Origin of the sequence: Gordonibacter sp. 28C (assembly GCF_003339845.1) — a bacterium.
Classification (GTDB): Bacteria; Actinomycetota; Coriobacteriia; order Coriobacteriales; family Eggerthellaceae; genus Gordonibacter.
Window position 1 is genome coordinate 57,201 of record NZ_PPTR01000012.1, and the last position, 57,671, is coordinate 114,871.

The 57,671-nt window shown below is 64.4% G+C and carries 48 protein-coding genes and 4 tRNA genes (1 of these 52 only partly in view); 22 read left to right on the forward strand and 30 right to left on the reverse strand.

Annotated features, from left to right (window positions below):
• The 3 genes from C1878_RS13255 to C1878_RS13265 form a co-directional block, all read left to right on the forward strand.
• Window positions 1-1,060, forward strand: partial view of a lipid II flippase MurJ gene (locus C1878_RS13255; RefSeq protein WP_114602085.1) — the 3' portion only. The gene continues 1,010 nt to the left of window position 1, outside the view; 1,060 of the gene's 2,070 nt are visible here — the last part of the coding sequence; the start codon falls outside the window, past its left edge; the stop codon is at window positions 1,058-1,060.
• Window positions 1,061-1,130: 70 nt separating this feature from the next.
• Window positions 1,131-1,406: a hypothetical protein gene (locus C1878_RS13260; protein WP_114602086.1), complete on the forward strand. Its 276-nt coding sequence runs from the start codon at window positions 1,131-1,133 to the stop codon at window positions 1,404-1,406.
• Between the two features lie 3 nt (window positions 1,407-1,409).
• Window positions 1,410-1,730 carry an HNH endonuclease gene (locus C1878_RS13265; protein WP_114602087.1) on the forward strand — a complete coding sequence of 107 codons (321 nt, stop codon included), beginning with the start codon at window positions 1,410-1,412 and terminating at the stop codon, window positions 1,728-1,730.
• Between the two features lie 16 nt (window positions 1,731-1,746).
• Here the strand turns inward: C1878_RS13265 and C1878_RS13270 are convergent, their stop codons facing one another.
• The 6 genes from C1878_RS13270 to C1878_RS13300 all read right to left on the reverse strand — a co-directional run bounded on the left by C1878_RS13270 (window position 1,747) and on the right by C1878_RS13300 (window position 11,435).
• Entirely contained in the window at window positions 1,747-2,985 is a 1,239-nt protein-coding gene (locus C1878_RS13270) for an LPXTG cell wall anchor domain-containing protein (RefSeq protein WP_114602088.1), read from the reverse strand.
• A 487-nt stretch (window positions 2,986-3,472) separates the two neighbouring features.
• Window positions 3,473-3,772, reverse strand: a complete 300-nt coding sequence (locus tag C1878_RS17105) for a 4Fe-4S dicluster domain-containing protein (protein WP_114602090.1) — start codon at window positions 3,770-3,772, stop codon at window positions 3,473-3,475.
• 45 nt (window positions 3,773-3,817) lie between these two features.
• Window positions 3,818-4,129 (reverse strand): hypothetical protein, encoded by a 312-nt coding sequence (locus C1878_RS13285; RefSeq protein WP_147272949.1) that lies wholly within the window; start codon window positions 4,127-4,129, stop codon window positions 3,818-3,820.
• Between the two features lie 156 nt (window positions 4,130-4,285).
• Entirely contained in the window at window positions 4,286-7,033 is a 2,748-nt protein-coding gene (locus C1878_RS13290; protein ID WP_158539813.1) for a molybdopterin-dependent oxidoreductase, read from the reverse strand.
• Window positions 7,034-7,279: 246 nt separating this feature from the next.
• Window positions 7,280-10,027 (reverse strand): LuxR C-terminal-related transcriptional regulator, encoded by a 2,748-nt coding sequence (locus C1878_RS13295; protein ID WP_114602093.1) that lies wholly within the window; start codon window positions 10,025-10,027, stop codon window positions 7,280-7,282.
• 37 nt (window positions 10,028-10,064) lie between these two features.
• On the reverse strand, window positions 10,065-11,435 hold the full coding sequence (locus tag C1878_RS13300) for a trigger factor (protein ID WP_158539814.1): 1,371 nt from the start codon (window positions 11,433-11,435) through the stop codon (window positions 10,065-10,067).
• A 318-nt stretch (window positions 11,436-11,753) separates the two neighbouring features.
• Here C1878_RS13300 and C1878_RS13305 point away from each other — a divergent pair, with 318 nt between their 5' ends.
• Together C1878_RS13305 and C1878_RS13310 are read left to right on the forward strand one after the other, a co-directional pair.
• Window positions 11,754-13,178, forward strand: coding sequence for an AAA family ATPase (locus tag C1878_RS13305; protein WP_114602095.1), 1,425 nt, complete (start codon window positions 11,754-11,756; stop codon window positions 13,176-13,178).
• Window positions 13,179-13,181: 3 nt separating this feature from the next.
• Window positions 13,182-14,969, forward strand: coding sequence for a VWA domain-containing protein (locus tag C1878_RS13310; RefSeq protein WP_114602096.1), 1,788 nt, complete (start codon window positions 13,182-13,184; stop codon window positions 14,967-14,969).
• 223 nt (window positions 14,970-15,192) lie between these two features.
• On the opposite strand, the gene asnB is transcribed toward C1878_RS13310, so the two are convergent.
• Complete coding sequence (gene asnB / locus C1878_RS13315) at window positions 15,193-17,154, reverse strand: asparagine synthase (glutamine-hydrolyzing) (RefSeq protein ID WP_114602097.1); 1,962 nt, start codon at window positions 17,152-17,154, stop codon at window positions 15,193-15,195.
• Window positions 17,155-17,826: 672 nt separating this feature from the next.
• On the opposite strand from asnB, the gene C1878_RS13320 reads away from it, so the two are divergent.
• Together C1878_RS13320 and C1878_RS13325 are read left to right on the forward strand one after the other, a co-directional pair.
• The gene (locus C1878_RS13320) at window positions 17,827-19,122 is read left to right on the forward strand and encodes a carboxylate--amine ligase (RefSeq protein WP_114602098.1); all 1,296 of its coding nucleotides are present in this window, start codon (window positions 17,827-17,829) and stop codon (window positions 19,120-19,122) included.
• A gap of 244 nt (window positions 19,123-19,366) precedes the next feature.
• On the forward strand, window positions 19,367-19,729 hold the full coding sequence (locus C1878_RS13325; protein ID WP_241963749.1) for a DUF1648 domain-containing protein: 363 nt from the start codon (window positions 19,367-19,369) through the stop codon (window positions 19,727-19,729).
• Here the strand turns inward: C1878_RS13325 and C1878_RS13330 are convergent.
• Both C1878_RS13330 and map read right to left on the reverse strand, forming a co-directional pair.
• Entirely contained in the window at window positions 19,726-20,748 is a 1,023-nt protein-coding gene (locus C1878_RS13330) for an alpha/beta hydrolase (RefSeq protein ID WP_114602100.1), read from the reverse strand. The genes C1878_RS13325 and C1878_RS13330 overlap by 4 nt on opposite strands.
• 68 nt (window positions 20,749-20,816) lie before the next feature.
• Window positions 20,817-21,590 carry a type I methionyl aminopeptidase gene (gene map, locus C1878_RS13335; RefSeq protein WP_080142535.1) on the reverse strand — a complete coding sequence of 258 codons (774 nt, stop codon included), beginning with the start codon at window positions 21,588-21,590 and terminating at the stop codon, window positions 20,817-20,819.
• 220 nt (window positions 21,591-21,810) lie between these two features.
• Between map and C1878_RS13340 the strand changes: the two genes are divergently transcribed.
• Window positions 21,811-23,118 carry a hypothetical protein gene (locus tag C1878_RS13340; RefSeq protein ID WP_114602101.1) on the forward strand — a complete coding sequence of 436 codons (1,308 nt, stop codon included), beginning with the start codon at window positions 21,811-21,813 and terminating at the stop codon, window positions 23,116-23,118.
• Window positions 23,119-23,185: 67 nt separating this feature from the next.
• On the opposite strand, the gene C1878_RS13345 is transcribed toward C1878_RS13340, so the two are convergent.
• The 12 genes from C1878_RS13345 to C1878_RS13400 form a co-directional block, all read right to left on the reverse strand.
• Window positions 23,186-23,380, reverse strand: coding sequence for a hypothetical protein (locus C1878_RS13345; RefSeq protein ID WP_114602137.1), 195 nt, complete (start codon window positions 23,378-23,380; stop codon window positions 23,186-23,188).
• A gap of 49 nt (window positions 23,381-23,429) precedes the next feature.
• A complete protein-coding gene (locus C1878_RS13350) occupies window positions 23,430-24,440 on the reverse strand; it encodes an SPFH domain-containing protein (RefSeq protein ID WP_199519351.1) in 1,011 nt (336 codons plus the stop codon).
• Between the two features lie 294 nt (window positions 24,441-24,734).
• Window positions 24,735-25,445, reverse strand: a complete 711-nt coding sequence (gene rplA, locus C1878_RS13355) for a 50S ribosomal protein L1 (protein WP_114602102.1) — start codon at window positions 25,443-25,445, stop codon at window positions 24,735-24,737.
• A gap of 115 nt (window positions 25,446-25,560) precedes the next feature.
• Entirely contained in the window at window positions 25,561-26,067 is a 507-nt protein-coding gene (rplK, locus tag C1878_RS13360) for a 50S ribosomal protein L11 (RefSeq protein WP_114602103.1), read from the reverse strand.
• Window positions 26,068-26,184: 117 nt separating this feature from the next.
• On the reverse strand, window positions 26,185-26,721 hold the full coding sequence (nusG, locus tag C1878_RS13365) for a transcription termination/antitermination protein NusG (RefSeq protein ID WP_080142529.1): 537 nt from the start codon (window positions 26,719-26,721) through the stop codon (window positions 26,185-26,187).
• Between the two features lie 3 nt (window positions 26,722-26,724).
• On the reverse strand, window positions 26,725-27,174 hold the full coding sequence (gene secE / locus C1878_RS13370; protein ID WP_114602104.1) for a preprotein translocase subunit SecE: 450 nt from the start codon (window positions 27,172-27,174) through the stop codon (window positions 26,725-26,727).
• Between the two features lie 122 nt (window positions 27,175-27,296).
• A tRNA-Trp gene (locus tag C1878_RS13375) sits at window positions 27,297-27,373 on the reverse strand.
• A 24-nt stretch (window positions 27,374-27,397) separates the two neighbouring features.
• Window positions 27,398-27,547, reverse strand: a complete 150-nt coding sequence (gene rpmG, locus C1878_RS13380) for a 50S ribosomal protein L33 (protein WP_041239432.1) — start codon at window positions 27,545-27,547, stop codon at window positions 27,398-27,400.
• A gap of 111 nt (window positions 27,548-27,658) precedes the next feature.
• Window positions 27,659-28,861, reverse strand: a complete 1,203-nt coding sequence (gene tuf, locus C1878_RS13385) for an elongation factor Tu (protein ID WP_114602105.1) — start codon at window positions 28,859-28,861, stop codon at window positions 27,659-27,661.
• An 87-nt stretch (window positions 28,862-28,948) separates the two neighbouring features.
• Window positions 28,949-29,025 (reverse strand) — tRNA-Met (locus C1878_RS13390).
• 11 nt (window positions 29,026-29,036) lie between these two features.
• Window positions 29,037-29,112 (reverse strand) — tRNA-Thr (locus C1878_RS13395).
• A 7-nt stretch (window positions 29,113-29,119) separates the two neighbouring features.
• Window positions 29,120-29,204, reverse strand: a tRNA-Tyr gene (locus C1878_RS13400).
• A 637-nt stretch (window positions 29,205-29,841) separates the two neighbouring features.
• Between C1878_RS13400 and C1878_RS13405 the strand changes: the two genes are divergently transcribed.
• The 3 genes from C1878_RS13405 to C1878_RS13415 all read left to right on the forward strand — a co-directional run bounded on the left by C1878_RS13405 (window position 29,842) and on the right by C1878_RS13415 (window position 32,159).
• Window positions 29,842-30,996, forward strand: a complete 1,155-nt coding sequence (locus tag C1878_RS13405) for a C40 family peptidase (RefSeq protein WP_114602106.1) — start codon at window positions 29,842-29,844, stop codon at window positions 30,994-30,996.
• A gap of 109 nt (window positions 30,997-31,105) precedes the next feature.
• Window positions 31,106-31,618, forward strand: coding sequence for a YbhB/YbcL family Raf kinase inhibitor-like protein (locus C1878_RS13410; protein ID WP_114602107.1), 513 nt, complete (start codon window positions 31,106-31,108; stop codon window positions 31,616-31,618).
• A gap of 34 nt (window positions 31,619-31,652) precedes the next feature.
• On the forward strand, window positions 31,653-32,159 hold the full coding sequence (locus C1878_RS13415; RefSeq protein ID WP_114602108.1) for a DNA-deoxyinosine glycosylase: 507 nt from the start codon (window positions 31,653-31,655) through the stop codon (window positions 32,157-32,159).
• A 79-nt stretch (window positions 32,160-32,238) separates the two neighbouring features.
• Here C1878_RS13415 and C1878_RS13420 read toward each other — a convergent pair whose 3' ends face one another.
• Window positions 32,239-32,421: a hypothetical protein gene (locus C1878_RS13420; protein ID WP_114602109.1), complete on the reverse strand. Its 183-nt coding sequence runs from the start codon at window positions 32,419-32,421 to the stop codon at window positions 32,239-32,241.
• Window positions 32,422-32,713: 292 nt separating this feature from the next.
• Here C1878_RS13420 and C1878_RS13425 point away from each other — a divergent pair, with 292 nt between their 5' ends.
• Together C1878_RS13425 and C1878_RS13430 are read left to right on the forward strand one after the other, a co-directional pair.
• Complete coding sequence (locus C1878_RS13425) at window positions 32,714-34,000, forward strand: aminotransferase (protein ID WP_114602110.1); 1,287 nt, start codon at window positions 32,714-32,716, stop codon at window positions 33,998-34,000.
• 293 nt (window positions 34,001-34,293) lie between these two features.
• A complete protein-coding gene (locus C1878_RS13430; protein WP_158539815.1) occupies window positions 34,294-34,755 on the forward strand; it encodes a helix-turn-helix transcriptional regulator in 462 nt (153 codons plus the stop codon).
• A 33-nt stretch (window positions 34,756-34,788) separates the two neighbouring features.
• Here C1878_RS13430 and C1878_RS13435 read toward each other — a convergent pair whose 3' ends face one another.
• From C1878_RS13435 to C1878_RS13460, 6 genes are all read right to left on the reverse strand, one after another.
• Window positions 34,789-35,238 carry a hypothetical protein gene (locus C1878_RS13435; RefSeq protein WP_114602112.1) on the reverse strand — a complete coding sequence of 150 codons (450 nt, stop codon included), beginning with the start codon at window positions 35,236-35,238 and terminating at the stop codon, window positions 34,789-34,791.
• A 323-nt stretch (window positions 35,239-35,561) separates the two neighbouring features.
• Window positions 35,562-35,939 carry a hypothetical protein gene (locus C1878_RS16465; RefSeq protein WP_147272951.1) on the reverse strand — a complete coding sequence of 126 codons (378 nt, stop codon included), beginning with the start codon at window positions 35,937-35,939 and terminating at the stop codon, window positions 35,562-35,564.
• Window positions 35,940-35,953: 14 nt separating this feature from the next.
• A complete protein-coding gene (locus tag C1878_RS13445; protein WP_114602113.1) occupies window positions 35,954-37,090 on the reverse strand; it encodes an AAA family ATPase in 1,137 nt (378 codons plus the stop codon).
• 31 nt (window positions 37,091-37,121) lie between these two features.
• A complete protein-coding gene (locus C1878_RS13450) occupies window positions 37,122-37,346 on the reverse strand; it encodes an ATP-binding protein (protein WP_114602114.1) in 225 nt (74 codons plus the stop codon).
• A 37-nt stretch (window positions 37,347-37,383) separates the two neighbouring features.
• Window positions 37,384-39,654, reverse strand: a complete 2,271-nt coding sequence (locus tag C1878_RS13455) for a molybdopterin-dependent oxidoreductase (protein ID WP_114602115.1) — start codon at window positions 39,652-39,654, stop codon at window positions 37,384-37,386.
• A gap of 250 nt (window positions 39,655-39,904) precedes the next feature.
• Window positions 39,905-40,399, reverse strand: a complete 495-nt coding sequence (locus tag C1878_RS13460; RefSeq protein ID WP_147272952.1) for a hypothetical protein — start codon at window positions 40,397-40,399, stop codon at window positions 39,905-39,907.
• 277 nt (window positions 40,400-40,676) lie between these two features.
• Between C1878_RS13460 and C1878_RS13465 the strand changes: the two genes are divergently transcribed.
• Window positions 40,677-41,732: a dihydrodipicolinate reductase gene (locus C1878_RS13465; RefSeq protein WP_167510334.1), complete on the forward strand. Its 1,056-nt coding sequence runs from the start codon at window positions 40,677-40,679 to the stop codon at window positions 41,730-41,732.
• Between the two features lie 167 nt (window positions 41,733-41,899).
• Here the strand turns inward: C1878_RS13465 and nifJ are convergent, their stop codons facing one another.
• Window positions 41,900-45,442 (reverse strand): pyruvate:ferredoxin (flavodoxin) oxidoreductase, encoded by a 3,543-nt coding sequence (gene nifJ / locus C1878_RS13470; protein ID WP_114602117.1) that lies wholly within the window; start codon window positions 45,440-45,442, stop codon window positions 41,900-41,902.
• Between the two features lie 263 nt (window positions 45,443-45,705).
• On the reverse strand, window positions 45,706-46,119 hold the full coding sequence (locus C1878_RS13475; protein WP_255417932.1) for a very short patch repair endonuclease: 414 nt from the start codon (window positions 46,117-46,119) through the stop codon (window positions 45,706-45,708).
• A gap of 362 nt (window positions 46,120-46,481) precedes the next feature.
• Between C1878_RS13475 and C1878_RS13480 the strand changes: the two genes are divergently transcribed.
• The 8 genes from C1878_RS13480 (at window position 46,482) to C1878_RS13515 (ending at window position 57,467) form a co-directional block, all read left to right on the forward strand.
• Window positions 46,482-48,092 carry an ABC transporter substrate-binding protein gene (locus tag C1878_RS13480; RefSeq protein WP_114602119.1) on the forward strand — a complete coding sequence of 537 codons (1,611 nt, stop codon included), beginning with the start codon at window positions 46,482-46,484 and terminating at the stop codon, window positions 48,090-48,092.
• Window positions 48,093-48,368: 276 nt separating this feature from the next.
• Complete coding sequence (locus C1878_RS13485; RefSeq protein WP_114602120.1) at window positions 48,369-49,325, forward strand: ABC transporter permease; 957 nt, start codon at window positions 48,369-48,371, stop codon at window positions 49,323-49,325.
• Window position 49,326: 1 nt separating this feature from the next.
• Entirely contained in the window at window positions 49,327-51,354 is a 2,028-nt protein-coding gene (locus tag C1878_RS13490) for a dipeptide/oligopeptide/nickel ABC transporter permease/ATP-binding protein (protein WP_114602121.1), read from the forward strand.
• Window positions 51,351-52,211, forward strand: a complete 861-nt coding sequence (locus tag C1878_RS13495; protein ID WP_114602122.1) for an ABC transporter ATP-binding protein — start codon at window positions 51,351-51,353, stop codon at window positions 52,209-52,211. The genes C1878_RS13490 and C1878_RS13495 overlap by 4 nt, the downstream gene beginning before the upstream one ends.
• Window positions 52,212-52,483: 272 nt before the next feature.
• Window positions 52,484-53,458, forward strand: a complete 975-nt coding sequence (locus C1878_RS13500) for a dihydrodipicolinate synthase family protein (RefSeq protein WP_114602123.1) — start codon at window positions 52,484-52,486, stop codon at window positions 53,456-53,458.
• Between the two features lie 18 nt (window positions 53,459-53,476).
• Entirely contained in the window at window positions 53,477-54,691 is a 1,215-nt protein-coding gene (locus C1878_RS13505) for an AGE family epimerase/isomerase (RefSeq protein ID WP_199519352.1), read from the forward strand.
• A 67-nt stretch (window positions 54,692-54,758) separates the two neighbouring features.
• Window positions 54,759-56,135, forward strand: a complete 1,377-nt coding sequence (locus C1878_RS13510; protein WP_114602124.1) for an ROK family protein — start codon at window positions 54,759-54,761, stop codon at window positions 56,133-56,135.
• A 189-nt stretch (window positions 56,136-56,324) separates the two neighbouring features.
• Window positions 56,325-57,467: a GGDEF domain-containing protein gene (locus C1878_RS13515; protein WP_147272953.1), complete on the forward strand. Its 1,143-nt coding sequence runs from the start codon at window positions 56,325-56,327 to the stop codon at window positions 57,465-57,467.
• Window positions 57,468-57,671: the final 204 nt, after the last annotated feature.

The window sequence follows — 57,671 nt, forward strand, 5'->3', positions numbered from 1 at the left end:
CGCCGTCGTGGCGCCTCAGAACCAAGAGCTCGCACTCTACATCATCGCGTTCGGCAACCCGCTGGGCGTGTTCGTGCAGTTGGCCATACAGTTGCCGGCGCTCAAGAAGAACGGCATCCGCATACGCCCGCGCATCGATTTCCGCGACCCCGCCCTGCGCGAGACGGTGGCCATCGGCGTGCCCGCCGTGTTCGTCATGCTGTGCTCGCTCATCGTGGTGTCCGTGCAGAGCGCAGCCTCTTACAGCTTCGCCGACAACGGGCCGTCCATCCTGCTGTACGCGCGCCAGTGGTTCACGCTCCCTTACGCGTTTTTGGCCGTGCCCATCACCACGGCCATGTTCACCGAGCTGGCCGACATGCAGGCCGAGGGCAACACAGAAGGCGTGAAACGCGGCATCGTGGGAGGAACGAACCAGATACTGTTCTTCATGATCCCCTTCGCCCTGTACCTGATGGTGTTCGCCCTGCCACTGGTGTCGCTGTACCATGCGGGCGCGTTCACCATGGAGAACGTCTCGTCCATCGCCACGTACATGGCGGTGCTGGCGTTCGCCCTGCCGGTGTACGGCGTGAACACGTACCTGCAGAAGATATTCTCCAGCTTGCGCAAGATGGGCGTGTTCGCGGCCTTCAACTTCGTGGCCGGCGCGGTGCAGATCGCGCTCACCATGTTCGGAGCCTCGAACGTCGATCGCTTCCCCATCGAGATCATCGCCGTGGCCGAGGTGCTGTTCTACGTGGTGGCGGACGTGTGCCTGTTCGCGTACCTGCGCGGGCGCCTGGGGCCGTTCGGGCTGAGGTCGGTGGTGAAGGCCGTCCTGGCCGGCATCGTGTTCGGCGGTCTGGGCGCGGCGCTAGGCGGCGGCGTGCTGTACGCCCTGACCACGTTCGTGGCACCCTTGTCGGGCTCCATCCCGCAGGCGCTGGCCTACGTGGTGGCCGGCGGCATGGTGGCGCTGGTCGTGACGTTCGGCCTGGCCATCAAGCTGCATGTGCCCGAGGCCGCGTTCGTGAGTTCCATCGCCGGCAAAGTCGCCGGAAGGCTGGGGCGCGGATAGGAGCTCCGACCTCCCCTAAAACGCGCAAGGCGCAGAGGATTACACCCGGCAGAGCGCAAAGGAAACAACCATGGAGCAGAATCGAGACCATGCGGACATCCTCAAGAGAGTAGCCCAGGATATTCTCTCGGGCGACATCGACGGAGCAGGCGCGCTGATCGAAAGGGAGTATCCATTCGAACCCATTGCGCCGCAAAAGCGAGCGAGTTCGGCGGGTCGAATAATTCGCGTTGCCATTCGCGACGGATTCATCGATAGATACTCGGGGAAGAAGCTCGTCAACCCGGGCTTCTTGCGCTCGCTGAGCGCTCTTTTACCCGAGGTATTCCCTTTCACTTCGCATTGAAGCATGAGAGAAACGCATGCCGCCTATTGGGAGCTCACCCCGACGCTCGACCATGTGGAGCCCATCGCCCGGGGAGGAAAGGACATCGAGGAGAACATCGTCGCCACCTCCATGATGAACAACTCGATCAAGTCGAATTGGCTGTTGTCCGAAATGAATGGCTGGCACCTGCACAAACCAGGGGACGTCGAGAACTGGGACGGGCTCAGCGCCGTTTTCCTTAAACTCGCCGAGGCGCATCCGAGCTTGCTAGACAACCAAACCATCCGAAGCTATCACCGGGCGACGGCGAAACACCTGCCCGAACGACTTCTTACGGCCTAAGGTCCGGCGCCTTGCCCTAGCTTTCGCGTTTACGCGCTGCCAGCGCGGCTCCTAATGCGACGACTCCCGCTGCACCGACCGCGAGGCCGATCGGACTCCCGGCGTCGCCGGTGGCGGCGAGCTTCGAGGGGGCCGGCAGGTACTTCGAGGTCTTCGCCGCCGAAGCCGTTGCGGCGTTGCCGCCCGACGGTTGCGCAGGGGTCGGCGTAGGCTGCGGAGCCGGCTCGGGCAGCTTCTCGAACTGGGCCGCCACCGTGACGTTCTGCGTTATGTACGAGAAGTCGCGGTCCCATCCGGTAAAGCGGTAGCCCTCGGGCGCGGACACGTCGGGCGCGGCTGCCGCGCCGAACAGCGGCACCGTCTGGGTATCGAGCACCTGCCCGTCCCAACCGACGAACGTGACCGTGCGCGTGGCCGTTATGAGGAACGAGCCGTCGTCTTGCAACGTGCCCACGCGCTCGCCGTCTTCCATGATGGCGGTGTCGCCGCCGTTCACGAACAGGTTGTTCACCGCCAAGAGCTCCGAGAGCCGGGTCGCCCCGAACGGCGCCACGATGGTGTTGAACGTCTGCTGCCCGCCTACCGAGTACCCCACTATGCTGAGGGGCGAGCCGAGGGGGATGCGCGAGAGGTCGAGCGTGCCGCCGAAATGCGTGATGGTGCCCAGCGAAGAGGCGGGATCGAGCACGAGCGTTCCGCCCGCCCAGATGGACACGGCGGGTGCGCCGCCTGCGAGCACCACGGTGGCCGACGGGAGCACCTCGAGGGGTTGCTGAACCGCGCCGAGCGTCACCGCGCCCTCTCCGCTCACCCCCGCGTTGCGCACCATGTTCCACGCACCCACCTCGTTGCCGGACCCCGCGAGGCGCAACCCCGTGGTTCCCGCCATCGTAAGCGTGTCGATGCGCACGTTCGAGCCGACGTCGAGGTAGTTCACTCCCGCCGCCACGCTCACGTCGCCCGTCGAACCCGAAGACGGGTCGGCCATGCCGACGATGGCAACGCCGTTGGCCGTGACCGACAGCGTCGAGCCGTCCCACGCATACGCGTCGCTCGGCCCCTCCACGTCGAAGGGCCCTGCCGGAGCCGCCAGCGCCCGCCCCGGAGCGAAGGTGCACAGCGCGACGAGAGCCGCGCAAACGAGGCTTGCGAGCGCAAACGAACGTGCAGTCGCGGGCGACACGGCCGCTTTCGGGCATCGGGGAGGAACGACGGTTTCGGCGGAATCGGCGGGAACGGCAGAACGGGCGGACATGGTGAAGCTCCTATCGCATCGGTTTGATGCGACGAGCCTATCACCGGCGCGCGTCCGCTCAGCCGTTCCGTTACCGACCTTCACCCAACGGTAGCGGCTCCGTTGACGCAGCGAACGCGCTGCGGAGGACCCGATGCTGCCGCTTACTTCCGGAAGGAAGCTTCGGAGGATTTCGGCGTGCCGGGAGCACCGGGCGCGCCGGGAGCTTTGGGGGCATCAGGCGCACCGGGAGCGCCAGGCGCGCCGGGAGCCTTGGGGGCGCCAGGCGCGCCGGGGGCGCCGGGAGCGCTTGGGCTGCCCGCGCCTTCGGGATTGTTGACTACCGGGGTCGATGGTCTGAAGCACATGGGAAAACCTCCTTATGAAATGAAAGCCGCCTATCCTAGCCGCTTTCCCTATTCGGAATTGTAGGAGCCGATTCCGTGCAGGACATGACCCTGCCTGCACGATTTATCCCACCCTCTCGCCCGGTCAGCAAAGGGGTGGTTCAAGGGGTGGTACGACGTTGGCCGGGGGCGATAACGGGTGCCGTACGAGGGGAAAGCGCTCCTTGCGCGAGTTCTTCCACCATATGGACGGCGTTTGCGGGACAGGTGCGCAAGCACACTCCGCACCCGCCGCAAACCAAGGCATCGTCCACATAGGCTCGGCGCGCGTCCGCGTCATAGCCGATCACGTTGCCCAAGGGGCAGCCGCGCATGCAAAGTTTGCAGCCCACGCACAGATGCGCGTCTATCGTGACGCGTTTTCGCGAAGTGAAATGGGTTCTGAGAGGTCCGTAAGCCATGCATCCGTCCAGTCCGAAGGCAAGCCGCACGCCGCAAGGCGGTGCTCAGCCGTCTCCCAGCGCGCACGCCTCCTGCGCCTCGCGCTCTTTGTCACGCTTCGAGTTGATGAAGTACAGCACGATATCGGTCCCCACGAAGCAGAGGTTGATCACGTAGAACACCACCACGTAGCTCAAGGACGTAGCCATGAATTTCGAGGTGATCCCGCACAGGTAGGCGCAAAACGATATGCTCAGGAACAGCAGGCTCTTGCCTTTTGCCGTTCTCGAGCGGATCGATTTCACGATGGAAGAAGGCCAGGCGATCCCGAAGCCCACCAGAAACAGCATTTCGAAGAACTGCGACCAGAACGTCATGAAACGCTCCTCCCCTGCCGCGCATCCGCGCTCGACCTGCACCGTGCACACTCCTCCGCGGCTCCGTCAAGGGGGCGCCAGCACCAGCTGCCGCCCCCTCCGTTGTTCATGCCGTGCGTTGCGGGGAGGAGTCACCCGCCCCGTGCCGGCTGCCCGCTACTTTCCGAGCGTGTCGTAAGTGCATGTGGGATGCTGGCCCGGATCGGCGTTCTCCCAGTCGATCCGCTTGATCTCACGGCAGCCCAGCTTGTCGTACTGATCGTTGAAGTAGGTGTCGCCCTCGATGAACTGGTCGCCCGTCACCGTCACGTCCGTGCGGTCGGCAGGATCGATGCACGGGTAGATGCGGCAGAGCAGGCCGCGGTTCGTCCACGTTCCCGTGGCCTCGTCGGAACCCCTGACCGTGCCATCCACCAGGCAGCCGACGTTGGAGATGAACGCGCCCTGGTTCCACGGCTCCTCTGCCGGAAGCTCCGGGTACCACCACGAGGGCATGGCCTGCACGGTGCCCTTGATGATGGCCTGGTCGACGTGGGCAACCTGCTTGATGCGGCCGCGCTCGTTCTCGATCCACACCCAGTCGCCGTCACGCACGCCGCAGGCACGGGCGTCCTCGCGGTGCATGTAAACGCTGGGATACGGGAAGATGGAGCGGGTGCCCTGGCCGGGAACGCGGTTCTCGGAGTGGTACAGAACCGAGACGCGGCCGCCGGTGGTCAGGCGCAGCGGGTACTTCTTGGCAAGCTCGGGATTCGAGAGCGGCGTCTCGGGCAGCTCGCGGTAGTACGGAAGCGCGCTGTAGTCCAGATCCTCCATGAGCGTGGGGTATATCTCGGCCTTGCGGGTGGGCGTCGCGAAGCCCTTGGTCTGTCCGTTCGGCAGCGTCTCGGCGTACTTGAAGGACCGGGTGGGCCCGGGGAACCAAGTGCCCTGCTCGCACAGCGTGGTGTAGTCGACGTCGACGCCGCGCGAGATGCGGTGCTTGATGACGTCCTCGTAGGTCTCCCACGGCCAAGCCTCGGCCTGGCCCATGCGGATGCCCAGACCGCGGAAGAAGTCGTAGTCCATAACGCGGTCGCCCACCGGCTTGGAGCCGCGGTCGCCGCAGACCACGAAGTCGTTGGAATCCTCGGCGGTGGTGAAGCACGGGCGCTCGAGGGAGTCGCAGCCGGGGATGATGTAGTCGGCCATAGCCGCGGCAGGGGTCTTCCAGTACTCGACCGAGACGATAAGCTCCAGGTTGTTCTTCATGATCTTGTACAGGCGCTGCGGGTCGGGGGCCCAGGCGAACGGGTTGGAGGACCACATGATCATGGCCTTGATGGGATAGGGATCGCCGAACTCCATGGCGTCGTACACCAGCACCGGCGAGCACAGCAGCTGGTGCAGCATGGGGCGCGGGACGCCGAACATCTTCATGTAGGCGTCGTAGATCGGCTCGTAGCCCTTCCAGCTCATGGCGCGGAACTGGTCGTAGCCGATGTACTTCTTGCGGATCTCCGGCGTGACGAGCTCGGACATCTCCATCTCGGCGTCGCGGTACGGGAACGGCTTGGAGCCGTCGGCCTGCACGACGCCGGGCTCGCCCACATATTCGCCGCCCGGCTTGTCGATGTAATTGCAGATGATGCGCAGGATGGTCTTGGTGATGCACAGGCGCGAGGCGTTCGGGCCGGCCTGGTCGCCGCCGCCGAGGCCCCAGGTGATGAACGCGTTGCCGTTGGTGGCGTACACGCGGGCGGAATCGGCGATCTTGTTCTCGGGGATGCCGGTGACGGGAGCCGCCCACTGCGGGCTGTAAGGCTCGGCCATCTCCTTGATGGCATCCCAGGCGGTGTAGCACTCGACCGAGGAGCCGTCGAGCAGCGAGATGGCATGGGTGCCGCTCAGAGCCGGGTCGACGTCGCCGTCGGCGAACCACTCGTTCTTGTCGGAGTTCCACAGCAAGATGTCGTCGGCAAGGTCGTCCCACACCACGAAGTCGGAGTGCGCGGCTCCCTCTTTAACCTGGTCGGCGCGGATGGTGTGCTTGGTCTTCTTGTCCAGCAGGAACGGGCCGTTAGACCACCACTTGATGAACTCCTCGTCATACCACTCGTTCTCGATGACCTCGTGCAGCCAAGCCAGGGCGAGCGCATGGTCGGTGCCGGGGTAGATGGGCATCCAGATGTCGGCCAGCAGGGCCTGCGTGGTGCAATACGGGTCGATGACGATCATCTTCGGCTTCTTGCCTGGACGGTCCATAGCAGCAAGATACTGGCGCCACATGGGGCTTTGCGGGCCGTATTTCTCGGAAGCCGAAAGGCCCCATACCACGAACGTGTCGGATTGGTCGATGCCCACCGGCGAGATGGCCTCGATAGGCCAGCCCACCATGGCCATGTTCAGCGTGTAGTTCCAGCACCAGCAGATGGTGCCGGGGTCGATGACGTTGCCCGGGTTGCCGAGGTTGTTGAAGAAGCGGGTGCGCGCCCACAGGTGATCGGAGCGATACGTGCCCTCGGAAGAGACCAGCGTCTCGGGGCCGTACTTGTCGATCAGCGCCTGCAGCTTGTCGGCGATCTCGTCCATCGCCTTCTCGTAGGGGATCTCCTCCCACTTGTCCTCGCCGCGCTCGCCGGCGCGCTTCAGAACATGGTTGATGCGCTTGGGGTGGTAATGCATCTGGATGGCCTTCTGGCCGCGCTCGCCCATGCGGTCGCACAACACCGTGCCCTCTTTCCAGTTGCCGCGAATCTCCACCACGCGGTCGGTCTTGGTGTCGACGCCGATGACGATGCCGCAGTTCATATGGCAGTAGAAGCAGCGGGAATACGTCCACTGGACGCCGTTCTCGTCGATGTACTTGTTCGGCATGTCGGCGGGAAGCTTGACCTCGACCCGTTCGGTCTTCTTAAGTTCCATTGCAGCCCCTCTCGAATGGTCTGTGCGGGGCATCCTCCCAGCCCCGCGAAAGTCGCATGCGAGCAAGCCCGGGTTTCGCTCGCATGCCGTTGAGGCCATTCTATTGAGGGCGAGGGCGGCGAACATGATGCGCCCAAGGTGGTTTCCCCAGCCTATTCCCGGGATGGAGGCTAGGATGAGAAGCAGGGTGAGGCGGGGACGCGCGCTCGCGCCCGTCGATGCCAACAGGGGCGATCCGATGTGCGGCTACTCGTCCTCGCCGTCGTGGACGATGGAGAACGCGTCGATGCGATTAGTGACTCCCAGCTTGCTGTAGATGCCTCCCACGTGGCTTTTCACCGTGTTCAGCGACACGGTGAGCACCTCGGCGATCTCCCGTCGGGAAAGGCCCGCGTCAAGAAGCTCCAGCACCTCGCACTCGCGCTCGGTCAAGCCGAAGCGGGCCATGGGGTTCATCGCGCGCTCCAGCACCGTCTCCTCGGCTTCATTGGCCCCGAAACGGTGCAGCACCGCCTTGGCAAGCTGGCGAGCCTGTCCGCCGGACTTGCGCACATCCACGATCTCGTGAAGCAGCGCGCGGATTTTTCCGCCGGCACGCAAGAAGGGGCCGACCACCTGCTGGCCGGCTTGCAGCCTGAGCGCACGGTTGAGGTACATGAGGGCATCGGAACGCCTTCCCCGGGCCGCCAAGCGCTCGGCCGCCCGGAGGGAAAGCTCGAGCTCGCGCAAGCCGAGTCCCGCATCGCACGCGCGCTCGACGGACGGCAAGATGTCGTCGGGGTCGCCGACGCTTCCCGAAGCATCGTCGACGGCGGCCCTGACAGCCAAACCAGCCAGCTCGAAATCTATATCGCCCCGGCCAATGCCCGCCTCAAGGCGCTTCGCCGCCGCATCAGCCTCGGGAACATACCCCATGGCCAACGCTACCTGGACTTGCCTGACATACACGAGCAGGTTGATGCTGCGCGGCACGCTTGCCGTGCCCATCTGCAGCGCCGTCTTCGTAATTAGGTTGAAGGCCTGGGCGTGCTTCCCCACCGCCGCGTAGTAATGGGCGCGCTCGGCCTCGGCCTCGTAGAGCATATCCACGTTGCGAGACGTCGACACGATACGGTGGGCGCGCTCGACGCACTCGCGCGCCTCTTCCAGCCGGTCCATCTCCACGCACAGATATCCCTTGGAGGCAAGCAGCGACCCGTACGGGATAACGGTATCGGGGCATTCGGCGAGCGCCTTTTCGCACAGCTCGAGGGCCTCCTTCAGTTCTCCTTGCGCGATGCGCAGGGAGATGATGCCCATACGGCACATGGCGAGGTAAAAGTCCGACTTGCCCAGCTCGGCCATGACCTCTGCCTGCAGATAGTTCTTCAGCGCCTCGTCGAACCGGCCCCTTCGCACATAAGATTCCGCCAAGGAGTGCAGCAACAGGCAACGCTGCGGAAGGGAGAGCTCTTCCTCGTGAGAGCGCAGGATGGCCTCGCTTTTGACCATGGCTTCATCATGGAGGCAGTCCATCTCAAGGCATTTTGCCCGGAACAGGTCCACCACGATCGAAGCATCGGGTCCATCCTGGCCAAGTTCGCGGGCGGCGGCGCGCTCGAACACCTCGATCCAACGCAAGCCCTCGTCCGTTCGGGCGCAGATGACATACCCCCAGGCCGCGTGGAGCGCCAACTGGGGAGACTCGGTGAACCGAGCTGCCGGGATGCGGCTGATCCATTCGAAGTAGGTCACGCCGGCGCGCTGCGACTCGTATCCTGATGCCTGGGTCAGGTTCTCGATGAAGTTGGAATCCGACGCCATCAGCAAGTACTTCGCCGCCTCGGAGGTCATCTGGTGCGCTTCGTACCAATCGCTTGCCGTCCGGCACAACTCGAGCAGATGGTTGGCGTCCATCTGACCCTGCTTCATGCGCAGCCATCGGCGAAACAGCGGGTGGAACTCGAACCAGCCCGCCTCGTTGGCGCACGGACTGAGAAAGCACCCGCGTATGCGCAAATCGCGCAGGACGAACTTGGAGTCGGTGCGCGAGGTCAGCGCATTGCACAAATCGGCGCACACCGTATCGGTCAGCGCCACTTCGATTACGAACTGCGCCAGGTCTTCGGGCAGCTCGTCCAATACGCTGCTGCGGAAAAAGCGGTTGAGCATCTGCCCGAGCGCACGCTCGTCCACCGTTGCGGAGCAGTCGATCGACCCGCGGACAAGCGCGTCGGCATACGTGCGAACGCCGAGCGACCAGCCGTTCGTTATGTTCCACAGATCAGCCGCAAGCGCCTTCAAATCCTGCGCATCCAGCTTGATAGGCGTTTCGGACACGTAGGAGACCTGCGGCGATGTCTGGATGTCCATGGCCTGCCTCAAAATGGCTTCCACCTCGTCTTGGGTGAAGTTGAGCTTGTCCGAGGGGAACATGCGCACCTCGTCGCGAAAAGCCAAATCGATGTACTCCCACAGCAGATAGTTGCCCGAAGCTACCACGTGCACCGTTTCAGGGAAATAGCGCGCTGCCGAATTGAGAAATTCCGCGATGGCATCGGGGGCGGCCCTATGCAGGTCGTCGACGAACAAAACCACGTCCACCCTCACATCGGAAGCGCGTTCGAGCAAGAAGTTGCTGAGCGCGACCGAGTAGTAGGTGGGGTTTTCCCGGTAAAGCCGGGCCAGCTCGACCGTATCGAGCTCGGGCCACACCGTGTGCAGGGCGGCAAGCACATGGCGCGCCAACCTATCGCGGTCGTCGGCTTCGTCCACTGACAGCCAGGCCGTTCGCCAATGCTCGGGATCGTCGCCGAGGCGCCGGTACGCTTCTGCCAGAAAGCCGCTTCTTGCCGACCCCGCCGGAGCCTCGACCGTCACGATCTTGCCGTTCAAGCACTCGATCAGGCTTTGCAGCGCGCCATCTCGGTCGATGGAGAGGGACGAGCGACGAGGCGCGGTGATCTTCGCCAATGCAACATCGTGCGAAACCTTCATGGGTATGCCTGCCGCCATGGCCCTGCCTCCTTGTCAACTCGCGCGTCGCCGGTACCTACCCCGCTATTATGCTACCTTTCCCCACCGCCGGTGCCGTCCCCGCCGACATCTGCAGAGAAGCATCTTCAACCAGCGTGGCGCACGCCACGAGGTCCTCGCTTGCCTTGAGGCGCAAGGCCCCCTCGCGCGCCAGGTAAAGATAGCCGCCGCTTTCAACCTCTTCGCGCATCCGAGCGCCCTGGCCCTGCGCCGAAGATGAGAAGAACGCATCGATATCGGCGTCGGTTACTTCAAGGCCGCGGTGCCTGGCCCACGCGTCGAGCGCGGCCCCCTGGCGCAGCTGCGCGCGTGCCTGCATGAGCACCATCATACGGTACTCTTCCTCGCTCGAGCCTTGCGCGCTCAGAAGCTCGCCTACCGTCGTGCGCTCGGCGCGCGCCTGCTCGTACAGCGAGTCTATCATCTGATCAGCCACGGCATCGTAGGCCGCATCGGCAACGTAGCCCTCGATGCGCTTGGCGAGCTCGCCCGCCGCCATGAAGTTGCGGTAATGGCGCATCTGCTCCGCCTTTTGCCGCTCGAGCTCCCTGCGGGACCGCTCCCGCAGGTCGGCCACGCTGTTGGCGCCGGGAATGTTTTGGGAAACGAAGTCGTCGGTCAGCGTGCAGGCTACTTCGCGCATGATAGCCTCAACTTTCACCTCCGCGCAGATGGAGGGACCCGAGAGCGTCCCGTCGAGCTCCTCGCGCGTCGGCAGCAGGAAATCGACGTGCACCATGCTGCCCACCGGGACATTGGCAAGCGCCTCGTCAAAGCCTTCCGGCATCTGCCCCGAACCTGCCCGGTACAAACGGTTGGTGAAGCACAGCTGCTCGAAGCGCTCGCCATCTTTCAGGCAGTCCATCGATATCTGCACCACATCGCCCTCGGCAACCTGGGTGCGGCCCTCGTCGCGCTCGACGCTGGTGTAAGACTGCGCGACCTCTTCCATCCGCGCATCGATTTCGGCCTCGCTCACCGAAATGGGCGGAACCGCCAGCTCAAGGGGCTCATAGGAGGAAAGCGTCACGGCACCGAGACGCGTCCACGTTGCCTCGAACACCAAATCCCCCTCGTCGTCCAGGCTGCGCTCGGCATCGAAGACCGGCGCGCCCACCACCGAGTAGTCTTCGCTTTCTGACGACAAGGCGAACGGCGCGACGAAGCTCTTCATGGTTTGCGCCACCATCGCCGCCGCCTCAGATTCGCCGAGCGCGCTATCGAGCAGTTCGCGCGCCGTCTCGTCGCCACCCAGATCGATGCCGTTTCGCTGGGCCACTACCAAGCAGGCGCCGCGCTCGAGCGATTCAAGCTCGCTTGCAGCCACGCGCACCGTCAGCGTTACCGCCTCGTCTTCAACGCGCCTGTCTTCAACCCGGATCTCCATGCTTCCATCCTCCTTGTGCGCCGTCATGTCGTCACCGCCAACCATCCCCGCAGTGCGTTCTCGATGATAGTGAGCCCCTCTCACCCCTCCGTACAGCTACTGCCCGGGTGGTTTACCAGGGTGAGAGATAGGGTGAGAAACGTCGTTTGCTCGTGGTCCTCCTTTTCGCATCGTTTGCGGTAAGGCCGCTTAGCCTGATCATGGCCTTCCCGCCCCGCGTTTCACCCCGCCATTTCACCCTTCCGAGCGCATGAAGTCGCCCCGGGCGGGCGCTAGGGTGAAAGCAACAGCCATGCCGATCAGGAAACGAGGGAGATCATGCGGTTTGAAAACCTCGCCACGTACTATATTCCCGCCTTGCAGTCATACGGAATCACCGTCCCCCAAGACGGAGAAGGGCGCTTCACGCTTTTCGAAGAAGACGGAACCATCGTGCCCGAAGTGCGCAAGCAGATAATCCCGCTCGGCGAAGAGGGCCTGATTCCCCAAAAGCTCATGCAGGATGCGGTTATGCAATACCTCGACTACCAGCAGCAGGAAGACGACATCATGGCCATCTACGCGCTCGCGGAGCTCCACGAGCGCCAGCTCGGTGCGCATCTGGCTTTGTGGCAGACGATGGTCGACGCCGCCAAGGCCGGCCGCGCCTTCACCGACGTCGAGTTGGCCTGCTATGAAAAGGGCATCTCCAACGCGCGCAAAAACCTGAAAGCCGCGCGAGGCAACGCGCGAGCCGACATAGCCGAGCGCGCCCAAGCGCTTCATGACCGCGAGACGATACGGCGCTACGGCCTGCTGTTCGACCGCGAGATGATTCAGGACATCGACATGTTGGTCGGCAACGCCCTCTCGGCGCGTCCCACCCTTCTCGTGGGCGACAAGGGCATCGCGAAAACCCAGATGGCGAAGTTCGTCATGCGCCTGTACGGCACCGAGCCGCTTATCGTCTCGGTCAAGGGCGACATGATGAGCGACGAGCTGGTGGGAAAGATGGTTCACGATGCCGCTCGGAATACGTTCGTGTTCGAGGAAGGCCCCCTTCCCCGCGCCATGCGCGCTGGCGTTCCGCTGCTGCTCGACGAAATCAACTTCGGCGATCAGGCGATCATCGCGCGCTTGCAAGACGTTCTGCTCAAGCGCCCCGGCGAATCGGTGTTCTTGCAGGAAGAGGGTATCGACCTGGTGGTGCGGCCAGGGTTCACCGTGTTCGCCACCGCTAACGAAGCATCGGCGCGTTACAGGCACCGCGAGGTCCTCGACCCCGCCATCCGCGACCGTTTCGAAATCATCGAGCGAACCTACCCCGATCTCGACAACGATCCCCTGCGCCATCCCAGCCCCTCCCTGATGCGGCTCGCCCTCTGCGAGGCGGTTGACGCCGACGGTGTTTTCAGCCGCCACCTCGACCGCGACCTGTTGGAAGCCTTGGTGCATCTCGCCACCTTGACCGAGCACCTCTACGCCGTGCCGGCAAAAGACGCGGCCATCTCGTTCGAGAACGACCAGCCAGCCAGCATCGTGCGCGAGGATACCGCCCCTTTGCTGACCGACTGCATCACGCCGCGCGCCCTCAACCGCGCCGTCCAAGACAGCGCGGGAGGAAACCTACCCGGACGCCACCTCGACCTCTACCTCATCGACAAGCTGTTGCGCACCCTTGACCAGGCAGGGTCAAGCCACAACGCCGACATTGCGCGACAAGCCGCCTTGCTGGTGGGCATCGACCTCGGTCCGGTTGGCTAAGCCATGATCGCTCGCATCGAGCAGGTGAAACGCACAGTAGAGCGCGTAGCGGCCATCAGCGGGCTCCGCACCGCCACGGTCTGCGTGGGCGCCGAGGTCAGAACCGGATGCCGGCTTACTCGCAGCGGTATCGATCTGCTGGCGAACCACGAGCTCAACGAGGACATCGCCGCGCGCGAGCGCTATGGCGTGCGCGGCACCATCACCCTCGACGAAGTCGACACCATGGTTGCCTGCTTCGTGGCTACCCGCGCGCAGGACTTCCTGCTGGACGACTGGTGCCAGCGCTTCGACTACCGGAACGGCCTGTCGTCCCCTGCGCAACGCTACCTGCAAACGTGCATCGACGACATGGCGGCGTATGCGCGCATGATCGGCCGCATTCCCTTTGCCAAGAAGCACTTCGAAGCGTACCTCTCGCGCATGGCGGCCCACGTGATGGCGAGCGCGCCCTTGCATATCCAGCTTATGCGCGCCCTGCGCCTCTATCTTTTCGAAAACCGGCCCAACGTGGTCGTTTCGCCGCTCGTCGTCGAATGCCTGGGCACCACCGCCGCTATGAACCCGTGCCTTGCCGCGCTCGAGCGCCTCTTGTTCGACGAGAGCCTATCCTACCGTGCCCGCCACACCCAGGCGGCGAGCCTGATAACGCCGCTGCTCGCACGCATGATCAAGTTGGATGAGGAGGCATTGAGCTTTTACGACCTGATGCACCTCTACGACAACGAGCAATCCTACGGTGCCTCCGAAGATGCCGCCAACGACGAAAACGCGCTGCGCCAAGAGGCCGAGACGAACGCGCGCGCCCAGGCGTCGCTCGCTACCGTGAACGAAGGCACTATCGACCAGCTGATCGCCGACAACAACGAAACACCCGTTGAAGCAGGCAAAACGCCCAGTCTCAACCTGCCCAGCATGTCCGCCGAGCCCAAAGCCATGGCATTTCATGGCGACGGCCGAGCATCCTACGAGCACACGGCGCAGCGATGGCGCGACACCATCGAGCGCATTGCCGACGTCCTGGTGCGCATAGCGACGCCGCAGGAGCAGTTGAGCGTTTTTCGCTACCGCGCTCGGCTTGCCCGAAGCGGCACCCGCATGCATCCCAGCATGCTCATGCAAGCTCACCTCCAGCTCCAATCCGGTTGCGAGAATGCGATTTGGCAGAAACGGCAGCGGCGCAGTCGCCTGCAGAACCTGCAGTTTCACGGCATGGACCTATACGTGCTGCTTGACGTGAGCATCTCCATGACGGGGGAAAATGCCAGTAGCGCCGGCGCTATGGCGGTTTGTCTTATCGAGGGCATCGATCGGGCAATACAGCTTGCCTCGCGCGATCAACGACAAGGGTCGGTGGATATACGCACCCAACTGCTTGCCTTCGGCGAAGGCTGGGCCGAGCTGACGCCCCTGGAACTCACCCATGCTTACGAGCGCAGGCGCTATGCCTTCAACCAGGTCAACAACCCTACCAGCGAGCAAACCTTGGTCACCGCCGCGCTCAGGCAGGTGCAGATCCGCGCCGTTGCCGAACCGACTCGCGACGTCGTATGCCTGGTGGTGAGCGACGGCCTGTTTGCCGACGGCTTGCAGGCTAGAAAATGCGCTATGGGTCTGCCGTCGAACGTCTACCTCACGCACATCAACATCGGCGAATTCAACGGACTGCCCCTGACGAGCAATTTCGAAACGATCAAGGACCCGGCCCTGCTCCCAGAAAAGCTGCACCTCGTCTTGGCTCGACAGCTCGATCGACGCGCCGACTCCCCCGGTACGGCGCGGCGCGCCTAACCGCACGCCGGCCGAACGCCTCCAAGCAACCGCGACCGCATCAAATGCCCCGGCTCGCCGTTTATCAGCGAACGAGCGTTGGGCAAGGGCCCCTCCCTTGCTCTCGACCGGGACCGCCCCGCAGGCTGCGGCAAGGACGGAGCGCTCGCCCTGCAAGGCCACTCCGTGGAGTGCTTGCAGACCGGGACTTTCGATACGGCCCCGGTCCGCGATTCCGAGGGGGTTACGCCACCTGCGTCTTCGGGGCCAGCTGCTCGGCCGACTCGCCGAAGAACACCTCGTACCAGCACAGGAAGCAGTAGATGTTCCAGATGCGCATCATCTTGAGCTTGCCGCGGCCCTCCACGGTGCTGAAGTCGGCCGACTTGTGGTCGTCGAGCATCTGCACGAGGTAGTCCACGTTGAAGAACTCGTGCGCGGCCTCGCTCGTGAACGCCTCCTTGATGCGGTCGTAGTACAGATCGGTCTGCAGCCACACCGTGAGCGGCGTGATGAACGGCTGCTTCGGCATGTTCGCCACCTTCTTCTGGAAGCCCAGCTTGCTGGCGGCCACGCGCAGCGCGTACTTCGCGTGCTCGTCGTCCACGCGGCAGGCGGTGGGCAGCTGCAGCGCCACGTCGAGCACCTTCTTGTCCAAGAACGGCACGCGCAGCTCGAGCGACTGCGACATGGACATCTTGTCGGCCTTCAGGCAGATGTCGAAGGGCATGTAGCTGACCATGTCCACGTACTGCGTCTGCGTGATGATGTCGATGTCCTGCTTGGCGGCCTCGTCGAAGTGCGGCTTGCACCACTCCCACGGCTTGCAGGGGCCCGCGTAGTCGCGCAGCACGTTGGGGATCTCGTCCCACATGTAGTTCATGCTCGCGCGCTGGTAGCTCTTCTCCGGACCACCCGAGCCGCGCATGGCGAAGCGGCGCCCGTGGAACGGCGGCAGCTTCTCGGCGATGGCGCCCGCGGCGGCGCGCAGGGGACGCGGAATCTTGAAGTACTTCCCGAACTCGAACTGGTCGTGGTAGATCCAGTAGCCGCCGAACAGCTCGTCGGCGCCCTCGCCCGACTGCACCACCTTCACCTGCTCGCGCGCAAGGCGGCTCACGAAGAACAGCGGGATGGCGCTCGGCGCGCCCAGCGGCTCGTCCATGTGGTACTGCTCGGTGGGCACGATGTCAAGGAACTCCTTCGCATCCACCTGCACCTGGTAGTTCGGCAGCTTCGCCCACTTCGCGAACTCGGTGGCGTCGTCCAGCTCGTTCAGCTTGATCTCGAAGTCCGACTGCGCGGCGATCTGGGCCAGCTTGTCCTCGCAACCGATGTCGTAGCCCACCGAGAACGTCTTGATGTCGGGCGCGTGCTGCCCCATGCAGTACGCGGCCAGCGAGCTGTCGATGCCGCCCGACAGGAAGCTGCCGATCTCCACGTCGGCTATCTCGTGCGCCGCCACGGACTCGTCGAACACGCGGTTGATCTCGTCGGCCCACTCGTCGAGCGACTTCGACTCGTCGATCTTGTACGTGATGCGGTAATAGCACTCGGTGCGCAGCTCGCCGTTCTCGAACACCATGAAGTGGCCGGGCAGCAGCTTGTGCACGTCCTTGAACATGGTCTGCGAGTCGTTCATGTACTCGAAGCACAGGTACTGCGGCAGCATCTCGCGATTGAGCTGCTTCTTGAACGCCGGATGCGCCAGAAACGCCTTGATCTCGCTGCCGTAGATCAGGCGGTCGCCGTCGTGCTGGTAGTAGAGGGGCTTGATGCCGAACAGGTCGCGCGCGCACACGAGGCGCTTCTCCGGCGCGTCCCAGATGGCGATGGCGAACATGCCGCGCAGCTTCTCGAACACGTCGGTGCCCCAGGCCTCGTAGCCGTGCACGACGGTCTCGGTGTCGCCGTTCGTGACGAACTCGTAGCCCAGCGCCTCCAGCTCGGCGCGCAGCTCTTGGAAGTTGTAGATCTCGCCGTTGAACGTGACGGTGACGGTGCCGTCGGCGTTCTGCATGGGCTGGCGCGAGCCCTCGAGGTCGATGATGCTCAGACGGCGGAAGCCCATGGCTATGCCGTCGTCAACGAAGAAGCCCTCGTCGTCGGGCCCGCGATGGGCGATGCGGTCGGCCATGTCCTTGACGATGGCCCTGTTGGCGTCGGCATTGTAATCAACGGTGGTGAATCCCACGAATCCGCACATGCGATTGGCTCCTCCTGCGTGCGTGCCCGCGCGAGCCGCGCGGCACCTGCGTCCATATCCCTCGGTATGATACGCCACGCATCCCCGTTTCCCAAGATTCGCAAAGGAAAACCGCAGGCTGCCACAGCCGAACTACACAATCGTGCCCTTCCGCTCTTTCCACTTCCCGCTTCCCGCCTGTCACGCTCTTCCCGCCCTTCTCTCCCTTCCGCCGCGTCGGCACGGCCCGCCAGGTTGTTCAAAGCGGAAAATCTTCCCCAGCTACCTGTTTCTGCTGAAAAAACACGTTTATGCATGATCCATTTCGAGGATAATTGAAAGCGCACCTCTCTCATCTGGCTTTTTATTTAATGATATATATACTTATATATAAAATGAACCAAGAAATCGTTCACAAACGTTATTTTTTAGCAGAAACAGCCTTTAGGGAAGAAATTATGCGTGGAGAACCGCATCGCCGACCGCGTGGGGCACGGTAGACGATGCGCGCGAGACGACCAGACGGTGCGCGCGAAAACCTCACGGCGTACGGGCGACGCGGTAGGAACGAACGCACCAGCGAACGCGCACCCTTAACGCATATGCGAAGATTTCCATCTTGCCGCATGTCAAAAGCGCACTGTGAGATAATGGGCGCTTGCGAATCCAGGCACCAACCGAAGGAGCACGACCATGAACGCAGCGCCCGCTGCCGCACCCCGCATCGAGAGCCCCGCCGACGCCCGCGACCTGCTGCAGCCCGTCGTGGTGGGCGGCGACATCCTGGCGTACAGCTACGTGCGCGAGTTCCACCGCGCCTACGGCATCGAGCGCACCATCGTGCTGGCCACGCAGGACATCAAGATGCTCTCGGCCAGCCGCTTCACCGACTACCGTTTGGAGCCGCGCATCCACGAGCCGGAGGGCCTCTACGATGCGCTCGAGCGCGTGGCGGGAGAGCTGCACGCCACCGACCCCGAGCGCGTGCTGCTGGTGGTGGGCTGCGACGACTGCCACGCGCGCATGCTGTCGGCCGGGAAGGAGCGCCTGGAGGCGGTGGGCTACACGGTGCCCTACATCGACTTCCCCCTGCTCGACGACATCACGCAGAAGCGGCGCTTCTACGAGCTGTGCGACGAGCTGGACATCCCCTATCCGCGCACGTGGTACTTCGACTGCGGCAACGGGCCCGACGAGCTGCCCGTGGACGAGCTGCCCTACCCGCTCATCGCGAAGCCGTCCAACTCGGCGCAGTTCCAAGACGCCACCATCCCCCGCAAGCGCAAGATCTACGAAATCGAGTCGGCAGAAGAACTTGCGCAGGTGTGGCGTGACATCCGCGCTTCCGACTACGACAACGAGCTGGTGCTGCAGGACTTCATCCCCGGCGGCGACGATGCCATCCGCACGCTCACCACGTTCTCGGATGCGAACGGCGAGGTGCGCGTGGTGTCGGGCGGCGTGGTGTGCCTGCAGGACCACGACCCCACCGCGCTCGGCAACCCGCTGTGCATCCTGGGCGAGCGCGAGGAAGCCATCATCGAGAGCGCCAAGCGCTTTCTAGCGCGCACGGGCTACCGCGGCTTCGCGAACTTCGACATCAAGTTCGACGAGCGCGACGGATCCTTCCGCTTCTTCGAGGTGAACACGCGCGCCGGCCGGAACACGTACTACATGAGCTTGGGCGGCGTGAACTTCGTCACGCTCATCGTGGACGAATTCATGCGCGGCCGCTCCATCCCCTACCACGAAGCCTACGACGACTTCGCCTACTGCTGCGTGCCGCGCTACGTGCTCAGGCGCAGCATGGAGAACCGGGAGCGACTGGCCGAGGTGGAGGGCGCGCTGGCTTGCACGCGAGACCCTTATCCCCTGCACTACGAGGCCGATTCGTTCATGCACAACCTGTGGGCGTACATCATGTACGTGAACCAGATTCCCAAGTTCAAGCGCTTTTACTGGGACACCGACGGCAAGCAGCTGAAGTAGCGCGGAATCCGCTCGGAAAGGAGAGACCGGTTGAAAGGCCAACCCGGCGACCTGTTCGAATACGTCGACGACGAAGAGGACAGCGGCTAACCGAAGTCACGCGGCTTCCGCACGCGTTTCGGCGGCATCCTGCCCGTTGATCGCCGGGCAGGATGCGTTCGCGGAGAGCCCCCCCCCCCCGATACGGCTCGCATCTGCTACGATGGTCCCCGTTACGCATCGCTCCGTCGCCGAAGGAGTCCCCGTGAACCGACGCATGATCCCCGTGCTCGTCATCCTCTGCGTGCTGCCTCTCGCAGCTACCGCCGCGGCGGTACTGTTGTTCCTGCCGGACACTGTTCCGACGCATGCGGGCTTTTCGGGAGTGGATCGATGGGGCACGAAATACGAGTCCTTCATCACGGGGGGCATCGTGACCGCCACCTGCGTGCTGTTCTCGCTCATGTACGCGAAAGCCGAAACGCTCCAACGCCTCGGGATGATCCACGGCACCGGAGTGCGTGGCGCGCGCATCACGCTCGTCGGCTGCATGGCCCTTGTCGACGTCATCTTGCTCGCCTATCTGATATGGGCGGCGGTAACGGGCTTCAACGCGTTTTCCGGCTAGCCTCGCTCGCTCGCCAAGAACTCGGTGATGGCAGCCCGCACCTCGGGCGAGGCCCAGTACTCGTTGTGGCCGAAGCCCTCATACGTCGCCAACGTGCACCTCGACAGCGCCGAAGCCAGGCGCTCCGAACTCGCTCTGGGCACCATCTCGTCGTCGGCCGACGTCAGCACGAGCGACGGCGCCTCCACGCCGCGCGCGAACTCCGCCGACTCCATGCGGAACGCCACGAGCGCGCCGAGCGGGCCGTGGAACACGTCGAGCATGCTGTTGTACAGGTCGTAGCCGCTTGCGTACGGAGCCATGAGCACCAGGGAATCCACGTCGCGCTGGCTGGCAACGTAGGTGGCCACGCCTGTGCCGATGCTGTAGCCGAACACCGATATGCGCGCAGGATCCACGTCGTCGCGCTCGGCGAGCGCATCGTACACGGCCAGGCCGAACGCCTTGAGCGACGCCTCGGACGGCTCGCCCTCGGTCTTGCCGTAGCCCGGGTAGTCGAGCACGGCGATGTTGTATCCCTCGAACGCGCCCAGACGGTCGTTGTTCTGGAACCCCGTCAAAAGCGGCGCCGCGTTCTGCCCGTTGCCGTAGAAGTACACGACCAGCGGCGCGCCGTCCGGCGCGTTATGGAGCAGCCAGCCCGACAGGCGCCCCGCTCCGGTGTCGAGCGACAGCTCTTCCGCCTGAGGCTGCGCTTGCAGTTGGGCGAACGATTCCTCGTCGAAGTGCGGGTAGAACAAAAGCGACGGCGCGACCACGTACACGGACGCCGAGAACGCCACCGCCGCCCCCATCGCCGCGGCGACGATCGTCGCCGCGACCTTGAGCGCGCCGCCCCGCTTTCGCAACGCGAGAAACACCGTGAAACCCAGAGCGACCGCCGCAGCCGCCGTCCACCACGCGATCAGCCCGAGCGTGCCCACCAGCTCGTCGGACGACGTCGCAACCGCGACCAAGGCCGCAAGCAGCGCTGCGGCGAGCACCGCCCCGACGGCGATCAGCACGCGATTTGATTTCATGCGATTCCCCTATCGATCGGCCGCCGTAAAAATATTCCGGAAGGCGCCTGTCCCCGTTTAGGGCATTCTTAGGACACCGGGCGGCGGTAGCCCTCTTCGGTGGTGAGGATGAGGGGGCCGTCCTCGGTGATGGCGACCGTCTTCTCGAAGTGGGCCGACGGCTGGCCGTCGCGCGTGCACACGAGCCAACCGTCGGGCATCTGGCGCGTCTTGTACGTGCCCAGGTTGATCATGGGCTCTATGGCCAGCACCATGCCCGCCTCCAGCTTCACGCCGGCGTGGCGATGGCCGAAGTTCGGCACGTTCGGGTCCTCGTGCATGTCGCGGCCGATGCCGTGGCCCACGTACTCGCGCACCACGCCGAAGCCCTCGGCCTCGGCGATGGACTGCACCGCGTGCCCGATGTCGCCCAGATGGTTGCCGGGCCGCGCGGCGTCGAGGCCCGCCCACATGCACTTCTCGGTCACGTCCAGCAAACGCTGCTTCTCGGGCGAGATGCGGCCCACCGCGTACGTCCAGGCGTTGTCGCCCACCCAGCCGTCAACGATGGCGCCCGTGTCGATGGAGATGATGTCGCCCTCCTGCAGCACGACGGCCGCCGAGGGGATGCCGTGGACGATCTGCTCGTTCACCGACGCGCAGATGGAGCCGGGGAACCCGCCGTAGCCCTTGAACGCGGGGATGCCGCCCTCCAAGCGGATGAGCTGCTCGGCGAACTGGTCCAGCTCCAGCGTGGACACCCCGGGGCGCACGCGCGCGCCCACCTCGCGCAGCACCTTGGCCGAAACGCGGCCCGCTTCCTTCATGGCCTCGATCTCGGCCGGGGACTTCTTGATGATCATGCCGTGACGCCTATCTCTTTTGCGGGTAATGTCGCCGCCCAGTATAGCACTCCCCCGGCCCGCACAAGGCCCTCTCGCGGTCGTTACGGGTGCGCCACGACCCAGCAACGCGCTCCCCGCGCGCGGCGGAAGCGCGCACGCGCCTGCTAGCATGGCGGGTCACAGCGCGTTTTCCTTGCGCGCCGTAAACATCGTGAACCGCAAGAACAGGAGGCACTGCATGAACCCGTTCGATCAGAAGCCCACGAAATCGCTGGAAGACATGATGCTCGACTGGAAGGATCTGTCCCCGCGCCCCTACAAGAAGCTCGAGACCGACCCGTACACGAAGGCCCGCATCATCCTCATGAACGGCATCGAGGTGGAGGCCGTCATGTTCGGCCACAACTTTCACCGCAACTGCGAGGACAACGACCTGCGCCGCGACCTGGCGCTCATGCGCCGCATCGAGGCGGCCCAGCAGAAGCACGTGAACTGGCTCTCCCCCTCCGACGAGTCGCCGCTCGAGACGACCATCGGCTACGAGCAGCTGGCCGTGGACCTGACGGCGTGGTTGGCCATGCACGAGCCCGACGCCTACGCGAAGCAGTGCATGGACTTCGCGCTGCTGGAGGACTTCGACCACCTGTACCGCTACGCCGACCTGCTCAAGATGGACGAGGACCTGCCCGCGCACAAGCTGGTGCAGGACACCATCGAGATCACGCCGGGCCGCCCGACCGTCGCGCACCATCGCCATCCGTTCGATTCCGTACGCGCCCCGCGCAACGCCAAGACGGCCGACATCCGCACGACGCTCGGCGCGCTCATCCTGACCGCCGGCGAGCAGCAGACCATGAACTTCTACATGAACCTGGGCAACACGCAGCCCGAGGGCGTGGCCCGCGACCTCTACCTGGAGATCGGCATGGTGGAGGAAGAGCACGTGACGCACTACGGCGCGTTGCTGGACCCCTCGGCCACATGGCTGCAGAACCTGCTGCTGCGCGAGTACATGGAGTGCTACCTGTACTACTCGTTCGCCGAGACGGAGGTGGACCCCTACACGAAGAAGATCTGGGAGCACCACTTCGAGCAGGAGGTCGCCCACCTGCACAAGGCCGCCGACCTGCTGTACAAGCACGAGAACATGGAGTGGCAATCGCTCATCCCCAACGGCGAGTTCCCCGAGCTTTTGGACTTCCACCCCACGAAGGACTACGTGCGCGAGGTGCTGGCCGAGCAGGCCACGCTCACGGCGAAGGACGAGGAGTTCGTCGAGCTGGACGACCTGCCGAGCGACTTCCGCTTCTTCGATTGGAACAGCAAGGTGAACGGCCGCATCCAGGACGTTCCCAGCCACCGCGTCATCCGCGAGCTGCAGAAGAAGGACGGCGAGGACTACCGCCTCGAGGACGCGGAAAGCCCCTTGCGCGAGCTGCGCAGCCGCAAGAAGGACAACACGGACCTCGGCCGCGTGCAAGGCGCCGGCCACGACCTCGACCGCGAGGGCGTGCAGAAGGAAGAGCGCGAAGCCGTGCTGGCATAGCAAAAAACAAGGCCCGGCGAATGCCGGGCCTTGTTTTTCGTAGGGGAGGCGGCCTGCTGCCCGCCTCCTACGCGTCCCCACCGTCGTCCGAGGGCGCTTCCCCGTCGTCGGGCTTCTTCAACCTTCCCGCGTCTTTGAGGGCGCGGCGCAGGATGAACTCGACCTGCGCGTTCACGCTGCGCAGGTCGTCGGCGGCCCAGCGCTCCACAGCTTCCCAGAGGGCCGGGTCCACGCGGAGCGGGTATTGTTTGCGTTTCGCCATAGATAGCACCGCAGGCGCCCCGACGGACCCGTCGGGGCGCCTTCCTTCCCTATTGGTACAGCGTTCCCGTGTTCAGCACGGGCTGCGCGTCGGATTCGCCGCACAGCACCACCATGAGGTTCGACACCATGGCGGCCTTGCGCTCGTCGTCCAAGTCTACCACGTTCTTCGCCGACAGCTCGGTCAGCGCCATCTCCACCATGCTCACGGCCCCCTGCACGATCTTCTCACGCGCGGCGATGACGGCGTCCGCCTGCTGACGGCGAAGCATGGCCTGGGCGATCTCGGGCGCGTAGGCCAGGTGCGTGAGGCGCGCGTCGTCGATGACCACGCCGGCTTTCTCCAGGCGCACAGCCAGCTCGTCCTTGAGCGCGGCCGACACCTCCTCGATGTTGCTGCGCAGGGTGATCTCGCCCTCGGGCTCGCCGGGCATCTGGTCGTAGGCGTACGTGGTGGCCACGTGGCGCAGCGCCGTTTCGCTTTGCGTGTGCACGTAGGAGTTGTAGTCGTCCACGTCGAAGAACGCCTTCGCCGTGTTCTCCACGCGCCATACGATGACGTCTGCGATCTCGATGGGGTTGCCGCACTTGTCGTTCACCTTAAGGTGCTCGCCGTTGTACGTGCGGGCGCGCAGGGACACCTTCGTGGACTTCGGCGTCGACTTGCCCGTCCCCGCGTCGATGGTCGTTCCCGCCGACCGCGAGAGGAACGGGTTGGCCCAATGGAAGCCCTCGTCGCGCACCGTGCCCTTGTAGTCGCCGAACAGGATGAGCACGCGCGCCTGGTTCGGTTGGATGGTGAAGAAGCCCATGAACAGCAGCAGCGGCCCCACGCACACCGCCACGATGCTCACCACCATCAGCACCAAGCCGAACGTCTGCGCCCCCGTGGTTATGGGCACGTCCTCGGGCGGCAGCATCATGGCCCCCGCCACGATCCCGACGACGCAAGCGGCCGCCAGAACGATCACGAGCAACAGCATGGGCCATCCGCTTTTCGCATGGACGGTCTTCTCTGCGGACGCGCCTCCGGCCGCGCGGGCGGTCTTTTCGACGGACATGACGGTTCCTTTCTCTCCCGAGCGAAACGCCCCATGCGCCCGCTCGCGCCCCGTTCTACCAGGGTGATATTAACATGATATCACATTGAAATCGAAAAATCGAATGACTTATCCGCTATCGAATAAACGGGAGCTCTGCAAAACGTCTAAACGAGCGACTGAAAGCACCTTGAAGCCGCTTTGAAGCCGCATGCTAGCTCAAATGTTTCACGTGAAACATTTGTTCGCTAATGGGGTAAAAAGAAGGGAGCCCGTAGGCTCCCCTCTTCAAACAGTCGGCGTCGAATGCGCGATCTACTCGCCGGACTCCGTGTAGTTGCGGTTCACGGAGGAATCGACCGAGATGCCGGGGCTCATGGTGGACGACACGCAGACGGACTTCACGTACTTGCCCTTGGCCGCAGCCGGCTTCATGCGCAGGATCTCGTCGTACACGGCGCCGTAGTTCTCGGCGAGCTGCTCGGCCGTGAAACTGGCCTTGCCGATGATGACATGCGCGATGCCGTAGCGGTCGGCGCGGTACTCCACGCGGCCGCCCTTGAGCTCGTTGATGGCCTTCGCCACGTCGTTCGTGACGGTGCCGAGCTTGGGGTTCGGCATGAGGCCGCGGGGGCCGAGGATCTTGCCCAGGCGACCAACCTTGCCCATCTGGTCGGGGGTGGCCACGGCGGCGTCGAAGTTGAACTCGCCAGCCTGAATCTGGGCCATGAGCTCGTCGGAGCCCACGATATCGGCACCGGCCTCTTCGGCGGCGCGGGCGGCCTCGCCCTCGGCGAACACGGCCACGCGAACCTGCTTGCCGGAGCCGTTCGGCAGGCTCACGGTGCCGCGAAGCTGCTGGTCGGCCTGGCGGGTGTCGATGCCCAGGCGGAAGTCGACCGTGACCGTCTCGTCGAACTTGGCGGAGGACACCTCCTTCACCAGGTTCATGGCCGCGAGCGGCGCATACGTCTCTTCGCCGATCTTCTCGATAGCGGCGCGGTAGTTCTTGGACTTCTTCGTCATGGTGCTTCCTTTCGTGGTTCGTAGCGGACGCGCAGAGCGTCCTTCCACTGTCTTATCGTTCAAACGGCCGCCCGCTCGGGCGGCCGAATTCACGCTGGTCGAGCTCGCGGGAGGATTAGTCCTCGTCCTCGAGCGTCTTGCCCTGCAGCATGGCTGCAACCTTCTTGGAGGGCACGTACTTGATCTTCATCTCGCGACCCTCGATACGCACGCCCATGCTGCGGGCCGTGCCGGCGATGATCTCCATGGCGGCCTCGATGGTGTTGGCGTTGAGGTCCGGCATCTTGATCTCGGCGATCTCGCGGAGCTGGTCCTCCGTGAGCGTGCCCACGGACTGCATGTGCGGGATGCCCGCGCCGCTCTTGATGCCCAGCTTCTCCTTGATGAGGATGGCCGCCGGCGGAGTCTTGCACACGAACGTGAACGACTTGTCCTCGTACACCGTGATCTCGACGGGGATGATGGTGCCGGACTGGTCCTGCGTCTGGGCGTTGAACGCCTGGCAGAACTGCATGATGTTGACGCCCTGGGCGCCGAGGGCCGGACCGACCGGAGGAGCCGGGTTGGCGGCGCCTGCGGGAATCTGCAGCTTGATAAAGCCGGTTTGCTTCTTTTCAGCCATGAGAGCTATCCTTTCAGCTGATTCAAAATTCTCAAAATCAATCTATCAACACAGCGGTTGGTGTCGAATGAGAAGCCCCGGTCCACGCGGGCACGCGACGCCGCTTATGTTCGCTCTTTAAATCTTGGCGACCTGGTCGAACGAGAGCTCCACCGGGGTCTCGCGTCCGAAGATGGACACCAGCACCTTCACCTTGCCGGCGTCGGGCGACACCTCCGACACCACGCCGTCGAACTCCGCCAGCGGCCCGGAGACCACCTTGACGGACTGACCCACCTCGATGGACGAGGAGGTCTTCTTCGGCGCGCCGGCGCGCGGCTTGCCCATGCCCATGATCTTGTTGTATTCCTCGCGGGTGAGCGGGGCCGGGTTGCCCTGGCTGCCCACGAAGCCCGTGACGCCCGGCGTGTTGCGCACGGCCGCCCAGCTGCGATCGTCCAGCTCCATGCGGACGAGCACGTAGCCCGGGAACACCTTCTTCTCGCTCTCGACGCGGCGTCCGCCCTCTTTGATCTCCGTCACCATTTCGGTTGGGATCTCGATGGCGAACACGTTGTTCTCGAGACCCATGGTCTCGATGCGTGTCTCAAGGTTCTTCTTCACCTTGTTCTCGTAACCCGAGTAGGTGTGCAGAACGTACCACTTTTTCGACATGCCCTATGCCCCCAGACTCGAAATGCCCACGAGCACCGGCGTGATGACGACGTTGTCGAGCAACGCGACGTACACGCCGAAGAACAGCAGCGCGACCACGACCACGACGCTCCAGCGAAACACGTCCTGCTTCGTCGGCCACGTCACGCGCTTCATCTCGGAACGAACGTCCTTGAGAAAACCGAAGCGGCGCTTCTTGGGCTTGGCCTCGACCTTCTTCTCAGGCTTCTTTTCGGCCTGCTTCTCTATGCTCTTGCCCTGCTTGTCGGCGACAGGGGTCTCGGCCTTGTCGGCTTTCTTGAAAAACCGCTTCTTGGGTTCGGTTGCGGCGGCATCGGCCTCGGCGATATCCTTCGCCTCGACAGCGGCGCTCTCGGCCTCGAGGGCCTGCGCCTTTCGTGCGGCACGCGCGGCCGAAGCCTTCGCGCGCTGTGTTTTCGATTTCTTCGCCATCTGATTCCTTCGCCCTAGAAAAAACCGGGAAAATCGTTATCCGTCTAAACGCCAAACAAGCAGCCTGATTCCAAGCTGCTCGAACAAGCAACCTGAATGCAAGCTGCTCAAGATTAACAAGCTGGCAGGCCAGGAGGGACTCGAACCCCCAACATGCGGTTTTGGAGACCGCCGCTCTACCAATTGGAGCTACTGGCCTATTGCTTGTCCTACCCTGATAACGCTATCGAGTCTCTTTGTGCGTCGTGTGATGACCGCACCACTTGCAGTACTTCTTCAACTCGATGCGATCAGGATTGTTCTGCTTGTTCTTCTTGGTCGTGTAATTGCGGCGCTTGCAATCAGTGCAGGCCAAAGTGACCAACGTGCGCATGAATTCTCCTCTTATCGCTTACGTGTCGAGCTTGATAACGTAATCGGCATACACATGAATTTTCAAGAGCGGAGCCCGCAAGCGCGGGCTCCGCGTTCAGGTAAAGCGGTGTTACTTGATGATCTTCGTCACGCGGCCGGAACCAACCGTGCGGCCACCCTCGCGGATAGCGAAGCGCAGGCCCTCTTCCATGGCGATCGGGTGAATGAGCTCGCCCTTGATCTCCACGTTGTCGCCCGGCATAACCATCTCGGTGCCCTCGGGAAGGTGGGCAACGCCCGTCACGTCCGTCGTGCGGAAGTAGAACTGCGGACGGTAGCCGTCGAAGAACGGCGTGTGGCGGCCGCCCTCTTCCTTCGTCAGGATGTAGACCTGGCCTTCGAACTCGGTGTGCGGGGTCACGCTGCCGGGCTTGCAGAGAACCTGGCCGCGGACGATCTCCTCGCGCTTGACGCCGCGGAGCAGGCAGCCGATGTTGTCGCCGGCCTGAGCCTCGTCGAGCAGCTTGCGGAACATCTCGATACCGGTGCAGACCGTGTTCTGGGTCTCTTTGATGCCGATGATCTCCAGCGGGTCGTTCACGTGCAGCGTACCGCGCTCAACACGGCCGGTGGCAACGGTGCCGCGGCCGGTGATGGTCATGGTGTCCTCGACGGCCATCAGGAACGGCTTGTCGATCATGCGCTCCGGCGTGGGGATGTAGGAGTCGACCGCGTCCATGAGCTCCCAGACCTTCTCCTGCCACTCTTTGTCGCCCTCGAGGGCCTTCAGAGCGGAGCCGCGGATGATCGGGGTGTCGTCGCCGGGGAACTCGTAGCTGTCGAGCAGCTCGCGAACTTCCATCTCGACGAGCTCGAGGAGCTCTTCGTCGTCGACCATGTCGCACTTGTTCAGGAACACGACGATGTAGGGAACGCCGACCTGACGGGCGAGCAGGATGTGCTCGCGGGTCTGGGCCATGGGGCCGTCGGTGGCGGCGATAACGAGGATGGCGCCGTCCATCTGAGCAGCACCCGTGATCATGTTCTTCACGTAGTCGGCGTGACCGGGGCAGTCGACGTGAGCGTAGTGGCGCTGATCCGTCTCGTACTCGATGTGAGCGATGGAGATCGTGATGCCGCGCTCGCGCTCTTCAGGAGCCTTGTCGATGTTCTCGAAAGCCGTGAAGTCAGCGCGGGCGGAGCCGTGCGTGCCGTCGTTCTCGGACAGCGTCTTGGAAATGGCTGCCGTCAGCGTCGTCTTGCCGTGGTCAACGTGGCCGATGGTGCCGATGTTAACATGCGGCTTGGAACGCTCGAACTTCTCCTTAGCCATGTTTCATCCTCCTTATTAAGGTTCGCTTGCGCGAAAATCAAAACAAAAATAATGACGCGTCCGACAAGCGGACGCGGAATAATCAAATGGTAGCGGTGACTGGATTTGAACCAGTGACGCCACGGGTATGAACCGTGTGCTCTAACCAACTGAGCTACACCGCCATGTTGGAAAATGGAGCCTGCGATCGGACTTGAACCGACGACCTCTTCCTTACCAAGGAAGTGCTCTACCTGCTGAGCTACACAGGCGATTAGATGGTGGGAGCGCTAGGATTCGAACCTAGGTAAGCATAGCTAACGGGTTTACAGCCCGTCCCCTTTAACCACTCGGGCACACTCCCATGATTCGCTCAATTCATGTGTATTTATCAAGCTGCCTGCCGCGTGTTTCGGATGTCCCGAACGCGCGAGCAGATGAATAATACGCTAGGATCATCAGCGTGTCAACTACCTACACGCCCCCGGGTGTGTCTCCACGATTCCTCCTTTTTCGTGCGGAAACGCGTGCGAAGACGACGCGAACGCCTTCCCCGCACCGAGGTTTTTCGTCGCGAGCCGCAGCATATTGCTGCGCGCCGGGCTTACCTATATATAGTAGCTTCTTTTGTCCGTTCCAAGCGGGAGCGCGGACGAGGCTGAACGGAAAAACCTCCTTTACTATATATGGTGCGGTTGCACGAGCACCGCTCCGGCGGAGCCGGAGAAAGCCCTTCCGAGCTTCGTCCGGCTCGGTTCCCACAACATGTAGAATACGCATCCCCAATACCTTGTGGTCATGCATTTCCCCAGTTCCACGGCTCGTTTGCCTTCGTTCGACGGCTTCGAAACGCTTGCTCGGCGACAGCTTGAGAAACCCCTAGCGTTGATCTGGACTTATGAAATGCGTTCACAACATTTTTTGCCCATCTGCGCAAACGTGCTATGATGCGCACTGCTTTTGCCCACACATACTACGTGCTCAATTCAGGAGGTTTTTGAATGAGAGAGCATACAAACGGACTCAGCAGGCGAGCGTTCATTGGCGGTGCCGCCGCGCTCGGCGCCGCATCGATCGTAGCACCCTCGACCGCATTCGCGGCAACCGCTGCGGAGAAGCAAGCTGAGGCGGACGCCGTTCGCAACCAGCTCGTCGGCCTTCAGACGGACCTCGAGGTTGCCGCCGACAGCTACAAGCAGGCCCTCGACGCGCAAGAGGTCGCTCAAGCGGCCATGGAAGCCGAACAAGTCAAGATCGATGAAGCTAACGGAAAGATCGCCGACCTCCAGGACAAGCTGGGGACGCGTGCCCGCAGCATGTACCGCACCGGTTCGTCGAGCTTCCTCGATTTTGTCATGGGCGCATCCTCGTTCGAGGAGTTCACGCAGAACTGGGATCTGCTGAACAAGATGAACGAGAACGACGGCACGATGGTCGACGAGACGAAGACTTTGCGCGAAGAGCTCCAGGCATCGAAGGACGAGTACGCGCGCCAGGAGAAGATCGCCGCCGACAAGGCCGCCGAGGCCAAGGTGATCCAGGCGGAAGCCGAGGCGAAGGTCGCCCAGGCCACCGAGCTGGTGAACTCCCTGGATGCCGAGGCGCAGGCGTTGCTCGCCGAAGAGCAGGCGGCAGCCGCGCGCGCAGCCGCCGAGCAGGCCGCTGCCGAAGAGGCCGCCAAGCAGGCCCAGAACTCCAACAACGGCGGTGGCGGCGGTTCCTACACCCCTCCGTCCGGCGGCGGCGGTGGCGGAAACAACAACTACGTTCCCCCTTCGTACGGCGGAGGTGGCGGCGGCGGATCGGTTGGATCCTACAGCTCCGTGGCCGACTACGCCATGAGCCGCATCGGCTGCCCCTACGTGTGGGCCGCTGAAGGTCCCGACGCCTTCGACTGCTCGGGCCTCGTGCGCTGGGCGTATCTACAGGTGGGCATTTCTCTTCCCCACTACACCGAATCGCTGTACGCCTGCGCCAAGAACATCGTCCCGGTGTCGCAGGCGCGTCCGGGCGACGTGCTGTACCGCCCCCAGCACGTGGGCATCGCCGTGAGCTACGGCGGGTCGCACTACGTGCACGCCCCCACCTTCAACGCGTACGTGCGCGACACCGACGCGCTTTCGTGGGCGGGCTTCACCTGCGCGCTGCAGTTCTAGCCGCATCGTTTCAACCCGGTTTCGCAAGGAGGGCCTCGGCCCTCCTTTTTTGTATAATGAGAGCGAAACGACCTGCGGCTCACGCCGCCTCGCGAAAGGAGCACGTCGCATGAACATCTCCGTGAACCTGGAAAACGGCCTCCTTCCCGACCGCTACGGCAAGCACGCGCCGGTCGAGGACACCGTCGACGGCCATCCGTGCGTGTCGTTCCCCATCGAGATAGACGACGTGCCCGAGAGCGCCCGATCGCTGGCGCTCACGTTCCTGGACTGGGACGCCGTACCCGTGGGAGGCTTCTGCTGGATCCATTGGATCGCGTGCAACTTCCCCGCCGACACGCGCCTCATCCCCGAGAACGCCAGCGCGTCCGGCGCCGTGCCGTGCGTGCAGGGCTCCAACAGCGACTGGTCGCCGCTGGCGGGCTCGCATACCGACCCGCGCATCATCCATCGCTACGCCGGCCCCTACCCGCCCGACAAGACGCACGACTACACGCTGACCGTGTACGCGTTGGACTGCGAGCTCGATTTGGACGAGGGCTACTACCTGAACGAGTTTCGCCGCGCCATCCGCGGCCACGTGCTGGACGAGGCGTCGCTCGAGCTGCCGAGCAGGGCGTAGCCGGCGCGTCGCGAACGCGCAAGGAGGACCTGCCGTGGAGCCCGCACGCATAACCCATACGCTGGAGCCGATCTTCGACGCGCGGTCGCGCGTGCTCGTGCTGGGCACGATGCCGTCGCCGAAATCGCGCGAGGTCGGCTTTTACTACGGGCACCCCCAGAACCGCTTCTGGAAGGTGATGGGCGCGCTGTTCGGCGAACCGGAGCCGACGGGCAACGACGATCGCACGGCGTTTTTGCTCGCGCACCGCATCGCGCTTTGGGACGTGCTGGCCTCGTGCACCATACAAGGCGCGTCCGACGCCTCCATAACCGACGCGCGGCCGAACGACCTCGCGCGCATCGGCGCGGCGGCACCGCTCGCCGCCGTGTTCACCACCGGGTCGAAGGCGTCCGACCTGTACCGCCGACACTGCATGGGCATGCTGCCAGGCGTGTCCCACATCCCTCTGCCCTCCACGAGCCCCGCGAACGCCCGCATGCGGCTGTCCGACCTCGTGAAGGCCTACCGACCGCTGCTCGAAGCGCTGAAAGAGGGTTGACGGCGGTCGTCGCGCCATGCGCTGAGCGGGTCGCGGCGAAACGAGGTGAAAGCGTCGACGATAGCGTTCGGCGCAACCGCTACTTCTCGGCCTTTTCGGGGTGGCCGTGGTCCTTCTGCCAGCGATCCCAGGTGGAATAGCAGATGGCAGCGCGCTGCTTCTGCGAAGGGTACTCGTCCTTCTCGTTCTTCGTGATGCTTTCCATGCAGCGGGAGATGTAGGTTTCCTTCTTCTCGTTCGCGCGGGGATTCGGTACGGGCATGGCCCCTCCTTCGACGGTTGGTGCTTTCGATCGTATCGTAGACGCCCCGAGCCGCCCGGGTGCTGGCGCCCGGGCGGCTCAACCGTGCGGTTCCCCATCGGTTCCCCGACCGTCGACGGCGAACGCTGACGCGCCCGCAGTTCGGGAAAAAATGATTCTAAGATGGATGGCTTTCATCATCCATCGGCGTTCGCGCGGGAAATGGGCTCCTGCGCGCGATCGCGGTCGACGCATGCGGAGCCAAGTCGTATACTGGCTGATGGACATGACAGCGCAGAGCGAAAGGATGACGATGACAACGTACGCGGACCTGTCGACAGACGAGCTGGGCGCGCGCAAAGCCGAACTTGAGAGCCAATACGCCGAGATCAAGGCGCGCGGGCTCGCGCTCAACATGGCGCGCGGCAAGCCCGGTGCCGACCAGCTGGACCTGAGCATGCCCATGCTGTCCCTGGTGACCACGGCCGAGGACTGCCGCGCCGAGGACGGCACGGACTGCCGTAACTACGGCGTGCTGGACGGCCTGCCCGAGGCGAAGCGCTTCATGGCCTGCATGGTCGAAGAGGCGCCCGAGAACATCGTCATCGGCGGCAACTCCAGCCTTTCGCTCATGTACGAGGCCGTGGCGCGGTGCCTGGACTTCGGCACGCTGGGCTCGACGCCGTGGTGCCAGTACGAGAGCGTGAAGTGGCTCTGCCCCGTGCCGGGCTACGACCGCCACTTCGGCGTGACGGAGGCCTTCGGCATCGAGATGATCCCCGTGCCCATGACCGCCGAAGGTCCGGACATGGACGAGGTCGAGCGCCTTGCGGCCGGCGACGCGTCCGTCAAGGGCATCTGGTGCGTGCCGAAGTACTCGAACCCCGGCGGCGTCACGTACTCCGACGACGTGGTTCGCCGCCTAGCGGCCATGGAGTGCGCGGCGGAGGACTTCCGCATCTTCTGGGACAACGCCTATTGCGTGCACCATCTCTACGACGACGCGGCCGACCAGGACCAGCTGCTCGACATCGGCGCGGCGTGCCGCGAGGCGGGCAACCCGGACCGCTACTTCAAGTTCGCCTCCACGTCGAAGGTGACGCACCCCGGCGCGGGCATCTCCGCCATCGCGGCCAGCCCCGACAACGTCGCCGAGATCAAGAAGCGCATGGGCGTGGGCACCATCGGCTACGACAAGCTGAACCAGCTGCGCCACGTGAAGTTCCTGAAGGATGCCGAAGGTCTGGCGGCCCACATGGCCAAGCACGCCGCCATCCTGCGTCCGAAGTTCGAGCTCGTGGTGAGCAAGCTGGAAGAGGGCCTGGCCGACGTGGGCGGCTGCTCATGGTCGAGCCCGCGCGGCGGCTACTTCGTGTCGTTCGACGCGCCCGAGGGCACGGCGAAGCGCATCGTGTCGCTGGCGAAGGAGGCCGGCATGACCATGACGGGCGCCGGCGCCACCTATCCCTACAAGCAGGACCCGCGCGACTCCAACATCCGCATCGCCCCCACCCTGCCCCCGCTCGACGAGCTGGACGCCGCCATGGACGTGTTCGTGTGCTGCGTGAAGCTGGCCTTGGCGGAGAAGCTGCTGGGATAGGCTGAACGGAAGATCGATACGCCTTCCTTCTGCGCATCGATCTTCACAAGCGACCCGGCACGGGCGCCGGGTCGCTTCTTCTCCACCGCTCCCCACGCGTCATGCCCGTCGACGCCCCTCGCGAGATTCTGGCAATTTTGATAGCTTGCTTTTTCTTTGGCAACCCCCCTATACTCAAAGGGAAACAACGACGGGGCACAACGGACCTCTTGGGGACGGGGAACACGACGATGCTGACCCTTAGCGTGTACAGTGCGGACGGAGAGTTCATCCTCACGTGCCAAATGGAGGATATGGCATCGTTTCTCCATGTCATCCACACCGAGTTCGAGCCGCGCTGGGCAGCCGATCCGAACAAGGCTGCCATCAGCGGAAAGATGCTCGTCATCGATTCGGTGCGCGGCCCCGACTCGATGACGCCAGCGTTGTCGCAGCGTCAGCGGGAGATCATCGAGCTGCTGTCCCGCTCATATTCGCCGAAGCAGATCGCCTGTGCGCTCGGCATATCGGAATCCACTGTGCGCATGCATATCAACACGCTCAAGAAGCGCTTCAACGTGACGAGCTGCTACCACCTCATGACGGTGGTGACGGCGCTCGGGTTGTGCGATCCATTCGTCGACGAACCGCATGAGAAGTCCATCACCGTCCTCTACGATGACAACCACGGCCTGCGCAAGCCACGGCGTCCACAGCCTCCCGAAGAGTCGGAAGGCCCGGGGGCCTCGCGAAAAGAAGAGGATGAAGCCCTGTAGCCGGCATGCAGAATGCCGGCTACAGCATGTGCCTTAGCGGTTCACGTCGAAGTCGTCAGGGCGAAGCTCGCGCGATGGACTGGTGTGGGGCAGCTTCTCAAAACCCACCCGCACCTCGTCAAGGTCGCGATAGCCCGCCGCCTGCAGTCGCCCCACCTCCGCACCGGAGATCCTCACCTGGTACTTCTCCATTCCATCGACCTTCGCCACCAAAAGCTCGCCCCACATGCGCACGGGCAGATCATCCTTGAAGAACCCATCGTTGCCTGCCCGCCGCACCGCAAGGCCCACCTCCTCGGGGCCGAAGCCCTCGGCCATGAGGTCAAGATAGGCCTCCGGCGGCAAGCCGACCAAACATTCTACGTGATCCATCACCTCGCAGAAGAAGAGCTTGCCCGCCGTGACGTAGCGCTCGTCGGCACCGCGTCGATCCGCCGGGTCCTCCCAGGCGGGTAGATCGTTCCTACCGTTTCCATCGTTCACGATACGGCCTCCTTCTCCGAGACGATGCCAACCTCGGCGTCAGATTACCTCCCCGGCGTTTTCGACGCACCGGGCGCCTTGGGGACACTGAAGGCGCCCGGCACCTTGGGCGCCCCGGAAGCACCGAGAACTCCCGGAGCCCCGGGGACGCCGGGAGCGCCAGGGACGCCAGGCGTCCCAGACGTCCCGGGCGCGGAAGCAGAAGTCAACTCAGCCCCGCATGCAGGACATATGGTCGTTTCGGGCTCGCAGTCCCGCCCGCATGCGGGGCACTTACGGTCGAGCGATACCGTCGTCGGTCTGAAGCACATTGCCTTCCCCTTTCAATACGCCGCTTCGTCGTCGGTCGAGCAATCGTGCACGGCCAGCCTCGACTGGGCGGACAAGCGTTCCACGAAACGGCACACGCGCTGCGCCCAGCGGTCGAACACCTCGCGCGTGTCGTCTACCGGATAGAGTTCTTCTTTGAAATAGCGGCGAAACAGCACGTCGGAGAACATGGCGTAGTCCTCGCTTCGCATGGCCTGCTCCATCGCAAACCCCGGCGCTATCATGGCGGCCAGGTTCGCGGCCTGGTACAGCTGGTAGAAAGCCACGCGTATCCGCGCCCGCCTGCGCTCGCCTCCCTCCGCCAGCGCCTCGTCCATCAGCTCGCTGGCTCGTCGGATGCCCGCGAAGGCGTCGTCGTAGGTCGTTGCCATGGCACACCCCCGCCCTAAGCGAACAGCTTCGCCATCGTCTCCCTGTCGGACAGCTCGACGCGCGTCGGCTGCGTCTCACGCCCCCGCTTCTCGAAGTGGTACACCCGCACGTCGTCCTCGCCCAAGCCGTCGCGCTCGGCCAGGTCGGCGAGCGTCTGCAGGATATGGTCGGAGTGCGAGGTGATGAGCACCTGCTTGCCCTCCTGCGCCATGCCGAGCAGGATCTCGGCCATCGTGCGCTGGTAGCGCGGATGCAAGTGCGTTTCGGGCTCCTCGATCATCACGAGTGCGCCCTCTTCGGAAAGCGAGCCCAGCACCACGGTGGCAACCGACTGGTTCACGCCGTAGCCGGAGTTCACGGCGCTCACCCACATGCCACCCTCCACGAGGTCCACCACCACGCTCGGACCGTCCGTCACGTACGGGCTCACCTCCACGCCGAGCTTCGCCAGGCGCTCGGCCATCACGTCGAGACGCTTTTGCATCTCGGGGAAGCGCTTCGCCTCGTTCAGGCGGTACAGGATGAGATTCGACAGCCACTCCTCCAAGGCCGACGCATCGCCGGCGCGGTTCGAGATGTCCTCGACGGTGGGGTTGCCGGCCAGTAGCGGGTAGTTGTACCGCGTGAAACCACGGTTCGACGACAGGTAGAGCGCGTCCTCGAACCACTTCATCATGACTTTCTGCGCGGCCAGCACACCCGCGTAATCATCGGTTGCATAGGTGCCGCCACCGTAGCCGCCAGCTGCCAGCGGGAAGAACAGCCTGCCCGACGCCTCGATGACGCCCTCCTTCCGGCTGTCCCACGACCAGGCGCGCTCGCCGCCTCGCGAGAACGACTCCTCCACACCCTCAAGCGACGTTTCCAGGCTGTATGCCATCTCGCCGGGACCGTCGTCGAGCGCAACCTCGATGCGCACGGGCAGCGAGGCATCGTGGCCGTACGCCACCTCGCGGAAGTCGCCGAGGCGCAGCAGGTAGTCGTTGTAGCTGATCTCCTTGCGCTGCAGGCTCTGCTTGATGAAGGCGAGCGACTGGATCACCGAGGTCTTCCCGGTGGAGTTAAACCCGGTGAGCACGGTGATCTTCGCAAAGTCGAGGTCGACGCCCTTCAGGGCCTTGAAGTTCTCCAGATGAACGCGCTTGAGCATGACGGTCCCCTTTCGGTAGAGCGGTTGACGATTACCGCGCAAGGCGGCGGATGGCCACCGGACGAGCCGGCTTGACCGAAAGCGCGCGCACGGGGCACCACTTCACGCAGTCGCCGCACCCCGTGCACACGTAGCCCTCCGCTATCGCAACCACGCCGTCGCGGGCTGCGAAGTTGCCCCGAGCACACCGGCGCACGCACGCACCGCAGTTGCTGCATGTGCTGCCGCGCTGGATGATGAACGGGGACTCGGTCATTTCGCCTCGGCCTTTCTTTTATACCCTCGAGCCAGCGCTAGCCGAACAGCGAGCGGAACGGCACGTCGTCGGCACGGTGCACGTTGCACTGGGCCAGCTTGACGTTGTATACGCCCGACAACCTGCAGCAGTTGTCGGGGTCGTTGTCGGTGCACATGTTGATGTTGGAGATGAACCAGCCGCCGAGCCACGGCTCGGACTCGGGCAGCTCGGGGAACCACCAGCCGTGCTGCGCAGCCACGGTGTAGGGCGACACCGACGCGTCGAGTTTGGCCTTCTGCAAACAGCGGCCGCGGCGCGTCTCGATCCAACACCACATGCCGTCGCCGATCCCCAGGTTCGCCGCCGTTTCGGGATGTATCTGGAAATGCGGCTCGGGATAGCGGTCGCGGCACCCGTTCACCTGGCGGTACTCGGAATGGTAGTACGGCATGACGCGCGAACCGGCCGTGAGGATGAGCGGGAAGGTCTCGGCCACGTCGGGGGTGGAAATCGGCGATTCGAAGGGTTCCTCGTAGTAGGGCAGCGCCTCCTTCTCGTCGAACAGGTCTTCGATGATGGTCGAGCGCAGCTCCACCTTGCCCGTAGGCGTGCCGAAGCCGTAGAGCTGACCGGTCTTCGGGTCGGACATCTTGTGCCATTCCTCGGGCGAGGGATTGAACACGGGATCCGTTATGGCACCGCGCGCCGAGGTGCCCTGCGGCTCGAGCATGGCGTCGTAGGCCTCCTCGGTGGTCTGCCACGACCAGTACTTCTCGCACGTCTCTTCATCGAACGTGCCTTCGGCCAGCGAACGCCAGAACTCGTAGTTGTCGCGACGCTCGTACAGCGGCGGCACGGCCGCCTCGCCCGTGAGGGCCACGCCGGTGATGCACGGGCCGCCCCCGCCCACGCCCCACAGCTGCGGACGCTCGAGCCAGCCGGCGGCCGGCAGCACGTAGTCGGAGAGCATGGCGAGCGGCGTCATGGTGTACTCATGAGTTATCACCAGGTCGAGCAGCTTCACGCACTCGTAGACATCCTGGGTGTTCGAGAGATTCGAGAACGGATTCGACGCCTGCGCGATGAGGCCCTTCACCGGATAGGGCTTGCCGGTGCGGATGGCCTCGCTCACGGCGCACCAGTTCTGCGCACACGTGGCGTTCTGGCTAAGGAAGTAGGGATGGTGGAACACGCGGCTCTGCGCGTCGGAGATCATCTGGTAGCTGGGCCATGAGTGGAACGGGAAGCGGTCGGAGCCGAGCTGCTTGTCGCGCTGCGACTTCGGCAGCATCTCGGGCATCTCGAACGTGGCGTGCGGCAGCACGTCGTTGGGAGGCGCCAGGTAGGTCTGACCCGCCTTGTTGATGCCGATAAGCGCCTTGAGGCATGCCTTGGCGCGGTTGGCCTGCGCCTGGTTGCGACCGATGGCGTCAGTGGCCAGGCCCCATGGCAGGTATGCCGGCAGGCAGGTGGCGTACATGCGCGCCGCCTTCACGATCTTCTCGGCCGGCACCCAGCAGATCTCAGCCACCTTCTCGGGCGGATAGGCCTGCACGGCCTTCTTCAAATCCTCGAAGCCGTACGTCCACGCCTCGACGAACTCCTTGTCGTAGAGCTCCTCGTTGATGATGACGTTCATCCAGCCCATGGCCATGGCGCCGTCGGTACCGGGCCGCAGGCGCAACCACACGTCGGCGTTGGCCGCGTACTCGGTGCAGCGCGGATCGACCACGATGAGCTTGGCATCGGGGTCGTTCGCGAACAGGTCCTGGTAGCCCCAGTGCTCGGGGAAGTCGCCGGACTGGGCGGGGTTGTGGCCCCACAGCACCACGCAGCCAGTCTTGGCCGCCGTGAAGGCTGCCGCGAACTGGCCGTACGTCGCGCTCTCGTTCGTGTACGTAGGGCACCAGCAGATTTCGGAGCCGCCCATGGCCAGGTTGGGGCTGCCGTACAGGTTGAAGAACCGTCCTTCGTACCACTCGTCGGTGCGGCCTGTGCCGTGCGAGAAGATGACCGACTCGGGGCCGTACTCGTCGGCGAGGTAGCGCAGCTTCTCGCCGATCTCGGTGCACGCCTGATCCCACGTGAGGCGCTCCCACTTGCCGCTGCCCCGCGCTCCCACGCGCTTGAGCGGGTAGTTGCAGCGCTTCGGGTGGTCGAGCCACTCCAGCTGGAAGTCCATGCGCTCGCACACGCGACCTTGGCTCACCGTGCACTCGGGGTCGCCCTCGAGCTTGGTGATCTTGCCGTCCTCCACCGTAGCCTTCACACCGCAGTTGGCATGGGAGGCGAAGCACAGCGTTCTCTTGTACTCGACGTTTGACATAATTCGCCCTCTTCCTCTTCGTCGGCGTACTTCGTTTCAGCTGATAGCGAAGATGCGAATCCTTACCGTTCAGACTAGCGACGCGCGCTTGGACGGACAAGCTATCAAAATTGATTGCCGCGCGGACGCAGCGCGGGCCTCGCCCGAAGGCCCCCGGCATGCAACGACGGGGCCCGGGCGCGCCGTCGCGCGCCCGGGCCCCCGAGCCTCTCCCGCCCTCGCTCGCGCGAGGCGCATCGCTTCACGAGGCCTACGTCAAAGCCTCTTTCTCGTCCTGCTCCCCATCAACCGGCTGGCCCTGGGGCAACGGCGTGCGCAGCACCTTGGATGCGACGAGCATGCACAAAGGCTCCACTTGAATGGCAACGACGTAGCAGATCGCCCATATAAGGGGCATGGGCGCGAGCAGCCTGCTCGCGAACTGGGCGTCGAATCCCGTCATCATGAACGTGAGCACGAACGAGATGACGAACACCAGCACCGTGCAGAGAAGAACGTCCTTCAGCAGGAACCACCCGAGCGACCCCTCGCGCGCGCCGCACGACACCGCGAAACCCATGGAGAGGGGAATAAGCGGAACCAGCGCCAAGATCGCCGTGCCGAGCACGGTGCCGACGACCACCCCCGTCGCAAACCCCTCGGGCGTCAACGGCGCCCCGGACACCACCGGGGAGAACAGGCTCATCGTGATTGCAAGAAAGAACGACATGAGAAAGCCCATGAGGGCTCGAAACCCGAAAGTCATCTACAACCCCCTTTAGCTGAGATGTGAGAAGGTATCGCCGCGTCCCATCGCACCACCCCTTCGCGTGCGTCGATTTTCCATCCGCATCTCCTATCAGCTGATTCGCATGATAGCCGCGCGAACGGCGCAGGGATAGCTATCAAACTTGTCAGATGCTCGACTCCGCCGATCCGAAAAGGCATGGAAGGCGCGTTACCGTCTCGCAACGGCCTCGACGGGAATGGCCGGGGGGTCTACAATCGGGCTTGAGGAACCACCCGACCGAAAAGGAGGCATCATGAACCGAGAGAAGATTCGCGTGGTGCAGTACGGATGCGGGAAGATGGCGAAGCTCACGCTGCGCTATCTGCACGAGAAGGGCGCCGAGATCGTGGGCGCGATCGACACCGACCCGTCGCTCCAGGGCGTGGACGCGGGCAACTTCGCCGACCTGGGCTGCAAGCTGGGCGTGGCCATTTCGAGTGACGCGGAGCGCGTGCTCGACGAATGCGACGCCGACATCGCCGTGCTGGAGCTGTTCAGCTTCGTGGAGGACGTCTACCCCATGTTCGAGGCGTGCGCCGCGCGCGGCATCGACGTGGTCACCACCTGCGAGGAGGCCATCTATCCGTGGACGACGGCCGCCGCGCTCACGAACAAGCTCGACGCGCTGGCGAAGGAGACGGGCTGCACCATCGTGGGTTCGGGCATGCAGGACATCTTCTGGATCAACCTCGTGGGCTGCGTGGCGGGCGGCGTGCACCGCATCGACCGCATTGAAGGCGCCACGAGCTACAACGTGGAGGACTACGGCCTGGCGCTGGCGAAGGCGCACGGCGTGGGCCTCACGCCCGAGGAGTTCGAGGCGACGCTCGCCCACCCCGAGGAAATCGAGCCGTCCTACGTGTGGAACTCGAACGAGGCGCTGGCGTCGCTTTTCGGTTGGACCATCAAGAGCCAGACGCAGAAGTCCGTGCCGTTCATCGCCGAGGAGGACACCTACTCCGCCACCATGGGCGAGACGATCCCCGCCGGGCGCTGCATCGGCATGAGCGCCGTGGTGACCACCGAGACGTTCCAAGGGCCCGTCATCGAAACGCAGTGCATCGGCAAGGTGTACGGAGCCGACGACGGCGACTTGTGCGAATGGAAGATTCTCGGCGAACCGGACACGTCGTTCTCCGTGGCGAAGCCGGCCACGCCGGAGCACACCTGCGCCACCGTGGTGAACCGCATCCCCACGATACTCGCCGCGCCGCCGGGCTTCGTGACCGTGGAGAAGCTGGAACCCGTGGAGTACCTGGCGTACCCGATGAACCTCTATGTGGACGAAGGGTGCGACTGCGGCTGCTAGCACCGCGGAGCGAGGATGGCGAGCGACCGTATGGCACGCTCGCCGCATGGGGCGCGGTGCTCCCGAAGGCACCGCGCCGGACGGCCGGCAGGCCGTCCCTACGAAAAGAGGCCGCCGGATTGTTCCGGCGGCCTCTTCAACGTTTCAAGCGACGTCTTCGCTTACGCTTACGCCTGAGCGTACAGGTCCTTCAGCTTCAGCAGGTGCTCGTAGCGATCCATGGCGGCCTGCTCGTTGCGCTCGAACAGCTCGGTGGCGCGCTCGGGGAACTCGCGGGTCAGGCGGCTGTAACGGGCCTCGTTCATGAGGAACTCCTGGTAGCCGCCGGCGGGCTCCTTGGAGTCGAGCACGAACTTCTTGCCCGGCTCGGCGGCCGGGTTGAAGCGGAACAGGTTCCAGTAGCCGCAGTCCACGGCCTTCTTCATCTCGTCCTGGCAGTTCGCCATGCCGCCCTTGATGGAGTGCATCTCGCAGGGCGAGTAGCCGATGATGAGCGACGGTCCGGGGTACGCCTCGGCCTCGGCGATGGCCTTGATGGTCTGGGCCGGCTTGGCGCCCATGGCAACCTGCGCCACGTACACGTAGCCGTAGCTCATCGCGATCTCGGTGAGGCTCTTCTTCTTGATGTCCTTGCCGGCGGCCGCGAACTGCGCCACCTGGCCGATGTTGGACGCCTTGGAAGCCTGGCCGCCCGTGTTGGAGTACACCTCGGTGTCGAACACGAACACGTTCACGTTCTGGCCGGACGCCAACACGTGGTCGAGTCCGCCGTAGCCGATGTCGTAGGCCCAACCGTCGCCGCCGAAGATCCAGAACGACTTCGCACCCAGGTAGTCCTTGTCCTCGAGGATCTCGGGCGCCAAGGGACAGCCGTCGGCGGCCGCGGCCTCGAGCGCGGGAACGAGCGCGCGCGCCGCCTGGGCGTTGGCCTCGCCGTCCTCCAACGTGTCCAGATACGTCGCGATGAGCGCCTTCGTATCGGCCGGGGTCTTGTCGCTAGCGGCCATTTCCTCCAGCTTGCCCACCAGGCGCGTGCGCACCGCCTCGTGGCCCAGCAGCATGCCCAAGCCGTGCTCGGCGTTGTCCTCGAACAGCGAGTTCGACCAGGCCGGGCCATGGCCTTCCTTGTTCACCGCGTACGGCGACGTGGCGGCCGGGCCGCCCCAGATGGACGAGCAGCCGGTGGCGTTCGTGATGTACATGCGGTCGCCGAACAGCTGGGTGACGAGCTTGGCGTACGCCGTCTCGGCGCAGCCGGCGCAGGCGCCCGAGAACTCGAGGAGCGGCTGCTTGAACTGGCTGCCCTTAACGCTGGCGTCCTCAAGCTCGGGCTTGTCGGACACGGCCGCCACGCAGTAGTCGAAGACCTCCTGCTGGTCGAGCTGGCTTTCCGTGGGAACCATGGAAAGCGAGTCGGAGGGGCACACGTTCACGCACACGCCGCAGCCCATGCAGTCGAGCGGCGACACGGCCAGCGTGTACTGCAGGCCGGCCGCGGCCTTGCCCTTCGCCGGCACGAGCGTGGTGGCCGCCGGAGCCGCCGCGGCCTCGGCCTCGGTGAGCGCGAACGGGCGGATGGTGGCGTGCGGGCACGCGAAGGCGCACTGGTTGCACTGGATGCAGGTCGAAGCGTCCCATGCGGGCACGCTCACGGCCACGCCGCGCTTCTCGTAGGCGGCGGCACCCTGCTCGAACTGGCCGTCCACGTGCGGCACGAACGCCGAAACGGGCAGGCGGTCGCCGTCCATGCGGCCCACCGGCTCCATGATGTCGCGCACCATCTTCACCACTTCGGCGCGACCCTCGAGCGCGGGCTGCTCGCCCTCGTCCACGGCGTCGGCCCAGCTGGCCGGGATCTCCACCTGCACGAACGCGGTGGCGCCGGCGTCGATGGCGCGGTGGTTCATGTCGACGACGTCCTGGCCCTTCTTCAGGTAGGACTTCGTGGCCGCGTCCTTCATGTACTGGATGGCCTCGTCCTGCGGGATCACGTTCGCCAGCGTGAAGAACGCCGACTGCAAGATGGTGTTCGTGCGCTTGCCCATGCCGATCTCGCGGGCGAGGTCGATGGCGTTGATGGTGTAGAGCTTGATGCCGTTGTTGGCGATGTAGCGCTTCGCCTCGGCGTTCAGGTGGTGCTCCAGCTCCTCGGGCGTCCACTGGCAGTTGATCATGAACGTGCCGCCCGGCTTCACGTCGTTCACCATGCGGAAGCCCTTGGTGACGTAGGAGGGGTTGTGGCAGGCCACGAAGTCGGCCTTGTTCACGTAGTAGGTGCTGCGGATGGGCGAGTCGCCGAAGCGCAGGTGGCTGATGGTCACGCCGCCCGTCTTCTTAGAGTCGTACTGGAAGTAGGCCTGCACGTACTTGGCGGTGTGGTCGCCGATGATCTTGATGGAGTTCTTGTTGGCGCCCACCGTGCCGTCGCCGCCGAGGCCCCAGAACTTGCACTCCACCGTTCCCGGAGCCGCCGTGTTGGGGCTCGCGGGATCCTCGGGCAACGACAGGTTCGTCACGTCGTCCACGATGCCCACGGTGAACTCGCGCGCCGGGGCGTCCTTCTCGAGCTCCTTGTACACGGCGAACGCCGACGAGGGCGGGGTGTCCTTCGAGGCCAGGCCGTAGCGGCCGCCCACCACGGTCAGGTCGGAGCGGCCCTCGTGCGCGAGCGCGTTCACCACGTCCATGTACAGCGGTTCGCCGAGCGCGCCCGGCTCCTTCGTGCGGTCCATGACCGCGATCTTCTTGACGGTTGTCGGCAGCGCGGCCATGAACTTCTCGCTCACGAACGGGCGGTACAGGCGCACCTTCACCAGGCCCACCTTCTCGCCGTGGGCGTTCAGGTAGTCGATGACCTCTTCCACCACGTCGCAGAACGAGCCCATGGCCACGATCACGCGGTCGGCGTCGGGCGCGCCGTAGTAGTTGAACAGCTCGTAGTTCGTGCCCAGTTTGGCGTTCACCTGGTGCATGTAGTCCTCCACCACGGCCGGCAGCGCGTCGTAGTGGCCGTTGCAGGCCTCGCGGTGCTGGAAGAACACGTCGCCGTTCTCGTGGCTGCCGCGCATGGCGGGATGCTCGGGATTGAGCGCGTGGTCGCGGAAGGCGCGCACGGCGTCCATGTCGCACATCTCGGCCAGGTCGTCGTAGTCCCACACGGCGATCTTCTGCACCTCGTGGGAGGTGCGGAAGCCGTCGAAGAAGTTGATGAAGGGGACGCGGCCCTTGATGGCGGCCAAGTGCGCCACGGCGGACAGGTCCATGACCTCCTGCACGTTCGTCTCGGCCAGCATGGCGAAGCCCGTCTGGCGGCAGGCCATGACGTCGGAGTGGTCGCCGAAGATGGAGAGCGCCTGGGTGGCCACCGTGCGGGCGCTCACGTGGAACACGCTCGGCAGCTGCTCGGCGGCGATCTTGTACATGTTGGGGATCATGAGGAGCAGGCCCTGGGAGGCCGTGTAGGTGGTGGTGAGCGCGCCTGCGGCCAGCGAGCCGTGCACCGCGCCGGCGGCACCGCCCTCGGACTGCATCTCGCACACCTTCACCTTCGTGCCGAAGATGTTCTTCTGACCGGCGGCGGACCACTGGTCCACCAGGTCGGCCATCGGGCTCGACGGGGTGATGGGGTAAATGCCCGCCACCTCGGTGAACGCGTAAGATACGTACGCTGCGGCGTTGTTGCCGTCCATGGACTTGAATTCTCTCGTCATACACCTCTCCTTTGAAGGGGCCCTGCTCCGACCGGAATCTCGCGCGCGAGCGCATCCGCGACTGCGATACGCAGATGAAAACGCACCTGCGGACCTCCACCCATCCTCTCGCTTGACGCTCGCCTTCCCTTGGGAAAACAGCATCTATGATACCAGCGCGCTTTAGCCGGCTCGAGGGACGCGGCGGCGGACGGCATGCACGGGGGCGCGGGTGATCGACGGGAGCGCGAATTGTGACCAGACTATGGAGAGCGGAAATGCGATTAGAGCGGGCTCAGCTCCTTGCCCAATTCCTCGGCCAAAAGAGGGAGCAGCTCGGCCATGGTGGCGTCGATGGCCTTCTTCTTCAGCTGGCACTCCCAGACGACGTGGACCTTCCACCCCAGGGCCTCGAGGGCGGCCTGGCTCCGCTCGTCCCGCTCGACGTTGCGCTCGAACTTCACCACCCAGTACTCCACGTTGCTCTTGGGAAGGCGCGGCTTGCAATGGGGGCAGCGATGCCAGAAGCACCCGTTGATGAACAGCGCCACCTTCTTGCCAGGCCACGCCACGTCGGGACGGCCCGGCACCTTCCATTGCAGGCGGTAGCCCGCAAGCCCCGCCTCGCGCAGGCGGGCGCGCACCAGCAGCTCGGGCTTCGTGTCGCTGCGCTTGTTTCCCTGCATGGACTTGCGCACGGCCTCGTTCGAGGCGGGCGGCGGCGCTATGCGGGACGGCGCGGGCAGCGCGCGAGTCGCCAGAAGCTCGACCCGTGCGCGAAAACGCGCCGCGGATTCCGAGGATCCCGCGGACTTCCCTCGTGCACGCGCACCAAACGTATCGTTTACCGTCTGCTTACATATGGCCATATGCCGCATGATAACACGCGTTTCCCCAGTTCATATATTCTCCCATTAGAATAGTAAGAACAATATTGAGCTTACAAGTTCTTTATTTTCCAGCGATTTTGCACCATAATAGGCGGAGCTGTTGTGCGCGTGCGCAAGCATGCGCGTATGCTCGGGGCAGGAAGGCCCCGTCACCGAATGGAGGGAAACCTATGGAACAGCCTTTGAAAGCACCTTTGTCCCGCCGCACGTTCCTTGCGGGGGGCGCCGTGGCCGCGACGGCCGCCGGACTCGCGCTCGCCGGTTGCGGCGGTGGAGGCGACGCGAAGACCGAAACGCCGAAGGAAGACGGCGCCGCCGCTCCCGCAGAGGGCGGCACGCTGACGGGTGCCTGCGCCTACACGTCCACGAACGTGAACCCCGTGGGCCTGAACGGCGGCTCCGCGCTCATGCTGGCCGCCACGTGGCATGTGTTCGAGGGCCTGTACGACCTCGACCTGCACACCTACAAGACCTACAACGCGCTCGCCGCCGGCGAGCCGGTGAAGGTCACCGACACCGAGTACGAAGTGGCCCTGCGCGACGGCGCCAAGTTCTCCGACGGCACGGACGTGACCGTGGCCGACGTGGTGAACGCCCTCGAGGTCAACATGGCCGACGCCACCTGCGGCGCGTTCCTGTCGTTCATCGACTCGGTTGCCGAGAAGGACGACAAGACGGTCACCATCAAGCTGAAGTACCCCTTCGCGCTGCTGAAGGACCGTCTGTCCGTGGCGAAGGTGTTCCCCGCCTCCCTCACCGAGGACCAGCTCAAGACCATGCCCATCGGCTCCGGCCCGTGGATGTACGAGAGCGTCAACGGCGACGACGGCGGCACCATCAAGTTCGCCCCGAACCCGAACTACGAGGGCACCTACAAGCCCACGGCCGACGCCATGGAGTGGAACATCCTGCTGGACGGCACCGCCCGCACGACGGCGCTGCAGGAGGCCACGGTGCAGGTCATGGAGAACGTGCCCGACGCCAACGCCGACCAGCTCTCCGCCGCCGGCGCCACCGTCGAGTACGCCCAGGGCTTCAACCAGGCGTTCTTCATGTTCAACACGCTGAAGGCCCCGTTCGACGACTACCGCGTGCGCCAGGCCCTCTACTACGCCATCGACGTGGACAAGCTCATCTCCAACCAGCTGAACGGCCATGCCGCGCCGGTCACGGGCTTCCTGCCGGAAGAGCATGAGAACTACCACAAGGCCGCCACGGTCTACACGCACGACGTCGACAAGGCCAAGAGCCTGCTCGCCGAGGCCGGCCAGGAGAACCTCTCCTTCACGCTCGTCGTGAACAACAACTGGGTGAAGGACCTCGCCCCGCAGATCCAGGAAGACCTCAAGGCCATCGGCGTCGAGTGCACCATCGACGAGCAGAAGGTCAACTGGAGCGAGTACGCCGCCTCCGACTCGACGCTCTCCTACGACGTCATGCTCACGCCGGGCGACCCGACCTGCTTCGGCAACGACCCCGACCTGCTCATGAGCTGGTGGTACGGCGACAACGTGTGGACGCAGGGCCGCACGTGCTGGAGCAAGGCTCCCGACGGCAAGTGGGCCGAACTGCAGGACCTCATGCAGCAGGCGCGCGAGGCCGACAGCTCCAAGCAGCAGGATCTGTGGAACCAGTGCTTCGACCTCCTGGCCGAGCAGGTGCCGCTGTACCCGCTGTTCCACCGTCAGATCGCCACGGGCTACCAGGAGAGCATGATCTCCGGTTTCAAGCCCATCGCCACGACGGGCCTCGTGTTCCTGGGCGCCAGCCCCAAGGCGTAAGGTTCAACCTTGCCAGCTTGACACGTTTCGAAAGGGCCTGCTCCGCCGGAGCGGGCCCTTTTCATGGGTAGCGCGGCGAAAGGCGCGACGAGCCGCCTTTCGCCGCGCTCACCTGCACCGTCTTTCTTGCTTCACACCTTATTTTCCACCGGCAAACCGCATGCGGTCATATAGAATAAGGCTGACTGTTTGAAGAGGGGTCATGGCTTCCATGCACGCGAGAACAAACGGTCGCCGACGATAACCGATCAGAGTCCAGAGCGAAAGGAGGGTGCGGTGAACAACCTGCTAAGAATGATCGGGAGACGCCTCATAGCGCTGCCCATCATGATATTCGGTGTCACCATCCTCGTATTCTTCGTCATGGCGCTCTCCCCCATCGACCAAGCGTATTCGGTCCTGGGAGAGAACGCGACCGAGGCGCAAGTCCAGCAGTACCGTGAGGACCACGGGCTGAACGATCCGATCCTCGTGCAATACGGCAACTACATGGTGGGCTTGGCCCAAGGCGACCTGGGCACGTACGGCGCGAACAACGCCTCCGTGGCCGAGCGCATCGGCCAGGCGCTGCCCGTCACGCTCCAGCTCACGTTCTTCGGCCTCATCATCGGCGTGGTGGTGGCGGTGATCCTGGGCGTGGTCTCGGCGCTGTACCGAGACCGATGGCCCGACCAGATCATCCGCGTGTTCTCCATCGCGTGCATCGCAACGCCGTCGTTCTGGCTCGCGGTGCTCATGATCCTGCTGTTCTCGTCCATGCTGCACGTGCTGCCCGCCTCGGGCCCCCTTCCCGCCTTGTTTTCCGATCCCAGCGGTTGGCTCGCGCGCATGGCGCTGCCGGCCATCGCGTTGGGCGTGCCCGTCTCGGGCCAGCTCACGCGCGTCATCCGCACGTCCATGGTCGAGGAGCTCGACCGCGACTACGTGCGCACGGCGCTGGGCGCCGGCATCCCGAAGAGCGTCGTGGTGGCCCGCAACGTGCTACGCAACGCGCTCATCACCCCGGTTACGGTGCTGGGCCTGCGCATCGGCTACCTCATCGGCGGCGCCGTGGTCATCGAGGTCATCTTCAACCTGCCCGGCATGGGCATGGCCATCCTCTCGGGCATCACGTCCAGCTACACCATGTTGGTGCAGGGCGTCGTGCTGGTGGTGGCCATCACGTTCATCATCATCAACATCATCGTGGATATGCTCTATATCCTGATCGATCCGCGCATCAGGACGGTGTGACATGGTTAAACTTCGAGAGAACACAACGACAAAGCTGGAATCCAACCCTGGAAAAGTGCGTTTCCGCCGTTGGAAGGCCATGTCCATCGGATCGCGCATCTCGCTTATCGTGCTGATCCTCATCGTCATGATCGCCGTGCTGGCCAACATCATCGCACCGCACGACCCGTACGCCATCTTTACCGCCCGCCAGGCCCCCGATGCCCAGTTCCTGTTCGGCACCGACGACAAGGGCCGCGACGTGCTGTCGCGGATGATGTACGGCGCGCGCTACTCGCTCATCATCGGCTTGGGTGCCACGGCCTTCGCGCTCATTTGCGGATCCATCATCGGCGCCGTCGCCGCGGTGTCCCGCAAGTGGGTGTCGGAAGTCATCATGCGCATCCTCGACGTGGTCATGTCCTTCCCCGGCATCGCGCTGGCCGCCACGTTCGTCATCGCGTTCGGCAGCTCGGTTCCATCGCTCATCTTCGCGATCGGCTTCCTTTACATTCCGCAGATCGCACGCATCGTGCGCGCCAACGTGGTGAGCGAGTACAACCAGGACTACGTGCGCGCCGTCGTGGTGAGCGGCGCCCGCGCCCCGTGGATCCTCGTGAAGCACGTCATCCGCAACTGCATCGCGCCGGTCATGGTGTTCACCATCGTTTTGGTGGCCGACGCCATCGTGTTCGAGGCTTCGCTGTCGTTCATCTCCGCCGGCATCCCCGAGCCCACCCCCACGTGGGGCAACATCCTGTCCGACGCGCGCGGCGGGGTGCTTGCCGGCCGCTGGTGGCAGGCGCTGTTCCCGGGCCTGGCCATCATGATAACGGTGCTGTGCCTGAACATCCTGTCCGAGGGCATCACCGACGCCATGGCCGCGGCCCCGAAGGCCCCCGTCAAGGCCGCCGACGACGCCCTGGTCGCCAATCGCGAGGCCGACAAGATGGTCGCCGACCCCACGCTGGCCTACGCCGCCCAGGCCGAGATGCTGGAGAAGCGCCTGGCCCAGCTGCAGGCGGTGGAGAAAACGCGCAACGACCGCTTCGAGGCGCGCACCGACGTGCCGCCCATCCTGGAGGTCAAGGACCTGTGCATCAAGTTCCCGCGCCACGGCGACGTGAACGTGGTGGACCACGTGAGCTTCGTGGTGCGCCCGCGCCAGACCATGGGCCTCGTGGGCGAGTCGGGCTGCGGCAAGTCCATCACGTCGCTCACCATCATGGGCCTGCTCGATCCGAAGGCCACCGTCACGGGCGAGGTGCTCTACGACGGCCAGAACCTGCTGACCATGAGCCAGAAGCAGATGAACGCCCTGCGCGGACGCGAGATCGCCATGATCTACCAGGACGCGCTGTCCTCGCTGAACCCGTCCATGCTCATCAAATCGCAGATGAAGCAGCTCACGAAGCGCGGCGGCACCCGCACCGCGGAAGAGCTGCTGGAACTGGTGGGCCTCGACCCGAAGCGCACGCTGGACTCCTATCCGCACGAGCTCTCCGGCGGCCAGCGCCAGCGCGTGCTCATCGCCATGGCGCTCACGCGCGATCCGAAGCTCGTCATAGCCGACGAGCCCACCACGGCCTTGGACGTGACCGTGCAGAAGCAGGTTATCGACCTGCTGAACAGGCTGCAGAAGGAGCTGGGCTTCGCCATGGTGTTCGTGAGCCACGACCTGGCCCTCGTGGCCGAGGTGGCCAACTCCATCACCGTCATGTACGCCGGCCAGGTGGTCGAGCAGGGTCCGGTCACCGACATCCTGTGCCACCCCGTGCACGAGTACACACGCGGCCTGTTGGGCTCGGTGCTGTCCATCGAAGCCGGCGGCATGCGCCTGCACCAGGTGCCGGGCTCGGTTCCCAGCCCGAAGGACTTCCCCGAGGGCGACCGCTTCACGCCGCGTTCGAGCCATCCCGACAAGGTCTCGCAGCTGCGCCCCGTGCTCAAGCGCGTGGAGGGCACCGACCACTACTACGGCGAGCTGCCTGACAGCGAGCTCAAACGACTTGGTATCAAGCCCTACGTGCCAGGAGGTCCGCTGCTATGAGCGACGAGAAACTGAACGAGGCCGCCGCCGTGCCGGAGGGCGCGGACGGCGAGCCCACCCCCATCATCTTCCTCGACGACGTGCGCGTGACGTTCAAAACGCGCACGGGCTCGATTCTCCACCCCAACAAGGTGCAGGCCGTGCGCGGTCTGACGCTGAAGCTCATGCCGGGTCAGACGCTGGGCATCGTGGGCGAATCCGGCTGCGGGAAATCCACGACGGCCAACGTCATGTGCGGTTTGCAGCAGCCCACTTCGGGCAAGGTGTTCTTCAAAGGCAAGGATGTGACGAAGCGCTCCGCCGCCGAACGCCGCCTGATCGGCCGCGTGATATCGGTGGTGTTCCAGGACCCGGCCACGGCTTTGAACGCGCGCATGAGCGTGCACGACCAGCTCATGGACCCGCTCGTGGTGCACAAGATCGGCGACAAGGCCTCGCGCGAGGCGCGCGTGCAGGAGCTCATCGAGATGGTGGGCCTGCCGGGCTCGGTGCTCGACGCGCTGCCGGGCCAGCTTTCCGGCGGCCAGCGCCAGCGCGTGGCCATCGCGCGCGCCCTGTCGCTCAAGCCCGACGCCATCATCGCCGACGAGCCCACGAGCGCCTTGGACGTGTCGGTGCGCGCGCAGATTTTGAACCTGCTCATGGACCTGAAGCGCGACCTGGGCCTGTCGATGGTGTTCATCAGCCACGACATCCAAACGGTGCGCTACATATCCGACCGCATCATCGTCATGAACGCGGGCGAGGCGGTGGAGCGCGGCACGGCCGAAGAGGTGTTCTCGAACCCGAAGGACGACTACACGAAGCTCTTGCTGGGAGCGGCGCCTTCGCTTTTGCATCCTGATTTGGGGAAGTAGCGCGCTTCTACCTGCGGCGAGGGGCGGACGGCGGGGCCTCCGTGCTCAGACAGTCCTCGCTTCGCTGCGGAACTGCGCGCGGAGGCCCCGCCGTCCGCCCTGCCGGTTGGGAGCGCGTATCAACCGGAGGATTCAAAAGCGCCTTGGCTTGGTGAGAGTAAAGCCGAGGCGCTTTTCTTGTGGTCGACCCTTGCCGTACGTTGACGGCGGCCATCAGGGGAATTAAAGTCTTGACGATTATGATTCGCTACAGGGAAAGAGGCTAGTTTTTTATGACTGATTCACCGTTTCGCGGCGTAATCCCCCCGGTTGTCATTCCGCTGACCGAGAAGCGCCAGCTCGACCTGGAGGCGCTCGAGCGCTCCATCAACCGCATGATCGACGCGGGCGTGGACGGCCTGTTCTTCCTCGGCTCCTCGGGCGAGGTGGCCTTCCTCACCGACGCGCAGCGCTACCATGTGCTGCAGGAGGCCATCGCCATGGTGCACGGGCGCGTGCCGGTGCTCACGGGCATCATCGATATGGAGACCATGCGCGTGATCGACCAGGCCAAGCGGGCTACGGGCTACGGCGTGGACGCGCTCGTAGCCACTGCCCCGTTCTACGCGCTGGGCGGCCCGAAAGAGATCGAGCGACACTTCCGCGCCATCCGCGAGCACACCGACCTGCCGCTGTTCGCCTACGACCTGCCCGTGTGCGTGCACACGAAGCTCGACCCCACCATGCTGGTGCGTCTGGGTTCCGACGGCGTGCTGCAGGGCGTGAAGGACTCGTCCGGCGACGACGTGAGCTTCCGCTGGCTCGTCTTGCAGAACGAGGACGCCGGGCATCCCCTGCAGCTGCTCACCGGCCACGAGGTGGTCGTCGACGGCGCGTACCTGAGCGGCGCAGACGGCTCCGTTCCGGGCCTGGCCAACATCGACCCCGCCAGCTACGTTGAGCAGTGGCGCGCCGCGCAGGCCGGCGACTGGGAACGCGTGCGCCAGATACAGAACCATCTGGCCCGCCTCATGTTCGTCACGCGCGAGGTGAAGGCCACCGTGGGCTTCGGTGCCGGCGTGGGCGCGTTCAAGACGGCCCTGTGGCAGATGGGCGTGTTCAACACGAACCAGATGCGCGAGCCCGTGTGCGCGCTGGAGGGCGAGGACGTGGACCACATCGTCGACGTGCTCAAGAAGGCCGGCCTCATGGATGCCGACGCCCCGACGCGCGAGTCGCACTGGAGCGCCTGCCCCGTCGTCGAATAACCGAAGCGAGGAGGCTCCGTGACTGCTGACAACGCCCAGAAACTGATCGAGGCGCGCGACTGGATCCGACAGGAGCTGGACGCCTGCATCGACTTTTGGCTGGAACATGGTATGGACCGCGAGAACGGCGGCGTGTACACCTGCCTCGACCGCACGGGCGAGATCTACTCGACCGACAAGAGCGTGTGGATGCAGGGGCGCTGCGCCTGGACGTTCTCCTATTTGTGCCACCTGTACGGCGAGAAGCCGGAATGGAAGGAGGCCGCGAAAAGCTGCCTGGACTTCCTGGAGGAGCACTGCATCAACCGCGAGGCGGGCGGCCGCCTGTACTTCACGGTGACGGCGGAGGGCAAGCCGCTGCGCCAGCGCCGCTACAACTTCTCCGAGGGCTTCTACGCCATCGCGAACGCCGAGTACTACGGCCTCACGGGCGAGGCGGAGCACCTCGAGCGCGCGCGCCGCGCGTACCATATGATCTACGACCTGAACAACGGCCTCGTGGAGGATCCCACGGGCCTCGGCCCCAAGACCATCCCCGAGACGAGGGCGGGCCGCGCTCTGGGCGATCCGATGATCTTCCTGAACATCATCGGCATCATGCGCCGCGTCGACCCCGCGCACGCCGACGAGTACGATAGGCACGCTCGGGAGTGCACCGACCGCATCGTGAACGAGCACTACCGCCCGGAGCTGGGCTGCACGCTGGAAAGCGTCAATCTCGACGGCGAACCGGAGCTCTGGTACACGGCCGGACGCGTGGTGAACCCCGGCCACGACATCGAATGCAGCTGGTTCATGATGGACGAGGCCAATTACCGGGGCGACCAGGCGCTGCACGAAGCCGCCGAGAGCATCTTCCGCCTGGCCATCGAGGCCGGCTGGGACAAGGAGTACGGCGGCCTGCTGTACTTCATCGACTGCAAGGGCCTGCCCACCGAAGCCTACGAGCACGACATGAAGCTGTGGTGGCCCCACAACGAGATCATGATCGCCGCGTCGAAGGCCTACCGCGACACCGGCGACGAGTACTACCTGGACTGGCTTTTCAAGACGCTGGACTACTGCAAGGAGCACTTCGCCGACCCCGAGTACGGCGAATGGTACGGGTACCTGCGCCGCGACGGCCTGCCCACCATGCCCCCCACCAAGGGCTCCACGTTCAAGGGCCCCTTCCACGTACCCCGCGCGCTGTCCATGACCGAGCGCGTGCTGACCGAGATCATCGGAGACTAGGGGTTCCGTCGGCCTGACGGCCGACGGAACCACCCACTTGTAGAGCGACCTGCGAGAAAGGCAAACCATGAACTACCTGGGTATCGATTACGAGATCAAGAACGTGCCCGTCCTGGACGAGCAGTTCATCCCCTTCGGCGTGTGGGCGCGCGAGTACCTGAAGGGCGCAACCCTCCCCATCGCCGTGGCCGTGGAGCGCGAGGACGGGCTCATCTCGGTGCGCGAGAGCTTCATCCGCGGCGGCGAATTCGCCGAGGCCGACTTCCGCTACGTGGAGCGTCTGGTGAAGTTCGAGCTGTGGAGCATCGGCGGCTTCCGCGTCTACCTGCGCGGCTGCGACGACATCGCGGCGAAGCTGGCGGCCGCGTACTCGCCCGAGGGCGAGCGCGCGTTCGACTACGGCTTCGTGGGCGACGTGTACGAGAAGCCCCTCGAGGTCGTGGCCTGCTCCGAGGCCGACTTCCCCGCCGCCAACGAATCCGCCAAGCAGATCGGCGGCCACATGGAGGGCTGCCGCATCGGCTTCGACGCCGGCGGCTCCGACCGCAAGGTGTCGGCCGTCATCGACGGCGAGTCGGTGTACTCCGAGGAGGTCGTGTGGTTCCCGAAGGTCACCGAGGACCCGGAGTACCACTTCAACGAGATCGTGACGGCGTTCAAGACCGCCGCGTCCAAGATGCCGCGCGTCGACGCCATCGGCGTGTCGTCCGCCGGCACGTTCGTGGGCAACAGCCCCATGGTGGCGTCCCTGTTCATCAAGGTGCCGCGCGAGCGCCGCGACGAGGTGAAGAGCATCTACGACCGCGCGGGCAAGGAGATCGGCGACGTGCCCCTGGTGGTGGCCAACGACGGCGACGTGACCGCGCTCGCCGGCTTCATGAGCACGGGCTCGGGCGACATCCTGGGCATCGCCATGGGCACCTCCGAGGCCGTGGGCTACGTGAACGCCGACGGCAACGTGCTCGGCTGGATCAACGAGCTGGCCTTCGCGCCGGTCGATCTGTCGCCCAACGCCATGCAGGACGAGTGGTCCACCGACTTCGGCGTGGGCTGCAAGTACTTCAGCCAGGACGCCGTCATCAAGTTGGCGCCGACCGCCGGCATCGAGCTCGACCCCGAGCTCTCCCCCGCCGAGAAGCTCAAGGTGGTGCAGGGTCTGGCGAACGAGGGCCATGCGGGCGCGCTGGACATCTTCCGCTCCATCGGCGTGTACCTGGCGCACACGCTGGTGCTGTACAGCTCGTTCTACGAGATCAAGACGCTGCTGGTGCTGGGCCGCGTGGCCTCCGGCGTGGGCGGCGACCTGGTGATCAGCGAGTGCAACCGGGTGCTGGCCGAGGAGTACCCCGAGCTGGCCGAGCAGATCAACGTCACGCTGCCCGACGAGATGATGCGTCGCGTGGGCCAGTCCGTGGCCGCCGCCAGCCTGCCGGCGACGAAGTAGACGGCAACGACAGAACCGAGCCTTCGAAGGGCCGCTGCACCTCGCAGCGGCCCTTTTCGCGCCGAGCGCCGATTCCGTGCATTCCTCGTGCGACGTGGTGAAACAAAGCCCTTCCAAAACCAAATGAACGCGCTATACTTTACCCTTATGCTCATAGCGTATCGTGCGGGACGATGACAAGGAGTGATCGTGCAATCGCTGCTCTACATCGAAGTGAACCTGCTGTGCCTGCTCATCCTCGTGCTGGTCTTGGTAAAGGTCCGCATGGGGAACGACCTGCGCAACCGGCAGTTCTGGTTCTCGGCCGTCCTGCTGGCGAACATCCTTGCCTCTTTCCTCGACATTCTGTGGATCCTGGTCACCAAGGGCTCCGTGCACGTGGCGCCGCTCGGCAGCTTCTGCATCAACGCGGCGTACTACCTCATGGCCTCTGTCGGCAGCTTCTGCTGGTTCGTGTACTCGGAGAAGGTGCAGAACTCGCGCTTCGTGGCCTCGCATGCGCGGATGGTCGCCTGCGCGGTGCCGCTTATGGTCTCGTTCGTGCTGGTGCTGTCGTCCTACTGGACAGGATGGGCGTTCAGCATCGACGCCGACGGCGGATACGAGCGCGGCAGCCTGTACTACGTGCAGTTCTTCATCGTGTACGGATACGGCCTGTTGACGGCCGCCCATGCGCTTCTAGGCTCGTTCAAGAAGGAGAACTTCGCAGTTCGCTCGCAGTACCTGGCGCTCACGTACTTCGCCGTCCTGCCGCTGCTGTTCATCACGTTGCAGGCTTTCGCCCCGAACGTGCCGCTCACGTGCGTGGGCGTTGCCGTCGCCCTTCTGTGGGTGTACCTGGACATGCAGGAGCAGAAGATCTCGCTCGATCCTCTCACGCAGCTGAACAACCGCACCGAGCTGGCGAAGCACGTCGCGCAGCGCATGCGCCATCGGGACGCGGGCCAAACGCTCTGCCTGTACTTGGTCGACGTGGACCATTTCAAAACCATCAACGACACGTACGGCCACGTGGAGGGCGATCGGGCGCTGCAGCGCGTGGCCGACGCCTTGAGGCGGTGCTGCGCGGACGGCTCGGGCTTTCCCTCTCGCTACGGTGGAGACGAGTTCGTACTGGTGCGCGAAGCCGCGAGCCCCTGCGACGCGAAAGAGGTGAGCGCGTATCTGAACGCCGAGCTCGCGAAACGCGACGAAGGGGAGGCAGCGGGATACTCCATGCAGGTGAGCGTGGGTTCGGCGGCGTACACGGAGGGGGTTCGCACCCTGCAAGACCTCGTGCACGAGGCGGACCAGGAGCTCTACCGAGTGAAGGCGGCCCGGAGCACCTCGTAGCTCAAAGCACATGTCATCCTGAGCGAGCGAAGCGAGTCGAAGGATCTACCCACCAGTGCAGAGATCCTTCGACTCCGCGCTTCGCGCTCCGCTCAGGATGACAAAGGGAGGGGGGTGTTTCTATAGTTTTGTCAACTCATCTTTTCACGCTTTCCTAGAGAAGCAGGGCATGCTGACGCGAGCCCTGCGATAGGGCCTATTGAG

Coding starts and splice junctions, on each gene's coding strand:
- C1878_RS13260 (WP_114602086.1), top strand. CDS start 1,131: ATGGAGCAGAATCGAGACCATGCGGACATCCTCAAGAGAGTAGCCCAG.
- secE (WP_114602104.1), bottom strand. CDS start 27,174: ATGGCGAAGAAATCGAAAACACAGCGCGCGAAGGCTTCGGCCGCGCGT.
- nifJ (WP_114602117.1), bottom strand. CDS start 45,442: ATGACGAGAGAATTCAAGTCCATGGACGGCAACAACGCCGCAGCGTAC.
- C1878_RS13420 (WP_114602109.1), bottom strand. CDS start 32,421: ATGCCCGTACCGAATCCCCGCGCGAACGAGAAGAAGGAAACCTACATC.
- nusG (WP_080142529.1), bottom strand. CDS start 26,721: ATGTCGAAAAAGTGGTACGTTCTGCACACCTACTCGGGTTACGAGAAC.
- C1878_RS13310 (WP_114602096.1), top strand. CDS start 13,182: ATGATCGCTCGCATCGAGCAGGTGAAACGCACAGTAGAGCGCGTAGCG.
- C1878_RS13450 (WP_114602114.1), bottom strand. CDS start 37,346: ATGACCGAGTCCCCGTTCATCATCCAGCGCGGCAGCACATGCAGCAAC.
- C1878_RS13270 (WP_114602088.1), bottom strand. CDS start 2,985: ATGTCCGCCCGTTCTGCCGTTCCCGCCGATTCCGCCGAAACCGTCGTT.
- C1878_RS13460 (WP_147272952.1), bottom strand. CDS start 40,399: ATGACTTTCGGGTTTCGAGCCCTCATGGGCTTTCTCATGTCGTTCTTT.
- C1878_RS13350 (WP_199519351.1), bottom strand. CDS start 24,440: ATGTCCGTCGAAAAGACCGCCCGCGCGGCCGGAGGCGCGTCCGCAGAG.
- C1878_RS13455 (WP_114602115.1), bottom strand. CDS start 39,654: ATGTCAAACGTCGAGTACAAGAGAACGCTGTGCTTCGCCTCCCATGCC.
- C1878_RS13480 (WP_114602119.1), top strand. CDS start 46,482: ATGGAACAGCCTTTGAAAGCACCTTTGTCCCGCCGCACGTTCCTTGCG.
- C1878_RS17105 (WP_114602090.1), bottom strand. CDS start 3,772: ATGGCTTACGGACCTCTCAGAACCCATTTCACTTCGCGAAAACGCGTC.
- C1878_RS13425 (WP_114602110.1), top strand. CDS start 32,714: ATGACAACGTACGCGGACCTGTCGACAGACGAGCTGGGCGCGCGCAAA.
- C1878_RS13410 (WP_114602107.1), top strand. CDS start 31,106: ATGAACATCTCCGTGAACCTGGAAAACGGCCTCCTTCCCGACCGCTAC.
- C1878_RS13490 (WP_114602121.1), top strand. CDS start 49,327: ATGGTTAAACTTCGAGAGAACACAACGACAAAGCTGGAATCCAACCCT.
- C1878_RS13330 (WP_114602100.1), bottom strand. CDS start 20,748: ATGAAATCAAATCGCGTGCTGATCGCCGTCGGGGCGGTGCTCGCCGCA.
- C1878_RS16465 (WP_147272951.1), bottom strand. CDS start 35,939: ATGGCAACGACCTACGACGACGCCTTCGCGGGCATCCGACGAGCCAGC.
- C1878_RS13345 (WP_114602137.1), bottom strand. CDS start 23,380: ATGGCGAAACGCAAACAATACCCGCTCCGCGTGGACCCGGCCCTCTGG.
- rplA (WP_114602102.1), bottom strand. CDS start 25,445: ATGACGAAGAAGTCCAAGAACTACCGCGCCGCTATCGAGAAGATCGGC.
- C1878_RS13265 (WP_114602087.1), top strand. CDS start 1,410: ATGAGAGAAACGCATGCCGCCTATTGGGAGCTCACCCCGACGCTCGAC.
- C1878_RS13495 (WP_114602122.1), top strand. CDS start 51,351: ATGAGCGACGAGAAACTGAACGAGGCCGCCGCCGTGCCGGAGGGCGCG.
- asnB (WP_114602097.1), bottom strand. CDS start 17,154: ATGTGCGGATTCGTGGGATTCACCACCGTTGATTACAATGCCGACGCC.
- C1878_RS13305 (WP_114602095.1), top strand. CDS start 11,754: ATGCGGTTTGAAAACCTCGCCACGTACTATATTCCCGCCTTGCAGTCA.
- rplK (WP_114602103.1), bottom strand. CDS start 26,067: ATGGCTGAAAAGAAGCAAACCGGCTTTATCAAGCTGCAGATTCCCGCA.
- map (WP_080142535.1), bottom strand. CDS start 21,590: ATGATCATCAAGAAGTCCCCGGCCGAGATCGAGGCCATGAAGGAAGCG.
- C1878_RS13445 (WP_114602113.1), bottom strand. CDS start 37,090: ATGCTCAAGCGCGTTCATCTGGAGAACTTCAAGGCCCTGAAGGGCGTC.
- tuf (WP_114602105.1), bottom strand. CDS start 28,861: ATGGCTAAGGAGAAGTTCGAGCGTTCCAAGCCGCATGTTAACATCGGC.
- C1878_RS13320 (WP_114602098.1), top strand. CDS start 17,827: ATGAACGCAGCGCCCGCTGCCGCACCCCGCATCGAGAGCCCCGCCGAC.
- C1878_RS13500 (WP_114602123.1), top strand. CDS start 52,484: ATGACTGATTCACCGTTTCGCGGCGTAATCCCCCCGGTTGTCATTCCG.
- C1878_RS13300 (WP_158539814.1), bottom strand. CDS start 11,435: ATGGAGATCCGGGTTGAAGACAGGCGCGTTGAAGACGAGGCGGTAACG.
- C1878_RS13340 (WP_114602101.1), top strand. CDS start 21,811: ATGAACCCGTTCGATCAGAAGCCCACGAAATCGCTGGAAGACATGATG.
- C1878_RS13405 (WP_114602106.1), top strand. CDS start 29,842: ATGAGAGAGCATACAAACGGACTCAGCAGGCGAGCGTTCATTGGCGGT.
- C1878_RS13290 (WP_158539813.1), bottom strand. CDS start 7,033: ATGGAACTTAAGAAGACCGAACGGGTCGAGGTCAAGCTTCCCGCCGAC.
- C1878_RS13510 (WP_114602124.1), top strand. CDS start 54,759: ATGAACTACCTGGGTATCGATTACGAGATCAAGAACGTGCCCGTCCTG.
- C1878_RS13295 (WP_114602093.1), bottom strand. CDS start 10,027: ATGGCGGCAGGCATACCCATGAAGGTTTCGCACGATGTTGCATTGGCG.
- C1878_RS13465 (WP_167510334.1), top strand. CDS start 40,677: ATGAACCGAGAGAAGATTCGCGTGGTGCAGTACGGATGCGGGAAGATG.
- rpmG (WP_041239432.1), bottom strand. CDS start 27,547: ATGCGCACGTTGGTCACTTTGGCCTGCACTGATTGCAAGCGCCGCAAT.
- C1878_RS13285 (WP_147272949.1), bottom strand. CDS start 4,129: ATGACGTTCTGGTCGCAGTTCTTCGAAATGCTGTTTCTGGTGGGCTTC.
- C1878_RS13430 (WP_158539815.1), top strand. CDS start 34,294: ATGGCATCGTTTCTCCATGTCATCCACACCGAGTTCGAGCCGCGCTGG.